This is a genomic window from Marinomonas sp. 63XJN7_7_ISO-PGPR-S23-202, from assembly GCF_056173505.1.
In genome coordinates this window covers 2,734,799-2,792,469 of sequence record NZ_CM149677.1, presented here as the reverse complement: position 1 = coordinate 2,792,469, position 57,671 = coordinate 2,734,799, and the positions used below count along the sequence as shown (strand labels likewise).

Annotated in this window: 54 protein-coding genes (2 of these 54 running past the window's edge); 35 read left to right on the top strand and 19 right to left on the bottom strand. The window is 43.8% G+C overall.

The features are described from left to right. Positions 1-2,853, bottom strand: the 5' portion of a protein-coding gene (locus AC0VYG_RS12945) for an efflux RND transporter permease subunit (protein ID WP_475428415.1). It extends 288 nt beyond the left edge of the window; the window shows 2,853 of its 3,141 coding nt (coding positions 1-2,853); the start codon lies at positions 2,851-2,853; its stop codon lies off the left edge, out of view. Positions 2,854-2,898: 45 nt separating this feature from the next. Continuing rightward, on the bottom strand, positions 2,899-4,053 hold the full coding sequence (locus tag AC0VYG_RS12940) for an efflux RND transporter periplasmic adaptor subunit (protein WP_475428414.1): 1,155 nt from the start codon (positions 4,051-4,053) through the stop codon (positions 2,899-2,901). Positions 4,054-4,346: 293 nt separating this feature from the next. Here AC0VYG_RS12940 and AC0VYG_RS12935 point away from each other — a divergent pair, with 293 nt between their 5' ends. Genes AC0VYG_RS12935 through AC0VYG_RS12920 form a run of 4 tightly spaced genes read left to right on the top strand, consistent with a single transcriptional unit; the run spans position 4,347 to position 11,461 of the window. Continuing rightward, complete coding sequence (locus tag AC0VYG_RS12935; RefSeq protein ID WP_475428413.1) at positions 4,347-6,293, top strand: ATP-binding cassette domain-containing protein; 1,947 nt, start codon at positions 4,347-4,349, stop codon at positions 6,291-6,293. 3 nt (positions 6,294-6,296) lie between these two features. Then, positions 6,297-6,905, top strand: coding sequence for a DUF2760 domain-containing protein (locus AC0VYG_RS12930; RefSeq protein ID WP_475428412.1), 609 nt, complete (start codon positions 6,297-6,299; stop codon positions 6,903-6,905). A 3-nt stretch (positions 6,906-6,908) separates the two neighbouring features. Further along, positions 6,909-8,678 (top strand): Hsp70 family protein, encoded by a 1,770-nt coding sequence (locus AC0VYG_RS12925; RefSeq protein WP_475428411.1) that lies wholly within the window; start codon positions 6,909-6,911, stop codon positions 8,676-8,678. Positions 8,679-8,680: 2 nt separating this feature from the next. Then, entirely contained in the window at positions 8,681-11,461 is a 2,781-nt protein-coding gene (locus AC0VYG_RS12920; RefSeq protein WP_475428410.1) for an Hsp70 family protein, read from the top strand. Positions 11,462-11,499: 38 nt separating this feature from the next. Here AC0VYG_RS12920 and AC0VYG_RS12915 read toward each other — a convergent pair whose 3' ends face one another. After that, positions 11,500-12,369: a lipase family protein gene (locus AC0VYG_RS12915; RefSeq protein ID WP_475428409.1), complete on the bottom strand. Its 870-nt coding sequence runs from the start codon at positions 12,367-12,369 to the stop codon at positions 11,500-11,502. Between the two features lie 182 nt (positions 12,370-12,551). On the opposite strand from AC0VYG_RS12915, the gene AC0VYG_RS12910 reads away from it, so the two are divergent. After that, positions 12,552-13,295, top strand: a complete 744-nt coding sequence (locus AC0VYG_RS12910) for a class I SAM-dependent methyltransferase (protein ID WP_475428408.1) — start codon at positions 12,552-12,554, stop codon at positions 13,293-13,295. A 105-nt stretch (positions 13,296-13,400) separates the two neighbouring features. After that, positions 13,401-13,850 (top strand): GyrI-like domain-containing protein, encoded by a 450-nt coding sequence (locus tag AC0VYG_RS12905; protein WP_475428407.1) that lies wholly within the window; start codon positions 13,401-13,403, stop codon positions 13,848-13,850. Positions 13,851-14,246: 396 nt separating this feature from the next. On the opposite strand, the gene AC0VYG_RS12900 is transcribed toward AC0VYG_RS12905, so the two are convergent. Then, entirely contained in the window at positions 14,247-15,164 is a 918-nt protein-coding gene (locus AC0VYG_RS12900) for a ParB/Srx family N-terminal domain-containing protein (protein ID WP_475428406.1), read from the bottom strand. A gap of 131 nt (positions 15,165-15,295) precedes the next feature. Between AC0VYG_RS12900 and AC0VYG_RS12895 the strand changes: the two genes are divergently transcribed. Together AC0VYG_RS12895 and AC0VYG_RS12890 are read left to right on the top strand one after the other, a co-directional pair. Continuing rightward, positions 15,296-15,775, top strand: coding sequence for a GNAT family N-acetyltransferase (locus AC0VYG_RS12895; RefSeq protein ID WP_475428405.1), 480 nt, complete (start codon positions 15,296-15,298; stop codon positions 15,773-15,775). Between the two features lie 108 nt (positions 15,776-15,883). Beyond that, on the top strand, positions 15,884-16,495 hold the full coding sequence (locus AC0VYG_RS12890) for a MarC family protein (RefSeq protein ID WP_475428404.1): 612 nt from the start codon (positions 15,884-15,886) through the stop codon (positions 16,493-16,495). A 22-nt stretch (positions 16,496-16,517) separates the two neighbouring features. Here AC0VYG_RS12890 and AC0VYG_RS12885 read toward each other — a convergent pair whose 3' ends face one another. Both AC0VYG_RS12885 and AC0VYG_RS12880 read right to left on the bottom strand, forming a co-directional pair. Next, the gene (locus AC0VYG_RS12885) at positions 16,518-17,003 is read right to left on the bottom strand and encodes a putative 4-hydroxy-4-methyl-2-oxoglutarate aldolase (RefSeq protein ID WP_475428403.1); all 486 of its coding nucleotides are present in this window, start codon (positions 17,001-17,003) and stop codon (positions 16,518-16,520) included. A 142-nt stretch (positions 17,004-17,145) separates the two neighbouring features. Then, complete coding sequence (locus tag AC0VYG_RS12880) at positions 17,146-17,664, bottom strand: hypothetical protein (RefSeq protein WP_475428402.1); 519 nt, start codon at positions 17,662-17,664, stop codon at positions 17,146-17,148. 36 nt (positions 17,665-17,700) lie between these two features. Between AC0VYG_RS12880 and AC0VYG_RS12875 the strand changes: the two genes are divergently transcribed. The 5 genes from AC0VYG_RS12875 (at position 17,701) to AC0VYG_RS12855 (ending at position 23,775) form a co-directional block, all read left to right on the top strand. Next, entirely contained in the window at positions 17,701-18,855 is a 1,155-nt protein-coding gene (locus AC0VYG_RS12875; protein WP_475428401.1) for a M14 family metallopeptidase, read from the top strand. Between the two features lies 1 nt (position 18,856). Beyond that, positions 18,857-19,210 carry a nucleotide pyrophosphohydrolase gene (locus AC0VYG_RS12870; protein ID WP_475428400.1) on the top strand — a complete coding sequence of 118 codons (354 nt, stop codon included), beginning with the start codon at positions 18,857-18,859 and terminating at the stop codon, positions 19,208-19,210. 155 nt (positions 19,211-19,365) lie between these two features. Beyond that, positions 19,366-19,938 carry an elongation factor P-like protein EfpL gene (efpL, locus tag AC0VYG_RS12865; RefSeq protein WP_475428399.1) on the top strand — a complete coding sequence of 191 codons (573 nt, stop codon included), beginning with the start codon at positions 19,366-19,368 and terminating at the stop codon, positions 19,936-19,938. A gap of 310 nt (positions 19,939-20,248) precedes the next feature. Further along, the gene (locus AC0VYG_RS12860) at positions 20,249-22,138 is read left to right on the top strand and encodes a methyl-accepting chemotaxis protein (RefSeq protein ID WP_475428398.1); all 1,890 of its coding nucleotides are present in this window, start codon (positions 20,249-20,251) and stop codon (positions 22,136-22,138) included. Between the two features lie 422 nt (positions 22,139-22,560). Further along, complete coding sequence (locus tag AC0VYG_RS12855) at positions 22,561-23,775, top strand: MFS transporter (RefSeq protein WP_475428397.1); 1,215 nt, start codon at positions 22,561-22,563, stop codon at positions 23,773-23,775. Positions 23,776-23,864: 89 nt separating this feature from the next. On the opposite strand, the gene AC0VYG_RS12850 is transcribed toward AC0VYG_RS12855, so the two are convergent. The 3 genes from AC0VYG_RS12850 to AC0VYG_RS12840 form a co-directional block, all read right to left on the bottom strand. Beyond that, a complete protein-coding gene (locus AC0VYG_RS12850) occupies positions 23,865-24,128 on the bottom strand; it encodes a hypothetical protein (protein ID WP_475428396.1) in 264 nt (87 codons plus the stop codon). A 79-nt stretch (positions 24,129-24,207) separates the two neighbouring features. Beyond that, positions 24,208-24,981 (bottom strand): tRNA (cytosine(32)/uridine(32)-2'-O)-methyltransferase TrmJ, encoded by a 774-nt coding sequence (gene trmJ / locus AC0VYG_RS12845; protein WP_475432540.1) that lies wholly within the window; start codon positions 24,979-24,981, stop codon positions 24,208-24,210. A gap of 37 nt (positions 24,982-25,018) precedes the next feature. Beyond that, positions 25,019-26,395: a DnaJ domain-containing protein gene (locus AC0VYG_RS12840; protein ID WP_475428395.1), complete on the bottom strand. Its 1,377-nt coding sequence runs from the start codon at positions 26,393-26,395 to the stop codon at positions 25,019-25,021. A gap of 181 nt (positions 26,396-26,576) precedes the next feature. Between AC0VYG_RS12840 and moaC the strand changes: the two genes are divergently transcribed. Genes moaC through AC0VYG_RS12825 form a run of 3 tightly spaced genes read left to right on the top strand, consistent with a single transcriptional unit; the run spans position 26,577 to position 27,788 of the window. Continuing rightward, positions 26,577-27,068: a cyclic pyranopterin monophosphate synthase MoaC gene (gene moaC, locus AC0VYG_RS12835; RefSeq protein ID WP_475428394.1), complete on the top strand. Its 492-nt coding sequence runs from the start codon at positions 26,577-26,579 to the stop codon at positions 27,066-27,068. Positions 27,069-27,085: 17 nt separating this feature from the next. Next, positions 27,086-27,340, top strand: a complete 255-nt coding sequence (locus AC0VYG_RS12830) for a MoaD/ThiS family protein (RefSeq protein ID WP_475428393.1) — start codon at positions 27,086-27,088, stop codon at positions 27,338-27,340. Between the two features lies 1 nt (position 27,341). Further along, complete coding sequence (locus tag AC0VYG_RS12825; RefSeq protein WP_475428392.1) at positions 27,342-27,788, top strand: molybdenum cofactor biosynthesis protein MoaE; 447 nt, start codon at positions 27,342-27,344, stop codon at positions 27,786-27,788. 26 nt (positions 27,789-27,814) lie between these two features. Here the strand turns inward: AC0VYG_RS12825 and AC0VYG_RS12820 are convergent, their stop codons facing one another. Further along, positions 27,815-29,062: a tyrosine-type recombinase/integrase gene (locus tag AC0VYG_RS12820; RefSeq protein WP_475428391.1), complete on the bottom strand. Its 1,248-nt coding sequence runs from the start codon at positions 29,060-29,062 to the stop codon at positions 27,815-27,817. Between the two features lie 468 nt (positions 29,063-29,530). Here AC0VYG_RS12820 and AC0VYG_RS12815 point away from each other — a divergent pair, with 468 nt between their 5' ends. Continuing rightward, entirely contained in the window at positions 29,531-29,797 is a 267-nt protein-coding gene (locus tag AC0VYG_RS12815; RefSeq protein WP_475428390.1) for a hypothetical protein, read from the top strand. Between the two features lie 103 nt (positions 29,798-29,900). Continuing rightward, a complete protein-coding gene (locus AC0VYG_RS12810) occupies positions 29,901-30,230 on the top strand; it encodes a hypothetical protein (protein ID WP_475428389.1) in 330 nt (109 codons plus the stop codon). A 42-nt stretch (positions 30,231-30,272) separates the two neighbouring features. Here AC0VYG_RS12810 and AC0VYG_RS12805 read toward each other — a convergent pair whose 3' ends face one another. Beyond that, positions 30,273-31,691: a M48 family metalloprotease gene (locus AC0VYG_RS12805; protein ID WP_475428388.1), complete on the bottom strand. Its 1,419-nt coding sequence runs from the start codon at positions 31,689-31,691 to the stop codon at positions 30,273-30,275. A 35-nt stretch (positions 31,692-31,726) separates the two neighbouring features. Here AC0VYG_RS12805 and AC0VYG_RS12800 point away from each other — a divergent pair, with 35 nt between their 5' ends. Continuing rightward, a complete protein-coding gene (locus tag AC0VYG_RS12800; RefSeq protein WP_475428387.1) occupies positions 31,727-31,969 on the top strand; it encodes a sulfurtransferase TusA family protein in 243 nt (80 codons plus the stop codon). 12 nt (positions 31,970-31,981) lie between these two features. Beyond that, positions 31,982-33,046, top strand: a complete 1,065-nt coding sequence (locus tag AC0VYG_RS12795; protein ID WP_475428386.1) for an AI-2E family transporter — start codon at positions 31,982-31,984, stop codon at positions 33,044-33,046. Between the two features lie 96 nt (positions 33,047-33,142). On the opposite strand, the gene AC0VYG_RS12790 is transcribed toward AC0VYG_RS12795, so the two are convergent. Together AC0VYG_RS12790 and AC0VYG_RS12785 are read right to left on the bottom strand one after the other, a co-directional pair. After that, positions 33,143-34,774, bottom strand: a complete 1,632-nt coding sequence (locus AC0VYG_RS12790) for an alpha-amylase family glycosyl hydrolase (RefSeq protein ID WP_475428385.1) — start codon at positions 34,772-34,774, stop codon at positions 33,143-33,145. Between the two features lie 147 nt (positions 34,775-34,921). Then, positions 34,922-35,800, bottom strand: coding sequence for a LysR family transcriptional regulator (locus AC0VYG_RS12785; RefSeq protein WP_475428384.1), 879 nt, complete (start codon positions 35,798-35,800; stop codon positions 34,922-34,924). A gap of 93 nt (positions 35,801-35,893) precedes the next feature. Between AC0VYG_RS12785 and leuC the strand changes: the two genes are divergently transcribed. From leuC to hpf, 8 genes are all read left to right on the top strand, one after another. Next, positions 35,894-37,321, top strand: coding sequence for a 3-isopropylmalate dehydratase large subunit (gene leuC / locus AC0VYG_RS12780; protein ID WP_475428383.1), 1,428 nt, complete (start codon positions 35,894-35,896; stop codon positions 37,319-37,321). A 9-nt stretch (positions 37,322-37,330) separates the two neighbouring features. Continuing rightward, positions 37,331-37,981: a 3-isopropylmalate dehydratase small subunit gene (leuD, locus tag AC0VYG_RS12775; RefSeq protein WP_475428382.1), complete on the top strand. Its 651-nt coding sequence runs from the start codon at positions 37,331-37,333 to the stop codon at positions 37,979-37,981. A gap of 88 nt (positions 37,982-38,069) precedes the next feature. Beyond that, positions 38,070-39,161, top strand: a complete 1,092-nt coding sequence (gene leuB / locus AC0VYG_RS12770) for a 3-isopropylmalate dehydrogenase (RefSeq protein WP_475428381.1) — start codon at positions 38,070-38,072, stop codon at positions 39,159-39,161. 74 nt (positions 39,162-39,235) lie between these two features. Further along, entirely contained in the window at positions 39,236-40,354 is a 1,119-nt protein-coding gene (gene asd, locus AC0VYG_RS12765; RefSeq protein ID WP_067020521.1) for an aspartate-semialdehyde dehydrogenase, read from the top strand. A 280-nt stretch (positions 40,355-40,634) separates the two neighbouring features. Then, positions 40,635-41,324 (top strand): hypothetical protein, encoded by a 690-nt coding sequence (locus AC0VYG_RS12760; RefSeq protein ID WP_475428380.1) that lies wholly within the window; start codon positions 40,635-40,637, stop codon positions 41,322-41,324. A gap of 173 nt (positions 41,325-41,497) precedes the next feature. Beyond that, entirely contained in the window at positions 41,498-42,433 is a 936-nt protein-coding gene (lepB, locus tag AC0VYG_RS12755; protein ID WP_475428379.1) for a signal peptidase I, read from the top strand. A 68-nt stretch (positions 42,434-42,501) separates the two neighbouring features. Next, the gene (locus AC0VYG_RS12750) at positions 42,502-42,849 is read left to right on the top strand and encodes a GFA family protein (RefSeq protein WP_475428378.1); all 348 of its coding nucleotides are present in this window, start codon (positions 42,502-42,504) and stop codon (positions 42,847-42,849) included. Positions 42,850-43,135: 286 nt separating this feature from the next. Further along, the gene (hpf, locus tag AC0VYG_RS12745) at positions 43,136-43,528 is read left to right on the top strand and encodes a ribosome hibernation-promoting factor, HPF/YfiA family (RefSeq protein WP_475428377.1); all 393 of its coding nucleotides are present in this window, start codon (positions 43,136-43,138) and stop codon (positions 43,526-43,528) included. Between the two features lie 597 nt (positions 43,529-44,125). Here the strand turns inward: hpf and acnB are convergent. Then, positions 44,126-46,729, bottom strand: a complete 2,604-nt coding sequence (gene acnB, locus AC0VYG_RS12740; protein WP_475428376.1) for a bifunctional aconitate hydratase 2/2-methylisocitrate dehydratase — start codon at positions 46,727-46,729, stop codon at positions 44,126-44,128. 197 nt (positions 46,730-46,926) lie between these two features. Then, positions 46,927-48,681, bottom strand: a complete 1,755-nt coding sequence (locus tag AC0VYG_RS12735; protein WP_475428375.1) for a formylglycine-generating enzyme family protein — start codon at positions 48,679-48,681, stop codon at positions 46,927-46,929. 177 nt (positions 48,682-48,858) lie between these two features. On the opposite strand from AC0VYG_RS12735, the gene AC0VYG_RS12730 reads away from it, so the two are divergent. Both AC0VYG_RS12730 and AC0VYG_RS12725 read left to right on the top strand, forming a co-directional pair. Then, on the top strand, positions 48,859-49,476 hold the full coding sequence (locus AC0VYG_RS12730) for a MiaE family protein (RefSeq protein WP_475428374.1): 618 nt from the start codon (positions 48,859-48,861) through the stop codon (positions 49,474-49,476). 167 nt (positions 49,477-49,643) lie between these two features. Further along, positions 49,644-49,961, top strand: coding sequence for a hypothetical protein (locus AC0VYG_RS12725; protein WP_475428373.1), 318 nt, complete (start codon positions 49,644-49,646; stop codon positions 49,959-49,961). A 166-nt stretch (positions 49,962-50,127) separates the two neighbouring features. On the opposite strand, the gene AC0VYG_RS12720 is transcribed toward AC0VYG_RS12725, so the two are convergent. The 4 genes from AC0VYG_RS12720 to queC form a co-directional block, all read right to left on the bottom strand. Further along, positions 50,128-50,910, bottom strand: coding sequence for a UDP-2,3-diacylglucosamine diphosphatase (locus AC0VYG_RS12720; protein ID WP_475428372.1), 783 nt, complete (start codon positions 50,908-50,910; stop codon positions 50,128-50,130). Next, entirely contained in the window at positions 50,910-51,413 is a 504-nt protein-coding gene (locus AC0VYG_RS12715; protein ID WP_475428371.1) for a peptidylprolyl isomerase, read from the bottom strand. Before AC0VYG_RS12715 ends, AC0VYG_RS12720 begins: the two co-directional genes overlap by 1 nt. Positions 51,414-51,458: 45 nt before the next feature. Next, positions 51,459-52,109, bottom strand: coding sequence for a 7-carboxy-7-deazaguanine synthase (queE, locus tag AC0VYG_RS12710; protein ID WP_475428370.1), 651 nt, complete (start codon positions 52,107-52,109; stop codon positions 51,459-51,461). 162 nt (positions 52,110-52,271) lie between these two features. Further along, positions 52,272-52,931: a 7-cyano-7-deazaguanine synthase QueC gene (gene queC, locus AC0VYG_RS12705; RefSeq protein ID WP_475428369.1), complete on the bottom strand. Its 660-nt coding sequence runs from the start codon at positions 52,929-52,931 to the stop codon at positions 52,272-52,274. Between the two features lie 240 nt (positions 52,932-53,171). Here queC and AC0VYG_RS12700 point away from each other — a divergent pair, with 240 nt between their 5' ends. From AC0VYG_RS12700 to AC0VYG_RS12680, 5 genes are all read left to right on the top strand, one after another. Continuing rightward, on the top strand, positions 53,172-54,143 hold the full coding sequence (locus tag AC0VYG_RS12700; protein ID WP_475428368.1) for a bifunctional helix-turn-helix transcriptional regulator/GNAT family N-acetyltransferase: 972 nt from the start codon (positions 53,172-53,174) through the stop codon (positions 54,141-54,143). A 106-nt stretch (positions 54,144-54,249) separates the two neighbouring features. Further along, a complete protein-coding gene (locus AC0VYG_RS12695) occupies positions 54,250-55,461 on the top strand; it encodes an IS256 family transposase (protein WP_475432512.1) in 1,212 nt (403 codons plus the stop codon). 50 nt (positions 55,462-55,511) lie between these two features. Then, positions 55,512-56,198 carry an AzlC family ABC transporter permease gene (locus AC0VYG_RS12690; protein WP_475428367.1) on the top strand — a complete coding sequence of 229 codons (687 nt, stop codon included), beginning with the start codon at positions 55,512-55,514 and terminating at the stop codon, positions 56,196-56,198. Beyond that, positions 56,195-56,515, top strand: coding sequence for an AzlD domain-containing protein (locus AC0VYG_RS12685; RefSeq protein ID WP_475428366.1), 321 nt, complete (start codon positions 56,195-56,197; stop codon positions 56,513-56,515). Before AC0VYG_RS12690 ends, AC0VYG_RS12685 begins: the two co-directional genes overlap by 4 nt. Before the next feature lie 148 nt (positions 56,516-56,663). Continuing rightward, positions 56,664-57,671, top strand: the 5' portion of a protein-coding gene (locus tag AC0VYG_RS12680; RefSeq protein WP_475428365.1) for a glutamine--tRNA ligase/YqeY domain fusion protein. The gene runs 666 nt beyond the window's last position; only the first 1,008 of its 1,674 coding nucleotides appear in the window; its start codon is at positions 56,664-56,666; the stop codon falls past the right edge of the window.

Sequence of the window (57,671 nt, the reverse complement as noted above, 5' to 3'; positions counted from 1 at the left end):
TCTCACGGCCGCTTCTTTGACTGATAGTCCCTGGCTTCGCAAGACATTAAAGGTATCGATCAATACAATATTATTATTAACGACGACCCCCGCCAGAGCAATCACCCCGACACCACTCATGACGATTCCAAAAGGATCTCCTTTTATCATTAAGCCAACTAGCACCCCCATGGTAGAGAAAATAACCGCGCTTAAAATCAACACACATTGAAAGAAGTTATTGAACTGTGTCACAAGTATAATGGCCATAATGAAGAAAGCGACGCCAAAGGCTTTCAACAAAAAGGTTTGCGCCTCTTGCTGGTCTTCGCTATTACCTCGAAATTGATAGCTGACAGCCTTAGGCAAATTAGAGTTATCGAGTTCTTTTTTGATTTGCTTAATCACTTGATCAACGACTAATCCATCTTTTACATCAGCGCTAATTTTCACTGTTTTCTTGCCATCTGTACGGTTGATTACCCCCTGCTTTTGAGAGGCGTAGCGATGAATAAAGTTACTGGCAGGAATAGGGCCTTGCTTGGATGGAATTTGCAAATGATCCAGTTGTTCCAAACTGCGATTGTTAATTGGGTAGCGTAGGACAATGTCAATTTTATCGTCTGCCCCTTCCGGTAGGAAGTCGCTCAGTTTGATGCCGTTAGTGACCAGCTTGATAACACTACCTAGAGTATTGACATCAACGCCATAACGGGCGGCTTTGGCCCTATCAATGTCAAAACGCCACTCTACGCCAGGCAGTGACCGATCGTCGTCGACAGAGATAATGGCATCGCTCGCCTTTAGTTTTTTAATCACCGCATCGGCGGTTTTATTGAGTATTTGGCCGTAGTTAGAACTGAGCTGCAATTGAATATCGGTATCGGACTGAGGGCCATTTTGTTGCACCACAGAAGTGACTTGGATACCTGGAATGCGTTTTGTCTTCTCTCGAATGCGCTGTAAAATGACACTGGCAGGTTCTCGCTTATACCAGTCGATAAATTCCATGGTGAGTTTGCCTATACTATCTGGCGCATCATTATTATTGACTTTGGCATAAGAGGTGGTAACTAGGCTGGTAATGTTAGGATTGCCTAGTACGAGTTTCTCAACCTTTTGGACCAATTTGTCTTTTTCCGCCAGTGATAAGTTGCCACGAGCATGGACTTCTAGTTGCGCCACTTCGGGTTCTATATTGGGAAAAAACTCCACCCCTTTGCCAAATTTTCCATAGCTAATAAAAATAGTGATCAATAGCAAAATGGTGGCAAGCAGTACCCAAATAGGGTACTCGATCAGTTTGCTGAGCACGCGGCTGTATGCTCCGACAAATCCCTTAAGTTGTTTTAGATCACCCGATTCCGCTAAGGCTAACGTATTGAGCATTTTGGGTGAATAAGCGCCTTTTTTGCCGATTAAAGAGCCGATGGTTGGGATGATGATAAGCGCCATGACGAGAGAGGAGGAGAGGGTGGCGATAACAGTAATCGGCATAAAACGCATAAACTCTCCGGCAATGCCTGGCCAGAAAAGTAGGGGAAGAAAAACGGCTAGTGTGGTGGCGGTGGAAGCCGTGATGGGCCAGGCCATGCGTTTAGCCGCTTCAGCATAGGCTTCTTTTTTCGTAGCGCCTTCTGCGAGTTTTCGATCGGCATATTCGGTTACAACAATTGCTCCATCTACCAGCATGCCAACACTTAAAATCAAAGCAAACAGCACGACCATGTTGATGGTGTAGCCTTGAATATTGAGGAGTAAAATGCCTGCTAAAAAGGCCCCAGGTATGGCAATGCCAACTAAGAGGGCGCTACGGATACCTAAGGCCCAAACAATAACAATCATCACCAATAACGTGGCGATTAAGACGTTATTAAAGAGATCGTTGAGGGAGGTTTCAATTTGTTTGGATTCGTCTTGGGTAAACTCATACTTCACACCTGCAGGCCACTGTTTACTGGCTTGTTGGGTGATGGCTTTGACCCCATTGATGGTTTCGATGATGTTGGCACCGACTCGCTTAGACACCGCCAGCGTAATACTGTTGCGACCTTCTACACGGGCATGGCTGGTTGGGTCTTCGAACCCGAGTTCTCCACTAGCAATATCTCCTAACAATACTACCTGATCGCCATTTACCTTAATCGGCAAATTTAAAATATCGTCTTTTGTTTTAAGAAGGCCCGGTACTTTAAGAGGAAAACGGCCAGCCCCTGTGTCTAGATTACCCGCGGCGACGAGGCGGTTGTTTTTATCAACAAAATTCATCACATCAGGCAATGAAAGGTTGTAGGTGTTGAGTTTATCTGGGCTCACAACAATGTGCGCTTGTTGCTCCCTATCACCGCTAATTTTTGCCTCAAGTACGCCTGGACTGGCCTCTATTTTATCTTGTAAGTTATTAGCAATTTTACTTAAGGTGGCAAAGTCGACATTACCGTATAAGTTGATGCGTAATACCGGGAAGGTGGATAGATTGATTTCGGTAACCGTGGGCTCATCTACATCGCTTGGAAGTTCACTCTTGGCACGATCGACCTTTTGCTGAGCATCAATTAGCGCTTGATCAATGTCTGTACCTTGCTGGAATTCTAAAATAATCGACGCATGCCCTTCGGACGCGGTGGAGCGAATTTCTTTGAGGCCTTCTAGGCCTTTGAGTTCTTTCTCTAAAGGTTTGACTAACAAGCTGTCGGCATCTTCAGGAGAAATGCCTTCTAATGAGACCGATACATAAGCCATTGGAATGGTGATATCGGGCGTGCTTTCCTTCGCAATGCTGATATAGGAGACAATGCCAGACACAATCACCAAGGCAAATAGTAACAGTACCGTGCGTGATCGTGCGAGAGCGGCATCGATTAAGGTTTGCATAGTATGAATTCCTTTTTGTCCAAATGCGTAGACCGTGTAGCTATGCTAGTTTGTTTGTTCTGCTGGTGGTGTGGCTGCATTGGTATTCTCACTGTCAAAATGAGGCGCTACTTTTTCCCCCGCTTTTACAAAGCCTTGGCCGACGGTAATGATGGTTACCGTATCAGGTAACCCCTCCACCCAGACTTTGTCTCGTTCCGATTTGAGAGGAGTGACTGGTAAAAGTTGAACAACATTGTTTTTATCAAGCGTTTTGACTGCGGTATGTCCTGCCTTATCCAGTGTTAATAAGGCCGCTGAGAAGGCATGAGCATATTGTTGATCCAGTATAAAATCGACATCGGCAGTTATGCCCGCTGGAGCTGTTTGGTTTGGGTTAGCAATGCTGAGTTCCACAGGAATCGTTCTACTTTGCTGGTTTGCGATAGCACTGATGTAGTCGACTGAGCCCATAGTGGTATAGCCAGAGTCGAGTTTCACCTTACCTTTTGTCCCGAGATGAATGTGCTGTATTTTATTTTGAGGAATGGCCACTTCGATGTGTAGAGGGTTGAGGGAAACAAGAGTACCGATGGTCGCATCTTTTGCTAATTGTTGCCCATTTTCCACCTCTACCGTATTCATTACACCATCAAAGGGGGCGGTAATCGTCGCGTTTTCGAACTGCACCTCAAGCTGCTTAAGATTGCTTTTGGCTGTCCCTAATAAGGTTTTCGCTTCGGCCAATTTGACCTGAGAAGAAAGGTTGCTTTTGTTTAATTTTGTGATGCCATCCAGTTCTAAACGGCGCTGTTTGACGAGGAGGCGAGCTTCTTCTAATTGAGCTTTTAAGCTCCGAGTATCGACTTTGAGCAGTACATCACCGGCTTTGACAAGATCGCCTTTTTTAACCAGCAGCGACGTGATTTTTCCTGCATATTGGTTGTGAAGCGTGAGCGTCTTCCCCGCCATGGTTTGACCAGATAGCGTCAAATGCAAATCAATTTTTTGGGCGTGCAGTTGTTGGGCTTGTACAGACGTCAGTGAGCTCGTCTTTGCGGACGATTTGGCCATCGGATCGGCTGTAGAAGATAGGGCATCTGCTTTTTTACTGTCGTGTTGTGCGGTAATAATGCCTTTTCCACCGATCAATAACCAGCTAGCAATGATGACGATGATGAGTATTGCCGTCATCGGCCCCAACTTAGTTTTCAACGCCATTTATATCTCCTTATTTAGCTGACATTGGCTTCTTATTACGAGCGAATCGGATCTAGATACCGCGTGAGATTATAGGCATAAAAAATCCCTATTAACACATTATTGCCACGATTATTGCAAAAAGCTTAAGGTGTGAGGTGATTGGGCTGTTTTTTTAAAAAACGGGCGTACCATAAAAACCGTTCATCTAAATAGGATTTTTGCTTTTTGGAGTGCTGTATTCACTAAACCTTCATTAGGAAGAGTGCTACTATAGCGCCACAAAAAATTTACACTATTTTATATGGATAGATATGAGTCTATTGTCGTTAGAACAGGTTAGTGTTGCATTCGGACATAATCCGTTGCTGTCGAAAATCAGCTTTTCTGCTGAAGCGGGTGAGCGTGTTGCCATCATTGGTCGTAATGGTGCGGGTAAATCCACTTTTTTAAAAGTGGTTGCAGGTGAACAGATACCAGATGAAGGCGTGGTTCGTATTGAAGGGGGCATGAAAATCGCTCAGCTTCCTCAAGAACTGCCAGATGCCAATGAAAAAACCGTTCGTGAAGTCGTCAGTGAAGGGGCAGGTCAAGCCCATCATTTGATGAAACGCTACTTTTCCTTGTTAGAGGATTTTGAAAACGATCACTCCCATGAGCTTGGTGAGATTCAGGCTGAGTTAGATAAAATCCAAGGGTGGGATCTAGAACAACGAGTGAACCATATGGTTCAGCGGTTGAGGCTGCCTGCTGAAAAACTCATGTCGGAGTTATCTGGTGGCTGGCGTCGTCGCGTTATTTTGGCACAGGCGTTAATTTCGAATCCCGATATTCTGCTACTTGATGAGCCAACCAACCATTTGGACGTACCAACCATCGAATGGATGGAACAACAGCTTCAACAATTCCGTGGTCTGATCTTATTTATTACCCACGACCGTCGTTTCCTAGAGAAGCTGGCCAATCGTATCGTGGAACTGGATCGTGGTAATTTGATTTCTTTCACTGGAAACATTCATGAGTTTCTTGTTTTCAAAGAAAAATTGCTCGAAGAAGAAGAACGTGCCAATGCTCTGTTTGATAAGCGTTTGGCTGAAGAGGAAGTCTGGATACGCCAAGGGATAAAAGCCCGTCGTACGCGTAACGAGGGGCGTGTTCGTGCGTTGAAAGCTTTACGTCAAGAACGTTCCGAACGTATTAATCGTCAAGGTAATGCAAAAATGGCGATTGAAACTAAAGATAAATCGGGCAAGCTGGTGGCGGAATTCACACAAGTAGGTCATGCATTTGACGATAAAGTGATTCTGAACCCCATGGATTTTATTGTGAACCGCGGTGATCGTATTGGCCTGATTGGGCCAAACGGCTGTGGTAAAAGTACGTTTTTAAAAATCCTGCTGGGGGATTTGAAACCAAAATCCGGCACTGTTCGTCAGGGAACCAAGCTGAATGTTGCTTATTTTGATCAACTGCGTGAGCAACTTGATCCTGAGCAAACGGTGGCAGAAAACGTTGGTGAAGGCAAAGATACCATCGACATTAACGGCCAAAGCAAACATGTGATTGGTTATCTTGGAGATTTTCTGTTTCCTCCTGAACGGGCACGTACCCCTGTTAAAGCATTATCGGGCGGTGAACGAAACCGTGTATTGTTGGCGAAACTCTTCACGAAGCCTGCTAACTTGCTGATCATGGATGAGCCGACCAACGATCTAGACGTCGAAACCCTAGAGCTTCTGGAAGAACTGTTAATGAATTACGATGGCACTTTGCTGCTCGTGAGTCACGATCGTTCATTTCTAGATAACGTGGTGACGAGTGTGATTGCCTTTGAAGGCGAAGGCAAGGTGAAAGAGTACGTTGGTGGTTACCAAGACTGGATCCGTCAAGGTGGTAAGTTCCCCGCAGAATCCACGTCGCAAACGGATGATGTACCAACTAAAAAAGAGCAAGCAAAAGCCGAAGCAAAAAAAGTTGCAGAAGCCACCCAGCAAGCGACTTCTAAACCAGCAGCCTCCACCCCTAAACCAAAAACAAAGCTGAGTTATAAACTGCAGCGTGAATTTGATGCAATGCCAGAGACAATTGCTAAGTTAGAAGAGGACATTGCCGCTTTACAGGCCATAACGAGTTCTCCTGATTTTTATACAAGTGATGCGCAGAACATTGAGCAAACCTTGGCAAAGATGGCAGACAAAGAACAAGAGCTTGAAACCATGATGGAACGTTGGCTAGAGCTTGAAACTATGCAGAATGGGTAATTTATGACACAAAAAATCCAACCAGTTTCTTTTATATCGCGTTTTTTTGGTGCCTTTGGCCAATTCTTCAAATATATGGGGAGTGGTGATTATGCTGCTCGCTGTCAGCGTGTAGGGCAAGGTGAGTTACTGGCATTTGAAGCTGAGCCCAAAGTGATTACCAAAGAAGTCGAAATCATTCGGGAAGTCGAAGTGGCGTCACCAACGCTTGATACCGTCAATGAAGACGGGGCTCATCAATTATTGCAATTGCTTCAGCAGGAAGCACGTTTTATCGACTTTCTACAAGAAAGCATAGATGAGTACAGTGATGCCGATGTCGGTGCAGCGTCTCGGCAAATTCATGCGGGTTGCGCAAAAGTATTAAAGCAGCATTTCACTATTGATGTGGTGTCTCTCGACGTAGTGAACAGCGCTGCCGAAAATAGCCGAGTAGAAGTGCCTGCGGATTACGATGCGAAGCAAGTTAAGCTGGAAGGGCGAGTGGAAGGCAAAGGGCCTTATAAGGGCACCTTGATCCACCCAGGCTGGAAAATCACTGAAACGCGCTTACCTAAAGTCAGTGATACTGACAATTTAACCATATTAGCGCCAGCCGAAATCGAGGTATAAACAATGAATCAATATTTTATTGGTATCGATTTGGGTACCACGCATTCGGCTGTCTATTATTCACAGTCTGCTCAGGTGTCATCAGACACTCACTCCATGCCAGCGGCTATTCAGCAGTTATTGATTCCGCAGTTTATCGCTGCGGGTCAAGTTGATGCTCGACCTTTGCTGCCATCTTTTGTGTATTTTCCCCATCAAAGTGAGTTTTTAGACAGCGATTTACAGTTGCCTTGGGGAAGTACGTCATCAGTGGTTGGACAATTGGCCCGCGAACTGGGGGCTAAGTCGGCTGGTCGACTGGTTCAAAGTGCCAAAAGCTGGTTATGTCATGCTAGGGTGAGTGCCGATGAAGCTGTCTTGCCCGTTGATGCCTTACCAGAAGTGCAAAAAGTCTCACCTGCACAAGTGACAGAAACCTTATTATCTCATTTAGTGAGTGCTTGGGAGCATCAATTTCCCAATGCGCCTATCGCGGAACAAACCGTGGTGATTACTGTGCCAGCCTCATTTGATCCTGCTGCTCGGACCATTACCGAGCAAGCGGCCGCGAAAATCGGCTTGCGAGCCCGCTTGATTGAAGAGCCATTAGCTGCCTTTTATGCTTGGTTAAGTGATCAGCAAAACTGGACCGACAGTCTGGACGTCAACGAGCACATCCTTGTGGTCGATGTGGGGGGCGGCACAACGGATTTATCGCTCATCAAAGCCGTCGACCAAGATGGAGCGTTGGGCTTAGAGCGTCTGGCGGTTGGTCGACATATTTTGCTTGGTGGCGATAATATGGATCTAACCTTAACCTACCATATGGCGGCACAACTTGCGCAAAATGGTACGAACCTTGAGCCTTGGCAAATTAGTGGTTTGACGCAAGCTTGTCGTGAGGCGAAAGAGCGTTTGCTGTCGAATCCGGATTTACAAGATGCGAGCGTGGTGGTGCCAAGCCGAGGTCGTAGTCTGTTTAACAACAGTATCAAAGCGACATTGACGCAAAACGATGTACAGCAATTATTAATTGACGGTTTTTTCCCGCAAGTCACGTTAGGTGAGCAAGCTCAAAAAAATGCCCGTAGCGGTTTTAGCACCATCAATTTAGAGTACGAAGGCGATCCTGCGATTACCCGTCATATTAGTGAGTTTTTATCTCAACACGATGTAACGCCGAGCAAAATATTGTTAAACGGCGGTGTATTTAATGCTGGTGTCATTCGCTCAACACTTGAGGCGCGTTTGGCCTATATGTTGGGGGACAGCAAATTTACCATGCTGACGCCTTCACACTTAGACCACGCCGTTGCTAAAGGTGCAACTTACTATGCCCAAGTTCAAGCGCAAGGTGGTGTTAAAGTAAAAAGTGGTTTGGCGGCGAATTACTATATTGGTGTGGCAAGCCCAATGCCAGCGATTCCAGGTATGGCGCCGCCGGTTGACGCGATTTGTGTGGCGCCTTTTGGTTTGGAGGAAGGCTCAGAAGAGCAAATGCTGCCGAATGAATTCTCTCTGGTAGTGGGGGAAAGGGTGACATTCCGCTTCTTCCAATCGCAAAGCAGTGATGTGGATGAGGTAGGTAACGTTATTTCTTCATTCTCTCTTGGCCAGTTAAATGAGTTGAATCCTTTGTCGATTCGTTTAGATGCAGGGCATTACCATGAAGGAGACATGGTACGTATCTATTTGACCGCACGAGTGACGGAGTTAGGCCTACTATTATTGCAAGCGCACGATACGCAATCTGACCTAAGTTGGACCATTGAGTTTCAAGTTAGGGAGGCATAAATATGACACAACCGACGTTTCGCGTAGGCATTGATTTAGGGACAACCAATTGTGTTGTCTCTTATATTCCTGCCTCGACAGAGGCTTCTTCTGTGAATGCCTCGTCAGTATTGCCCACGCCACAACTGTTACCCATTCCTCAAGTGATGGCGGATGGGTCGGTGCAAGAGTTTACCCATTTACCGAGCGCCATTTATTTATTGGCGTCGGATGAAATAGGCAAACTGGACCCTGTATTGCCTTGGCGTCATCATGATAAAGAACGAGTGGTGGGGATGGGGGCATTAGCCCTTGGACAGCGTCGGGCAGGGCAACTGGTGCAAAGTGCGAAGAGCTGGTTGAGCCATCGCCAGGTCGATCGTCGTTCACCAATTCTTCCTTGGGCAAGTGAGTTCGCGAAAAAAGTCAGTCCATTAGAGGCGAGCAAAACCCTTTTACAACACATTAAACAAAGTTGGGATCATCGTTTCCCTACGGCGCCTTTAGCTTCTCAATCCATTGCCTTAACTCTCCCTGCTTCTTTTGACGAAGAGGCGAGAGCCTTAACGTTAGAAGCTGCTAAATTGGCTGGCTTGGACAACCTCTATCTGCTTGAAGAGCCTCAAGCCGCTTGTTACCACTACATCAGTGATGATAATCGTCTCGCCGCCCTGTCCGATAAGAAAATGCTCTTAGTGGTCGATATTGGTGGGGGAACCAGCGATTTTAGTTTAGTGGCGATTCGCTCTGTGGAAAACACAGCGAATGTGGAAAGCGAGCAGAATGCTGCGATTTCCCTAAAGCGTATTGCCGTGGGCGAGCATTTGTTACTGGGGGGCGATAATTTAGATCAAGCACTGGCATTTCAGCTTGATCCTAAACAAATTTCCGCTTTATCAGCAACTCGACTGGCTGCTTTGGTTCAGCAGACCCGTCAGGCGAAAGAAACATTTCTAGGACCGAACGCGCCAGAGTCGTTAAACATCACTGTTTTGGGGGGCGGTAGTCGATTAATAGGTGGGTCACAAAAGTTTAATGTCTCAAGAGGGGCGCTATTAGAGCAAGTCAGTCAGGGTTTTTTCCCCTTAGTCGGTGCCAATGATAAGGTGCAAAAAAACGATTACGCGATGCATACCTTGGGCTTGCCTTATGAATCAGACCCTGCTTTTACACGTCATCTGGCGGCTTTTTTACAGCAACATAAAGCGGCGATTGAGGCCGTGACGGGGTCGGCTATGCCGGATGCCGTGTTGTTTAACGGGGGATTATTTAATAGCCCAGTGTTAAAAGATCGCCTAGTGGAACAGTTGAACGCTTGGTGTGCTGAGCCCATTTTGGTGTGTACTGCAGACGAGCCCAATAATGCTGTTGCTAAAGGGGCCGCCATGTACTTAAACGCGTTGGCGGGAGAAAGTACGCGTATTGAAAGTGGCGTGGCACACAGCCTGTATTTGAAAGTGGGCGACGATCAATTTGTGGGTATTTTGCCCAAAGGGACGCTTAAGGGTGAAACCATTACCTTAGGCCAAGCTTTTTTTGTCACCTTGGGTCAGCAAGTGCAGTTTCCTTTATATCGTTCGGATGATCATGTTGAGTGCTTAGTGGGAGCGGTGCGTAGTGAAGATGGGCTACATTATATTTCTACATTAACAACTGAGCTTGATGGCTCTACTGAGTCAGAAGAGTGTGCTGTGACTTTAGCGGTTCAGATGACAGAAGTCGGGGTATTACAAGTATTGCTGAAGGCGAATAATCAGCGTGATCAGTGGCGTTTGGATTTTTCCACGCAATCTCGTCCTTCACAAGGCTCTTCACAAGGTACGTCTGGACATGATAATTCAGGACAGGTCGATGAAAGTGGTTTGCTGCACGCTAATATGGGGCAAGCAGAAGAGCATCTTGCCAAATGCTTTTCAAGCGTGGGTCAAAAACAACAGCCTGACTTAGTCAAATCGCTTAAACAAGATTTGGAGCAGTTACTAGGTAATCGAGATGATTGGAACCTAGCCACGTCTCGTCGTTTGGCTGACAAATTACTTAGCTTAAAATCTGGTCGACTCAAAAGTGCTCAACATGAACGCCAGTGGTTACAGCTTGTTGGTTACTGCTTGCGTCCAGGTTATGGTGCCAGTGAGGATTTAGCCCGTGTTCAGCAAGTGGTCAATATCACAAAAGCGGGCACACAATTTGATATCGCACCAGTGTGGGGACAATACTGGACGCTTTACCGTCGCATTGCAGGCGGCTTATCTACCGAGCAGCAAACGCATCTGTTTAAACAGTTTAGTCAGTACTACTCACCACCAGGGCAACGCTCTCGAGATAAAATGAAAGCGCTAACAACCAAGTCCAGCGACGATTTGATTCGCCTTGTGGGGGCGTTAGAAAACCTATCGATGGATGACAAACAGACTGCGATTGATTGGTTGCTCAAGCGTTTAAAAAAATCCTCTGAGCCAGACACTGCATGGTGGACAGTAGGACGTATTACTTCGCGCCATTTGTTATCAGGCCAGCAAGAACAACGAATTGAAGAGAAGAAACTTCTCCCAATATTGGACTTGGTCCTCAAAGAGGATTGGAAAAAACGCAAACAAGCGGGTCTTGCAGCGGTGCTGATGAGTCAAATGAGCCTTGGTGAATCTAAGGAGTTAACTGGTTATCGCAAGAAAATCGCCAATAAACTGAAAAAAGACAAATGCCCAGCTCAATGGCTAGAACGCCTAGAAAGTCGCCATGAAATTAATAGCGATGAACTGAATGCGTTAGTCGGTGAAAGTTTGCCCATAGGGCTTCGTTTATGACATGCGTACCCTCTTTGCTCTTTAACAGCAAAGAGGGTTCAGTCTATGGAAATCCCAAACAGCTTAATATCGGCTTTATAAGGGACTTCAATAGGGTCGGTTTGCAGTCCATCAATTAATTTTAGGTAAGTGGTCATCATATGAGCTTGAAGATTCTTTTCGTTAGGAATGGATGAGGTGAATTTGGTGGCTCTGAGCATGCTTTTTAGTCCGCTGGTTTCAGCGTATTGTTTATGACCTTCCAAAATGATTTCTTTCCCCATGTGCCAATAAATGTCCAAGTCTTTAATCTGCATTGGGCTAATGGGGGGGACCAGCGGCACAATGTCATCCAGTGTCACGACGCGTATTAACGGCAAGTCGGAAAATTTAGTTGCGCCTGTGACGTTAGTGACTTTGGGTTGACCGAAGGTAATGATCTGTCCAATCGGGTAATGACCTTTTTCCAAGTACATTGCGACCACGACGGCGATAGCGCCCCCTAAACTGTGCCCCGTAATATGAATTGGCTGGTTTTTCGCTAAGTAAGGTTTGATATTGTCATAGACGGCTTTTGCAGCCGAGTCAAAGCCTTGATGTAGTTTGATGCCTAGAGTCGGGTCGAGCTGTAACTCAAGGTCTAAATCCAACAGAGCGTTTTCTAGATTGTCTGTTCCTCTAATCGCAATGGTTTGAATACCCTTTTTCTGACTTAAAAAATAACTCACTTGAGAGCTTGGAAGGGTGGCCTCATGTACCAGTGTCTGTCCTTGTTGTTGCAAAGACTTTTTTAGCTCTGATGGCGTTAGGTAGGTATCCGCTGATAAGGTGGCTTGTGTCTTTATTTCCGCGAAGTTTTGGGCGCCAAAAGCCAATTGAAACGGGGTGAGTAAGACGAGAGAAAGAACCATTAACAGTGTTTTTATCATAATACTCAGTATAAAGGTCGCAGTTGGTGGTGTCAGAGTACAAGATGATAGTGTTATCTTGTAGTCACTTTTCACGAAATAGACACTTTCTAAAGGCATTATTTGATAGCGTGAATAAGTTTAATCAGTGTAACACATGACTTCCATATAACTTTGCCTATTCTTTATGGCGAGGAGTGCTTATGGCGTTTTTCTCTCTAGAGGAAGCCGCGGCTCGATACAACGAATATCGGCCAAAGGTTCACGATGTGATTAAAACATGGCTTGAAGAGGCTGGTTGTAATAATGATTTTTCCAGAGGGCTGGATGTTGCTTGCGGAACGGGAGACTCGACATTACCGTTAATGGCCCTATGTGATGAAGTGATAGGCATCGATATTTCGGAGGCGATGTTAAAATACGCTAGCGAGAAATCTATCTCAACCGCTTTGATGCCTTATCAGCACGCTGTTGAATTGGGCAAATTTGACCTGATTTCTACTTGTATGGCATTTCACTGGTTTGATCTGGAAGAGGCGATAGAAGCCTATAAGGCGGCTTCACAAAACGGAGCGGTATGGCTTATTTATAATTTTTCCTTTGGGGGTAGTGAATCCAGCGAGGCGTTTAATTGGTGGTTGATTAACTACTATTTCAAGCACTACCCAACTCCTCACAGAAATAGCCAAGTTGCCAACATACAATATGAGCAGGGTATTACTAAGCTGGCTGATGGTAAAGGGACATTACCTATTTATATGAGTGTTGAGAGATTAATCAAATACCTCACGACTCAATCCAATGTTGAAGTGCAAGTCAAAGCAGGGAATGCCTATGAAGAGATTGAAAGAGAATTAATGGAGCAGATTACACCGTTTGGACTTAATTCACATTTTAGTTACAAATATACCTATGAAATTTATCGCTATGACAGTCATGATTTGTAGGGCAAGCGTGAGTGCTATTTTGCGTTTAATATGTCTTTTATATTATTGAAAAACGCATGATAATGAAAAGTTACCGTCATTATCATTGCCTATGGAGTAAGCAGTATGGAACAAGTATATTTTGAAGAGAAGCGACTCTTAGGATTAAGTGAACGCACCAACAATGCCAATGAAACACAGCCAGAAACCGCCAAAATTGCTGGTTTGCATCAATCCTTTGCTCAGCAAATCAAAGTTAACTACGCCAATGGAGCCAGTCTATACGGCGTATATTACAATTACGAGTCAGACTATACGGGAGATTTCTCCATATTAGTTGGGACAGAAAAAGAGACCGTTCGAACTTCTACCCCCCTAGAAGGCGTGACGCTTCCTAGCGGTGATTACCTACGTTTTTCCAAAGAGGGAGAGATGCCACAAATGGTGATCGATGCTTGGGGCGAAATTTGGCAGTACTTTTCTGACTCTGATTGCCCACACCAACGAGCTTACACCGTGGATTTTGAGCACTACACCAGTGACAAAAAAGTCGACATTTATATTGCCATTAAATAGTGGTATTTGAGTCGTACGAGCGATTCTTGGTGGTTTTGGATACAAATCAGCCACCTTGTTTTATGTTACAACCTGAAGTCGGTTTGCTTAAACGAACGCGTTAGATATGGGGCTTGATCAAAAACTTATTGATGCTGCAGCGGCTGTTTACCTTGAGGTCGCTGTTGCAACAGAGAGCGCACCATACTGGGAGGTATGGAGACTCAGTGAGGTTCGGCTGTATTATTGGCGGAACTTGTTGTGATTTGATGCAACGAATCGTTGCTTTAATTAAGGCAGTAATGTTCTAACTTCACACGCAAAGTATAGTAGAGTGAGCTAGAGCAAATAAAATACCCCCATCACTGGTATAAGTGATGGGGGTATAATAAACGAATAGATAAAAATGGCGTCGAGCTACAAGCTATCTTTGTATGCCAGCATATAAGCGATTTTTCCTTTTTTGGCTTTGAATAATTTCTTAAAGGCTTTTTCATGAAAGCTAGCCAACTGACCCATGGCTTTAGCGGACTGACCGGATCCCCCAACATTGCTGCTTTTAATGTCTAGAATAGCGTGGCTGATCGCCATAATGGCTTGGCGGTAACCTTTTTCTGTTTTCAGATTGTATTTATTTAGGTCAACGTCATTGTGAAGTTCTTTAGCCCAATAGAATTCAATAAATGGAATGGGGTGCTGAGGCTTTTTCCATGCAATGCCTCTCGAAAAGTACATCATGGAACGATACTTATCATTCTCAAAGTGTTTCATACCGAGGGATGTTGGTAACTGTTGATAGGTAATGGGTTGCCCGTGGCTGTTTTCTAGCCAAGCATTGCCATCTTTTCGCATAGCGCGCCAGAATTGCTGCATATTGGCGAGGTTGCGGTAATCTTTAGCTACCAGTACGTTTACTTTAAAATGTGCACCCCCACCTTGCATTTGCCAAAAAGCATTAAAGGTATGGTGGCCATCTGTGAGGTAATATTGATTATTCGGCGCAATGACAATGGTTTTCATGTCTTTTGGGTGGGCGCCAACCTTATCTTCACAAGTAAAACTTGTCGGGTCGTTTGGTTTTGATGCTTTATCAAAGTGCGCCAAGCCTTTTTCTCCATTTACCTCGCAAATTTCATCAAATAGCTTTTTAGGGTCTTTCTTAAAACGACCTAGCTTATAGTAGACTTGGTCGTAACCGATGGCAGGCTGAGTGGGATGTATCTGATCCAGCGATACCTCAGTCACGCTTCCAGCGTGTAGTGTTGCCCCATTGGCAAAGCTAGACGCAACAAACAAAAGTGTCAGCATCGGAATATATAATGTTTTGAGAGTCATGATTAACCTTTTGTGGAATGAAAAATTGTGATTTTAATGATCTTATATGACACTTCTGTGTGAGTGACAACTCTTATTAACTAACTGAAGTCGTTTGTTTTTCAGCTGATACCACGGAGAATAAAAGTGTCATGATTCAAATCCGCTCATATCAACCAAAGGATGCCAAAGCTCTTTGGTATTTGTTTTTCAGTACAGTACGAATGATTAATATTAAAGATTATTCTCAGGCCCAAGTGACAGCCTGGGCGCCGGAATCCTTTGATATGACTGTGTGGGAAAACAAGATGGCCTCTATTCAGCCTTTTGTTGCCGAATTGGACGGTGTGATTGTTGGGTATGCGGATTTACAGCCTGATGGCTTGATTGATCACTTCTTTTGTCATCATGCTTACCAAGGAAAAGGGGTGGGTAGGGCCTTGATGAATTGTATTTTTTCCCTTGCGGATGAGCGAAAAATTCCCCGTCTATACTCTCATGTCAGTATTACAGCAAAGCCTTTCTTTGAGCGTTTTGGCTTTTCTGTCGAGAGTGAGCAGACCGTTGAAATACGCGGAGAAGCGTTAAGCAATTTTAATATGGTAAGACCATTAGCAAAGAGCGCTTGTTGAGCGTTGTATTCTTGCCGATTCTAAATGCTCTAGGGTATCGCCACTTGTCGTAATACGCTAAACTGCGCGGCTTTAAAATTCTCCCTACAAAGATAGTTTGAGTGTTTAATGAGTACTGAGTTTTCTATTTTATCGACATTTCTTTTATTCCTGTTTGTTATTGATCCATTCGGAAATATTCCAATTTTATTGTCTGTGATGAAAGGTGTACCGCAATCGCGTCAGTACCGCATTATTGTGCGAGATGGCGTAGTTGGTTTGGCGATTCTGGTGGGCTTTTTATACTTTGGCGCACAGTTTATGCAATTGCTGCATTTGGAAACAGAATCGATTTCCATCGCCGGCGGTGTGGTGTTGTTTGTGATAGCGCTCAAGATGATTTTTCCTTCCTCGGCCCCAAAAGAAAAATCTGCTTTGATGGAGCCTTTTATTGTTCCAATTTCCATTCCTATGTTGGCAGGCCCGTCTACTTTGGCGACGTTGTTGGTGATGGTAAAAAGTTACCCTAACGATCACAGCGATTTGCTAATTTCCGTTTTTTGCGCTTGGGGTGTTTCGGTGGCGATTCTGTTTTGTGCGCCATTATTAAATCGCCTTTTAAAAGAAAAAGGATTAGCGGCTCTTGAGCGTTTGATGGGGATGTTACTGTTGATGATGTCTGTGCAGATGGTGGTAAATGGTGTGCGTAGTTTGTTCACACACACCTTAGCCGTATTATAAAGCTGAGTGGAAGAACGGCATACTATGGCAATGCCAGCGGTTGTTTGGCCACAGCAATGCCATTTAGGTCACAATAAATGTGGTCACCCGGTTGGATAACAATGCCTGCGAAGCGTAGTGTTTTGCCAACCTCCCCTAAGCCGCGTTTTTCCGTTGGCATGGGGTAGGCTTTTAAGGCATGAATCCCTAAATTCACTTGTGACTGTGCGGCAACGTCGCGAATAGCGCCATAAATCACAATACCTTCCCAGCCATTTGACGCCGCTTTTTCTGCGAGCATATCTCCCAATAGGGCTCGTCGAATGCTGCCCCCTCCATCAACCACCATGACTTTTCCCTTGCCATTGGTACTGACCAATTCACGAACTCGGCTGTTGTCTTCAAAGCAGGAAACAGTGACCACTTCCCCATGAAAGACTGTCTTTTTGCCATACGATGTGAAAATCGGGTCGGCAATCTGCAGGTGTTCAGGGTAAAGGTCACATAAGTCAGGGAGGATGTCTTTCACGGGCTTACCATTCCAAAGTTAGGTTCAGTATTGACTTTAGAGAGCTATGCCCATGAAAACCAATTTTTGCTTATTATGTTCAATATTTCATTTAAGTGATAACTGTAAAGAATTTTTACTGTTTAGCGGTGAGGTTTGGTACTCACTCTTCAAAAGACTCTGGAATATCTGATGGGTTGATCAGCCCGTGCTCTACGGCTATTTGCAATAACAGCACGATGATTTCATCTGGTGGCAAAAGATGGAGTGGCGTTGACTGCCCATTATCGGCCAGTGCGTCGTCTAAATTGATGTCGCGTTCCGCAAACCAGCCGTGAATACTGTGAACTTCAAAACTGGGATCCAGATTTTTGGTCTCGTAGGTGGCTTCAACGAGCAAACTGGTTTCATCTGGATGCAAGGCATAGATGACATCTGTATCGAATTCATTTGTCCACTCTGCCAGAATATCACTGGCCTCGAAGCCAAATTCGTAAAGCTGCGTTTCGTCGATATCCAGCGTGTTTGGTTCAATGACGTGATTTTCAAGCCATTCATCATCTGGTATCACCAATACCTCTTTGATTTGGGCTTCTGGTGTTGACCAAGTAAATAGCAAAGGAAACGCTGGGTTGTCAGATGAGTTGGCGACAGATGTTATGAATATAGGTAAACTTGCCATAATGTAGAGCCAATGTTTGATTGTAAGGAAAAGCGAATGACCAGCCGAATCAAGATTAGTAGTGCGTTTGATGGCGGTAATATCTCCGTTATTAATGCCTTGGAGCCGGACAATATTAGAGTAAAAATCCCTAATGATACAAACTCTAAATTCCTTCAATGGTTTTATTTTCGCTTGCAGGGAGGAATGGGGGAGCAGTGTGTTATTCAATTTGAAAACGCCAAAGAGGCAGCTTACCCAGACGGTTGGGTAGATTATCAAGCCGTGGCCTCCTATGACCGTGAGGATTGGTTCCGTGTGCCAACGGAATACATCGATGGGAAATTGGTGATTTCTCACCAGCCAGAGCAAGACAGCATTTATTACGCTTATTTTGCGCCGTACAGCTACGAGCGTCATTTGGATATGATCGCTTGGGCAGCAAGTCATGAGGATTGTATAACGGATCATCTGGGAGAAACTGCCGAGGGGCGTGATATTACCTTGCTGGAAATCAGTAAAACCCAAGGTTTGGCGAAAAATATTTGGATTATCGCGCGTCAGCATCCTGGTGAAACGATGGCTGAATGGTTTATCGAAGGTTTGCTAGAGCGCTTGTTTGATGAGTCTCATCCCATTGCACGGGCATTGCTAAAACAGTGTCGTTTTTACGTGGTTCCTAATATGAACCCGGATGGGGCGGTGCACGGTAACTTGCGAGTGAACTCCAAGGGCGTGAATTTGAACCGTGAATGGAAGAATCCAAGCAAAGAATTCAGTCCTGAAGTCTTAGCGGTGCAGAGCAAAATGGCCGAAACAGGCGTGGACATGTTCTTAGACATCCATGGTGATGAAGCATTGCCAGTCAACTTCTTGGATGGCTGTCAAGGTGTACCATCGTTCGATGAGCGTATGGAAGCCATGGAAACCTTATTCAAAGAGGTTTTTCTAGCAGTAAGCCCTGATTTTCAAACTGAGATTGGTTACACACCGGACCAATTTGGCGACGCTAATTTGACGGTAGCAACTAAGTGGGTGGGCGACACATATCGTTGTTTATCTTTTACCTTGGAAATGCCGTTTAAAGATAACCAAAATTTGCCTGACGAGCGCGTTGGCTGGTCGCCTGAGCGTGCGAAAATCTTGGGAGCGGATGTGTTGTATCCGGTTTATCAGGTGATTAACAGTAAACATATGAAAGCGGATAAATAATATGTCAGCTGATTCATTGGAATGGCTGAAAAGAGCCATGCGAGAGTTTGCAAAAGAGCGAGAATGGGATCAATTCCACTCGCCAAAGAATTTATCTATGGCGCTGGCTGGCGAAACGGGGGAGTTACTAGACTGTTTTCGCTGGCTGACAGAGGAGGAAAGTTATCAACTAAATGATCAACAGGCGCAGGCGGTCAAGGAAGAATTGGCGGATGTGCTGCTGTTTACGGTGCGTTTAGCCGATAAATTGAATATAGATTTGTTCGAGGCAGCGCAAGAAAAAATGCTGAAGAATGACAGGCGTTATCCTGTAGATAAGGTCAAAGGCTGTGCCAAGAAGTACACTGAATATTAGACGGCGGAGTGGTCGTGGGTATTGACTGTATTATCATGACTTTTTACGAAAAATTTTTGCTTGAACTATAGCGCTTATTTGCGAAGTCGATTAGCATCACGCGCGAAGACCCCATTTATTTGATTGTATAAAACCTCATTTTAGGACGAGAACAAATGCCTAAGGCTAGTGAAATTAAAAAGAATATGGCCATCGAATACGACGGTAAAACTTGGATTGTTCGTGATATTGAACGCTCTGTCCCTCAAGGTCGTGCTGGTGGTAGCTTATATCGGATGCGTATGTACGATGTAGTGACAGACCGTAAATTAGACGAAACCTTTAAAGATTCTGAAATATTGAATTTAGCGGATCTGATTCGTCGCCCCGTGATGTTTTCTTATGCCGATGGCAATGAATATGTTTTTATGGACAATGAAGACTATACGCCTTACACCCTAAACAAAGAGGCGATTGAAAGCGAGTTACTGTTTATCAATGACTCTACAGAAGGGATTCAAGTTATTCTTGTTAACGAAGCCCCAGTGGCTTTGGAATTACCAACTAATGTAGAACTAGAAGTGATTGAAACCGATCCTTCTATCAAAGGGGCTTCAGCTACCTCTCGTAATAAGCCCGCGAAACTATCGACCGGCGCGATCATTCAGGTTCCCGAGCATATTTCTACTGGTGACAGAATCAAAGTTAACGTAGAAGAACGCAAGTTTGCTGGTCGCGCTGAAAAATAAGCGCTAAAGCAATATTATAAAAAGGCAGCTTGCGGGCTGCTTTTTTACTTTTTAAAACCATTCTTTTTTTCCTCGATTATTTTAGTGTCGCGATTGATAGAAGGCGTATCAAAAAATGCCATTTTATATAAAGTACGATTCGCTACCTTCCCATCATCAATACAAAAGATAACAATCAGACATGCTTCACTACATAAAAACTAATGTTTACAGTGTTTTTTTAAATATGAAAATTATAGAACTAAGGATAAAGGAATATAAACGTCGAATTGTGCTCAACAATTAAATTTAATCCATTGGTAGAATGATAATGAAATTACATAGAAAACTCATCCTAGCGAGTTGCTTAACGCTTATTTTAGCGGCTTGTACCTTATCTGCAATCTCAATTTTTTCAATGCAGTCGCAACTTTTAAGCAATTTAGAAAGTACGATGAATCGCTATGGTGTGAGTAGTGCGAGTCGGATAAGTAGCTGGTTAGATGATAGGCATCAAGTGGTCGCCTCTATTAAAGAGGTTATCGAGAAACATCCTCATGATGATGCGTATATTGTCCAAGCGCTTACTCAAGGTAAAGTGGCAGGAGACCTAATCAGCACACTTTATGGCACTCGGGATGGTGATACGTATCGTGTGAACGGTAAAAACACCAAAGCTGGGTATGACCCGAGAGTGAGAGATTGGTATAAATTAGGAGTGAATACGAAAGGACCAGCTGTTTCCGAGCCTTTTTTTGGTTCGTCTTCAAAAGTGTTTATTTTTTCGATTGTTAATCAAGTGAAAATTGATGGAAAATTCGCTGGTGTCGTGTCTGCGAATGTGGCTTTGACAGGCATAAACGATGTGGTTTCTTCTTTAAAAGTGCCTGGAAAGGGAATAGCATTTATTGTTTCAAAAAGCGGCAATATTATCTCTTACCCTGATGGTAGCATGAACAATAAGCCGCTTAGTGAGTTAAAATCGACGTTGACCCTCGATAATATTGACTCTAATGTTAAATCCACAAAGCTAGATGAAGTTAGTTTAAATGGCACTAACTATTTAATGTCGTCCGTGAAAATTGCGGGTACCAACTGGTTTTTAGTTTCCTTAGGAAACGAGAAACTACTCAAAGCCCCCATTAAAAAACTTATCATTTATCAATTAATTGCCGTCATTGTAATGGTAGTGCTTTCTATTATTGTATTGACGATATTAATACGATTCCTACTGACCGATCTATTACGAGTATCCAATGCTTTAGAAGATATTGCCAAGGGGCAGGGGGATTTAACCGTTAAAATTGAAACGAAGAGTCGTGATGAAGTTGGTAAGTTGGCATCTAATTTTAATGATTTTGTTTATAAGCTGCGGGATATTATAAAAAGCATTGATAAGCTAAGCAGTGTTCTATCGGATCAATCTAATACGAGTGCAAAGTCGGTAGAACAAAGTACTAAAAAACTTAATATACAACAGAATGAGATTGTGTCTGTTGCCGCTGCGGTTGAAGAAATGACCGTTGCAACGCAAGAGATTGCGAACAATGCAGAGCAAACGGCGCGCAATGTGAGTAAAACGGTTGATATCAGTAATAGCGGGCAACAGCTGGCTAATGCGAGCTTGGAGTCTATTCATCAATTAGCGAAGGAAGTGGATTTAGCGAGTACAGTCATTGGTGAGCTGAGTGAGCAAGGTGATAAAATTAACACCATCGTTTCGACAATCAGTGGCATTGCAGAACAAACCAACTTGCTAGCGCTTAATGCGGCTATTGAAGCAGCGCGTGCCGGCGAGCAAGGGCGAGGATTTGCGGTTGTGGCGGATGAAGTGCGCGTGTTGTCTCAACGTACTCATACGTCGACAGAAGAGATAAGCAGCATGATTGGCATGTTGCAAACAACCACATCAAAAGCGGTTAATGTTATGAAACTTTGTCATACGCTTGCGAGTACGAGTGTGGATGACACGAAAAAATCAGGGGGTAACTTTGCGGAAATTGCTGAGGCTATAGGACATGTAGATGGCATGATGATACAGATTGCCACCGCAGCAGAAGAGCAAACCAGTGTGACCGCTGAAATTGGAGTTAACACGCAGGCGATACGGGATGTGTCTTCTCAAATGCAAGCTGAGATGGATGAAGGGTTAAAGCAAGCTCATACCCTAAAAGTCTTGGCTGACTCGTTACGAGAGCAAGTAGAAAAATTCAAATTGTAACTTCATTATTATTGATTAGTAAGTGAAAAACGCAGTCAGTCGGCTGCGTTTTTATTTTATTTCCCTTTTTTCTAGTAAATTCCTAAATAAAAAAATGACGGTGATACTTTAGTATCTTTTATTCCTTTAGTAACTTTTGTACCTTTAGAAACTTTAGTAAATATAATAAAAGTAAAATAAGTGAGCCTCTATATAAAAATACTAGATATTTCATGTGTTATTTCCCTCTGCTCCTTGTTTAGTAAGTTTAACGCCTATTTTAAAGACAAAATTAATGACATAACTTTACACTTTACAAGCATTATTTATAAATAAAAAAGGCTTAGAGTAATATGCAAGTTTACGGTCTGTTAACATATTGGTTATGTGATAGAACGAGCTTAACTCAACAATAATAAAATGTTTTTCCGGGGGAAACCTGTATGAATAATTGGAGCTCGACACAGCGTCATGTGGCATTTGCCTCTTTCGCAAGTTGGTCGCTTGATGCGTTTGACTTTTTTATTTTGGTATTCGTGTTAAGTGATTTAGCAAAAAACTTCCATAACTCCATTTCTGATGTTGCCGTTACGATAATGTTGACATTAGCTGTGCGTCCAATTGGTGCATTAATTTTTGGACGTTTGGCTGAAAAATTTGGACGTCGACCTGTTCTTATGACGAACATCGTTCTTTTTTCACTGTTTGAATTGCTTACTGCTTGGTCGCCTTCATTTGAGGCTTTTATGGCATTTCGTATTTTATACGGTATCGCTATGGGCGGAATCTGGGGCGTGGCATCGGCGCTGGCAATGGAGACTATTCCGAGTAAATCTCGCGGATTTATGTCCGGTTTATTCCAAGCAGGCTATCCTGCAGGCTATTTGTTCGCTTCCATTATCTTTGGGGTGTTTTATAGCCATGTGGGTTGGCGCGGTATGTTCATTATTGGTGCCTTACCGATTCTGATGCTTCCTTATATTTACTTTAAAGTACCAGAATCACCTGTTTGGGTAGCGAATCAGGTAGTCAAAGAGCGCGTATCTCTTATTGGTACCATTAAAGATAATTGGCGTGTTTGTGGCTTTATGGTGTTATTAATGACATGCTTTAACTTCTTCAGCCACGGCTCTCAAGATTTGTACCCAACCTTCATGAAGGTTCAGCATGGGTTTGATGCGCATACTGTGAGTATCATAGCGATCTGTTACAACATCTCTGCCATTATCGGTGGTATATTCTTTGGTTCTCTATCTGAACGTATTGGTCGCAAGAAAGCCATTATGTTCGCTGCTTTACTGGCGTTGCCTGTGATTCCATTATGGGCTTTCTCTACTGGCTCTGTTTCCATTGGTATTGGTGCATTCTTAATGCAGTTTATGGTTCAAGGGGCTTGGGGTGTCGTACCAACCTATCTTAATGAGTTGGTTCCTGCGAATGTTCGCGCCATTCTTCCAAGCTTTGTATACCAGATGGGTAACTTACTTGCTTCGGTCAATGCAACAATACAGACGCACATTGCGTCAGCTCATCATGGTAACTACGGTCTGGCAATGGCCATTGTTGTGGGAACGGTTGCGTTATTGATTGCTATCTTGGTATCGCGTGGTAAAGAAACACGTGGTGTCTCTATGGCTGTAGAAGGTGCTAAAGTATAGAGTGTTTGTCATTCACTGAATGATGCATTAAGTAAAAGAGTAACCGGATAATATCTGGTTACTCTTTTTTATTTTTTATGAGTTAGCGATTATTTCAGTTGGCAAACTGCATCGGTTTGAATGGTCAGCGTTGATTGGTAAGCACACTCATAAGTTTTATCTTTAACAGAAGCCGTAAAGCGTACCGCCTTATCATCGGTTTCCTTATTGCTAATGACAACATTTTCTGGATTAACCCCTAGAGAGTAAGCGGCTTTTTGTTGCAAAGTCTGTTCTGTTGTCAGTTTATTTTTAAGCGCGGCACAGGCGGTTAATTGTGTGATGGCGATGGCAAGCAAGATACACTTTTTCATTCGATCTCCGTTTTCAATACACTTGGTCAGGCGAGTTGAACGTTGTTGCATGGCATGTTTTTAACGTTATCTCAATCAGTTATTCAGTCTCTTTATTAGGTTGGCTTTTCTTTTTCTCTGGATGATTATTCGCCTCAGTTAGTCCCGCTTCACGTTGTACCGCTGCGAGAATGCCTCTTAAAATCCCAAGCTCTTGTTTTTCTGGTCGAGAGCGATTGAAAAAACGATGCAGTTTGTCGAGCACTTTTCCAGGATGATTGCGAATGATGAAGTTAATACCGTATAAGGTTTCTTCAAGGTGTTCGTAGAACCGTTCCATATCTTGTTTAAGGGGGTATTCTCCCACGTTTTGATTATGCGTGGATTTATCTTGGTTAGCCATCCAGATTTCATAGGAGATAATTTGTACTGCCTGAGATATATTCAAGACGGGGTACTCATCATTGGCATCTATGTATACTTGGCGGTGGCACTGGGCAATTTCTTCATTTAATAGCCCGGTTGTTTCTCGCCCAAAAACAATGGCGACTTGGTGTTCTTTTGCTTCAGGAATAACGGCTTGGGCACATTCTCGAGCATTCATAATGGGCAGCTGGAAGGTACGATGTCGTGCGCTCGTGCCAATGACCAAACTGCAATCATGAATTGCCTCTTCGAATGTGTTAACGATGGTGGCACTTTCTAATAAATCCACCGCGCCTGCTGCACGACTGGTGGCTTCTTCTGAGGGGTAGTCATTAGGATTTACCAGGTATAAATGGGTCAATCCCATGTTTTTCATGGCACGGGCAATGGCACCAACATTCCCAGGGTGAAATGTGTTGATCAGGACAATACGGATATTACTCAGCATGGCGTTAGAAATACTCGGTGTTAGGGCCGTCTTGGCGTTAAGGATTAAGCGTGAGCGATTGCTCTGTGCTGGCAAATTTCACGTTGTTTAAGACGACTTTATGTGTGTCATTAAATAGGAATTTTTTGCAGGCGTTATGATACAGGGAACCCGTCTCTAACACCAATCGATAGCGTCCTTCGGGAATGAAGTTCGCCGCAAAGGGCTGCTTGGCTTCGAGAAAGATGGAAAAGGGTTTGCGGCCATCATAGGATTGAAAGGTCAAAATACTTTGCTCTGGAAGATGGTTTAGGATGCGAAGTCGACTATTACCATCGGCTTTTCCGATGACTTCACCCTGACTTGGAGCGGTGCCTGGGTAACCAATACAGCCCGTGGCAACGGCATGCTGAATAGTGCCAAAACCAACATCTTTTGCTTGTATCCACCCGCTGACATTATTGTAGCGCACTGTTAACCATTTACCTTTCTGCTTAATACTTTGAACATCGGTATAGGCTGGCAATTCTTGGATCGTTCTCGTATTTTTATCCGGCTCAGAGTATAAATTCGTTGGGACAAGAGTATAGGCGGCACCCACACGGTATTGTGGATACAAACCAGGAATATAAGTGGCCACTTTTTCTTGTTGTGTTGATTCTTGATGTTCTTGCCAAAATAATGTGGCATAGATCCCAGATGCAAAGCAAACGATATAAGTCGCGGCCTTGAATGCCGCTTTCGCCGCATAAAGGCGAACAGGCTTTGCTCTACCTGGGTTATCTGCTTGAAAGTGTGGTTCATCCATTGTGTTTGGACCATCATCAAACATGTAGTAGGGCGGAATGTCGTTTGTTTGTTCTGCTGAACCTGAATTCGCTTGATAAGTCTGTGACGAATACTGACTGTCTGAATATTTGCGCTGATTATATTGAGTTGAGTAAGAAGAGGAGGCTTCATCGCTGGTATAGCCTTGCGAGGTGAAGCCTTTTGAAGCTTTAAACGCTTCTTCATACATGGCTTTAACGCGCTTTTCATTGATGGTATTACGCGCGGCTTTGATGGCTTCTTCTCTGGCTTTTTCCTGTTGAGCGCTGTTGCGCTTCATTTGCTCGTAGGCTTTTTGCCGTTCTTTTATATAGGCTTCTTGTTCTTTATCTGTGGCTTTGGAGTGGGCATAGTAACGGTTTTTTGCCGTGCCACTTTCTTGGTGGAATTGATAAGGTTTCCACTCTCCTCCTTGAGAGCCTTGTTTTATAGCCTGCAAAACATTCTCATAGGCCGCTTGTAGGCGCTGGAAATGTTCGGTGGTATCCGTGTGTGGGTTTTTATCTGGATGATAACGTCGAGCCAGACGACGAAAAGCCGCCTTCGCCTCTTGTTCATTGGCGTTGGTAGGAATTTCCAATAATAGATAATCGTCTATTAGGCTCATGTTATCCTGACAAAAATACTCATATAAAAATATAAAAGAGCATTATGCATGATTTAGCGACGCTGACAAAGGTAGATGTTTTCCGATTACTTGTCCATAAGAACAACTTTTCTTGCAATCCTGTTCGCTTTCTTAAAAGATAGGCGGCATTTGTACTGTATCGACTTAGTTTAGGAATGTTATGAGCAATAAACTTACCCATTTGGACAATCAAGGTCATGCTCACATGGTAGATGTGTCAGATAAAGACATGACGAAACGTACGGCAAGAGCGCAAGCGATTATCGAAATGAAACCGGATACCTTAGTTAAGATTATCGAAGGTGGTTTGCCGAAGGGGGATGTATTGGCTACGGCTCGTATTGCTGGCATTCAAGCGGCGAAAAAAACCTCAGACTTGATTCCTTTATGTCATCCACTGATGTTAACCAAAGTAACCGTTGATATAACGGTTTTGAGCGAAACACAAATTCAAGTGCTGTGTTCTTGCTCTTTAAAAGGAAAAACTGGGGTAGAAATGGAAGCCTTGACGGGAGCCAGTGTGGCCGCACTGACTCTTTACGATATGTGTAAGGCGGTCGATAAAGGTATGGTGATTAAAAGTGTCTCACTGTTGGAAAAGCAAGGCGGCAAAAGTGGCGATTGGTTGGCGACAGAACACAAAACTGATTGATAGGGTGGGGAGTATCTATGAATGAATTAAATGTGGTTTTCTTTGCGTCTCTTAAAGAGACTCTTGGCATTGAACGTTATGTATTGGAAGGAGATTTGCCAATGACCATCAAAGAACTCAAAACGCAATTAGCTAACCTGCTGAGAAACGGCGATGCGCTATTGGATAAAGGCATTCAGTCATCCATTGATTTCGAATTTGCCCGCGATGGCGACATGGTGAATCAAGGTGCTAAAGAGGTGGCTTTTTTTCCACCCGTTACAGGTGGCTAAGATGATTAAAGTTCAGCGGGAAGATTTCGATGTTCAGGCACTCTACGATGATTTGGTGGTGAATAGTGAAACTGGTGCTGTTGCGATGTTTGTTGGTTTAGTGCGCCACTTCTCATCCTTACCATCCCAAGACTGTACCTTTGAGTTAGAGCATTATCCAGGCATGACGGAGCATAATTTACAGACAATTGTCGAGGATGCTTGTTCGCGTTGGTCGCTAAATGCGGTGACAGTCGTGCATCGTGTTGGCAAGCTAGCCGTACAAGATAAAATCGTCTTTGTTGGGGTGAGTGCGTCTCATCGAGCAGAGGCCTTTCAGGCCTGTGACTTTATTATGGATTATCTCAAAAGTCGGGCCGCATTTTGGAAAAAAGAAACCCAAGGGGATGAAAGTAAGTGGGTCGATGCCAAGGAACAAGACGAAGAAAGCCTAACCCGTTGGGAGTAAGGCTTTCTTGAGGGCAGGGTAGGTGTTTAGTGTGGTCGTAATGTTTTTTTACGCCCACTGGCATGGCGCTCACGGTATTCGGTGTCAATATAGCGGTCAGTCGTCGCCATACTAGCATGCCCAGCATCCTCGCGAACGTGCTCTTTAGGTCGAGTTTTTACATCTTCTGAGATGCCTGTATGGCGAAGCCAGTGAACGGTTGCAACGCGTAAATCTTCCGCATCGGCCTTCATGCCATCGTCACACATGCGCTGATAAGTCGTATCAAAACAAAACTGTACGATATTGCGAATTTGTCGTGAACTGGTCATTGGGCCTTGGCCGCGATTTTTCGGAATTAATGGGGTGTTTTCCGCAACGGTTGGTAGTGGGGGGAGATCGCGGAATTGGCGATATCGGGCAAGGGCCCGCAGCATATCGTCAGAGACCGCAATGAGTCGCTCTTTATTGCCTTTTGACAGCACTTTAAACCACCAATGACCATCTGCGTCTTTGGTAAAATCTCCCATCACGGGGGCGGATCGCTCATCGGCTACCAGTTCAGAAATACGTAAGTACATCCCCAGAAGAGCGTTCATAATAAAAAGCGTGCGCTCGTGTGTGGTGGGATCTTCTTCCGCTAACATTTCAGCGGTTTCAATCACATAATCCCATTGTAAATTAGAAATGCGTCTTACTTGCCGTCTTGTCACTTCTTTTTTGACGAACTTACTTTTTTGGCGGATCAGAGCCACGGGGTTCTGATGTACTGCCTCTTCTTGCATCAAAAAGCCGTAATAGGATGACAAGATGGAAAAGGTTGCCCGAATGGCAGCTTGCGATAGGGAATATTTTTTGGCAACGGGAACGTCGCCATTACTGAACTCTAATTTGCTGATATGACTGACAAAAGGTCGCCATTCTTTATTAGGGACACGACGCCCCATGTGTTGTTTAAAGCGAGCTACATTTTTAATGCCAATCCAGCTTTCCGGTGGTGTGATGCAAAAATGAATAAAAGCTTCGATCTGATCACGCCTTAATTGGGTTGTTGGGGTGGATTGTGTGTGCCAAGACCATAGGAGTAAACGCTCAACTTCTCGTCGATATGAATTATATGTGGCCTGAGAACCGTTGTAGCTGTAGATAAAGCATAGGGCGAGCTGTAGGTCGCGTTTGTAATCAGGATCGTTTAAAAATGGCACATTGTCCTTTAGCTCAGTGACGATGTGCTCAAACTGAGTAAATGGGTTAGGTAGATGTTCTAGATTGTCAATTAGGGCAAACGGAGTCATGATATTATGCATATAAGGATTTATTTTATCATACCAAAAAACGCTCTAAAAAAACGATTGTTTTGTGTTTGTATGTGTCTTGGAAAGCGGGAACATGTTGTTTTTCTTTATAAAATACTCAAAAGCCCTGTTCTGCTTGTCATGGCTTTCTCGGGGTCTTTAATAAATAAGTTAGGCGTTTTTGTGTATTATTTCTGTTCAATATTCTTCCTTTATCTTTTAAAAACTAGAAGTGTATTTTTATCTTTCTTAAAGGCTCGTAAAAATAAAATGCAATATGAGTGCTTTTTGTCTGTTTTTAAGTGATTGTGCATGTTTACCTCAAATCTAGGATAGATATGCACATGTGCTTATTAGGGCTATTTATTCTTCTATTTATTGCTATGCTTCTAATCAAGCAGCAAGATTAGTGTAGATAAAAATTGAGCTGCAGTTCGATTAATAGTAGATGGAAATGGAGTATATAATATGAATACGTTTACTAAAACAGTATTGGCTTTTGTTTTTTCTTGTTCCGTTGCAACGGCTGCCATGGCAGCACCTGGAGACGCAACCTACGGTCAAATCACTAAAGCCAGAGCAGAAATTCAGTCTTTGGATCAGCAGCTTAATAATAATGGTGTCAGTGTGAATTCGTATAAAGTTAATCCGACTTTATCTCCTGTTACACAGGCTCAATTATTGCAAAATCATGCAATGAACCTACGTTTGAAACTAAATTCATTAAACTCATAAAATGTGAAGTACTATATGGCGGATGCTAGAAAGTAAAAAGGTCAATGTCTGATTGGCCTTTTTATGTTTCTACTGCTATTCATTAGTAAGCAGGAGAGGAAAGATGCCTTTATTTAAAGTTATTTTAATCATGCTGCTTTTTGTTCCTGTTTTATCTTTTGCTCAGCAATATAATGCTGATTTTTTCAACAGTAAAAGCAATATGATGCAGAAAGTGGAATTGCTGCAAAAGAGCAAGATGAAGTTAGCTAGTTTGGTGAATCGGTTGGATGCTATGGGCGTTGATGTGCATCAATGTACGCATTGTAAGCAACCTAAAACATTGTTTGAAGAGCAAATGATCGTTCAGACAAAAATTAAACATTTAGAAAATACGTTATATAAGCTCCATCAGGCACGTTTCAATTATCAGAATCTGTATTCATCTCGATAAATGCTCTTCGAATCTATGGCTTTTGTTTAGACAGTGCCTTTTCTAGTCGTCTCGAATACCTTCCCCTTTTTCTGCTTCTTTTATCCTGTCTATTTCATTCTGAGTCTGTTTGATGAGCGGTTTGTCCGTATCGTTAGCATCCTGCAAAGCCCTATAGAGCAGCCTTTGCGCTTCTTTATCCCGTCCTAGATTAAAATCAAGTAACGCCTTGTAATTGAGGGCCATTGGGATGTTCTGCCGATCTCTGTAATAAGCAATATCAGCTTCCCATACTTGTTTCTTTTCATAAAGATAGCGAGGTGTCCTAAGTCCTGTGTATTTTGTATGAGTAAAAATGGCATATAATGTTTCAAAAGAGAGGTCATTAGGGGCGAGATTAAGCACATCCTTAATCACTTTCAAAGCCGCTTTTTTTTGTCCATCAGATTGCAAGCTAAGGGCTTTTAAATAACTAACAAAACGGTTTTGAGTATGAACTTTTGCTAAAAAGCTCAGGGCTTTCTGTGGTGACTTCTCTAAGTAGGCAACTAGCGCTTGAGCGTAGTTATAGGCATCCTCATTGGGGATGGATTTTAAAAGAGCGTAGTCAATTCTGTTGCTTAATATGGCACGATAGGCAAGCATCGTCGCTCTAAAAAAGAGGAAACTCTGACTACTTCCTTTTTGTTTGAGTATGCTGTCTTCCTTTTGAAAAGACATGCTATCCGCTATACGGGTTTTGGGTAGCGGGTGGGTAGATAAAAACTCCAGTCGGGTGCGTCCTAATGAGGCTTTAAACATGGCTTTAAATAAGTGATTCATGCCTTGGGGATTGACTCCCGCTTCTTTCATATAGCGTCTGCCTTGGCGATCCGCTTCTTGCTCTTGCTCTCGACTATGGGTCAGTGTATTTTCTGCTTGGTTTGCCATGCCGCCAATCCATAGGGCAGATGTCGCGTCTGGGCCAGCCCCCGCCGCCGCAGCGGCAATGCTGGCACCGATCATGAGTAGGGTTTTACTTAACTCTTGGCTGGAGAATTGCGTTTGTCGTTCATAGTGCTTGAGATCTAAGTGAGCAACTTCATGGGACAGCAAGCCATAAAACATGTCTTCATCAGTGATCATTTCCATGATATCTGAGTAAATAAATAAATGGTTTCCTGGAATGACAAAGGCGTTGCTCTGTGTACTGTTTAATAAAGTAATTTCGACCGTTTTATTATCGAGGCTTGTGTGCGGCAAAATGGTCGACAATGTTTGTCTTACGTAATCGTAAGCGGGGGGGAAGGCAATAACTGCTTGGCTACCATTGATCTGTCGAAACCAGTGTTGGCCAACAACGTAACTTGGATTGGACAGTGAGCGTTCGTTTTTGGTGCTTGATAGATTGGGTAATTCTGCGTGACTTTGACTTGAAAAAGTGCCAAAAAAAACAATCACTAAGATGGCTAAGTTAGTTATAAAAGGGGAGAATGGTTTCATAATCGGCGAATGTTCTCGTCATGGAGATATGAAGATTGAATAAAGGTAATTATGAGTGTGATGCCATAGTAGATGCAAGACAAGATGTGTGTCCTATGCCGTTACTGAAAGCAAAAATGGCGCTAAGTAAGTTGCAGTCAGGTCAGTTATTAGCGGTGGAAGCGTGTGATGTAGGGTCGTGGAAAGACATTCCTTTTTATGTAGAGCAAGTGGGTCATACGTTGCGATATAAAAATGAAAAGGATGGTGTTTATATATTTGTTATTGAGAAAAAATAGAGCGAACCAGATATGTTTAAAATTGTAGATACTCTGATTAAGCGTTACTTCTCCAATGAAGAGGTTGTGGTCTTCCTACTACTATTAATTGGGACGCTCTGTGTTCTCGCTTTTTGGGGAGGGATTTTAGCACCGGTTTTAATCGCGATAGTACTGGCATTTTTATTACAAGGAGCAGTTGAGCGGATCAAGCGTCTTGGGGTCAGTCACACTTGGTCTGTGGTGATTGTCTTTTTGTCTTTCTTGGCGAGTTGCGTGGTGTTTATTGGTATTATGGTTCCCATTATTTGGGAGCAAGCGGTTCGTTTTGTAAATGACCTACCTCGAATGATTGGGGTGATCCAACAGGCCATTGAAACCTTTGCGCAAGGCCATACCGCATTGGTAAGTCAAAATGCCGTTGATGAGGTGGTTAATTCCTTGGCCACGGAGTTTGCCAGTGTGGGGCAGTGGATTGTGTCTTATTCCATTGCCAGTATTCCTTCTTTGTTTTCCATTGTAATTTATTTCATTTTAGTGCCTTTGGTCATGTTCTTTTTATTAAAAGATCAGAAAGAGATATTAGGCTATATGACCTCTTGGTTACCAAAAGAGCGCCGTATGTTGCGTAATATTGCCAATGAAATGAACGAGCAAATTGCCAATTACATTCGTGGCAAAGTCATTGAAATGATTGTGGTTGCTGTTTTTACCTATATTGTTTTTGCTATTATGGGATTAAAATATGCTCAATTGCTGGCTTTGCTCGTTGGGTTATCTGTATTGATTCCTTACATTGGTGCGGCGGCGGTGACCATTCCCGTTGTTGTGGTCGCTTTTTATCAATACGGTGCGAGCAGTGATTTTTGGTATTTGGTTATTGCTTACCTGGTTGTTCAAGGGCTGGACGGCAACATCCTTGTTCCCTTACTCTTTTCTGAAGCCGTAAATTTGCATCCGCTAGCCATTATCTTGGCGGTATTGTTTTTCGGTGGTATTTGGGGGTTCTGGGGGATTTTCTTTGCGATTCCATTGGCAACTTTAGTCAAGGCGATTATCAATGCTTGGCCAAGACAAAACGAGCTGCCTCATTTGTAGGACTTGATTGAGCTGTTATTTAAATCTGTTATTTAATAAAAAACGCCATTCACTATGAACGGCGTTTTTTTGTGTTTGGTGCCTACTTTTTATTAATCATTCAGCATCAATGACACAGCCGATGAATACCGAGAAGGCTGGCAGGACGATTTGTCCGTTTTCAATGTACCCAGCAGGAATGGCTTCAGGTAATACCAGTGGTGTTAATGAAAAATGACAAGAAACTATTTTCGACTGTTCGGCGGTATTGATTGCTATGTACAAAGATTTTCCGTTGTAACTTCGCAAAAAAGTCAGGGTAGACACATCATGGTATAAGAACTCAATATCGCCATGAATCAATTCAGGATGTGCACGTCTTAGATGTAAAAAATCTCGATACGCATGAAGAATAGAAGAGCGTGTTCCTTCTTGTTCTTCGATGGCGAGGGGTAAATGGCTTTCCACCACAGGGAGCCAAGGGGATGCGTTGCTGGTAAAGCCACCTAGTGGCGTATTGGTCCATGGCATGGGGGTTCGACATCCATCACGACCTTTAAACTCGGGCCAAAAATTGATGCCATAAGGGTCAACCAATTGTTCGTAGGTTAATTCTGCTTCCGGCAAGCCAAGTTCTTCACCTTGATACAAGCAAACACTGCCGCGTAATGAAAGCAACATGGCCATATAGGATTTGCTCTGATTGGGCATATGCTTGTTTTTACCCCAGCGGGTGGCCACGCGTTCTACATCATGGTTGCCAATGGACCAGCAAGGCCAGCCATCCCCTAACCCCGCTTCAATGGTTTCCATCGTATGTCGGATATGTCCCATAGAGGAATCATGGGTTAATAGATCAAAAGAATAACACATGTGCAGTTTATCATTGCCTTGGGTGTAATCTGCCATGGTCTTAAGGGCGAAATCACAACCTACTTCGCCAACCGTCGTGGTTTGTGGGTATTGATCGAGTAGTGCCCGCAAGCGCTGTAAAAAGGCAATATTTTCAGGTCGTGATTTATCGTATAGATGTTGCTGATAGGCATATGGGTTATCTAATCGAACGCCGATACTGCCTTCGACAATCTCTTCTTTAGCAGGGTTATCACGCAGTTCCAGATCATGGTAATAATAGTTGGCGGTATCAAGGCGAAAGCCATCAACGCCGCGTTTTAGCCAGAATTCTACTGTCGCTAAAATAGCATCAACCACATCTGGGTTGTGAAAATTTAAGTCAGGTTGACTATCTAAAAAGTTGTGCAAGTAATATTGTTTACGGCGGCTATCCCAATGCCACGCGGGGCCACCAAAAACGGAAAGCCAGTTGTTTGGTACGGTGCCATCCGGTTTGGCGTCGGCCCAGACATACCAGTCTGCCTTGTCGTTGTCATGGCTTTGCCTTGACTCTTCGAACCAAGGATGTTGGTCAGAGGTATGATTAAGCACTTGGTCTATCATGACTTTTAAACCCTGCTTATGTGCTTCTGCTACAAGATCATCAAAGTCTTTGAGTGTGCCGAAGATGGGATCCACATCACAGTAATCCGATACATCGTAACCGAAGTCTTTCATAGGAGAGGTAAAAAAAGGCGACAACCAAATAGCATCGACACCTAACGACGCAATATAGCGCATTTTTTGGGTGATACCTGGAAGGTCTCCGATCCCATCGTTATTTGCATCAAAAAAACTGCGGGGATAAATTTGGTAAATTACCGCGCCACGCCACCACTCAATCTTGTTTTCCATACCAACCTCGTTTAATGAAACATCATTATTCAGGTGCTTGTTTCTTAGGGCTTGTTTTGCACTAAAGTTGTTTGTTATTTAAGCATAGATTTTGCCAAACGGTTGTACTTAGCACGCGATTTCCATCTTTTGATAGTTTTGTATGGCTTAATTTTCTTGAGCGGTCTTTAGCAGGTCGATGAAAGCTTGTGCGGCACGGCTTAAGGTGCGCTGTTTATGGTGGATAATGCCTAACCGCCTTTCCACATTCAAGTCTGCATGATGGAGTACTACCAGTTCATCGCTCACCAGTATAGAGGGTAGCATGGACCAGCCCCAGCCGATGTTAACAAGCATGGCGAGTGTTTCAAAATTGTTGGTATTCATTCGAACTTTAGGTTTAAGGCCTTGTTTGCCAAAGGCGCGCTCTGCAATTTGTCTGGTGAAGGTATTTTCGTTGGGTAATACGCAGGCATAATGGGCAAGGTCTTCTAGGCTGACATTTTCTATTTTGGCTAATGGATGGTCTTTGCTGACCACACAGGTTAATGGGTCTGACCAAATAGAAATGGCTTCAATTAAATGGTTGTCTTTGTCTGATAAGGTGATGATGCCGATTTCCGTCAAGCCTTTTAACACTTGCTGGTAGGCATCTTCGGATTGGGTGAAGTCAATTTCCAGTTGGACGTTGGGAAAATTCTCTTGAAAGCGTTTTAGCAAAGGAGGAAGCCTTCTTAATCCAATATGGTAGCTGATGGCGATTCTGAGTTCGCCACTGACGTCTTCCATTTGTAGTGTCATGCTGCGCTTTATATCTTGTAAATCTTCCACAATTTTACGTGCTTTAGGCAGAAGTCTGACGCCTGCTTCTGTTAGTTGTACTTGTTTGCCAATACGGTCAAACAGCTTGGTTTCGAGTTTACTTTCAAGTGCGGCGATACGCTTGCTTATGGCAGGCTGTGTAATAAACAGGGCTAACCCTGCTTCCGAGAAAGATTTCGTTTCGGCCACCTTTATAAAGGTAAGCAATTCTGCAATATCTAGCATTCTTAAATATTATCCAAATCATGAAAATTATGAATTTGAGTAATTTGAACAAAAGTTCTAGGATACTTCAACAGGATATTTAGGAGAGAAGTTATGTCAGCCAAAACCCTTTATGACAAGTTGTGGGATAGCCACCTTGTTCAGCAACGTGATGATGGTAGTGCGTTGATTTATATCGATTTACAACTACTTCATGAAGTAACGTCACCGCAAGCGTTTGAAGGTTTGCGATTAGCGGGTCGTAAGCCTTGGCGTGTATCATCCAGTCTGGCAACACCGGATCACAACGTTCCGACAACCAAAAAAGAGCGTGTTGATGGTGTCAATGGGATTGAAGATCCCGTTTCTAAAATCCAAGTCACTACATTAGATGATAACTGCCAAGAATTTGGTATCACTGAATTCAACATGAAAGATGTTCGTCAAGGTATCGTGCACGTTGTTGGCCCAGAGCAAGGCGCGACGTTACCAGGTATGACGGTTGTTTGTGGTGACTCGCATACGTCCACTCATGGTGCGTTTGGTGCGTTGGCGCACGGTATTGGCACCTCTGAAGTGGAGCATGTATTAGCCACGCAATGCTTAGTACAAAAGAAAAGCCGCAATATGCTTGTGCGTGTTGATGGTGAATTGTCTCCTTGGGTGTCTGCAAAAGATGTGGTTTTGGCGATTATTGGTGCCATTGGTACGGCTGGTGGAACGGGTTATGCCATTGAGTTTGGTGGCACAGGTATCCAGTCTTTGTCGATGGAAGGCCGCATGACGGTGTGTAATATGGCCATTGAGGCTGGTGCGCGTGTTGGGTTGATCGCAGTTGACGATACCACAATCGAATACGTAAAAGGTCGCCCTTATGCACCAAAAGGGGAGCATTGGGACATGGCGGTCGAAGCTTGGAAAGATCTAGTGTCTGACAAGGATGCGCAATTTGACGAAGTCGTCGTTATCAAAGCGGAAGACATCAAGCCGCAAGTCACATGGGGCACGTCGCCTGAAATGGTCATTGCCATTGATGAGCCGATTCCTCGTCCAGAAGATCAAAAAGACCCAGTGAAAAAAGAAGGTTATGCTCGTGCTTGGAAATACATGGGCCTAGAAGGCAAAACCATGTTGTCCGATGTGGTTCTAGACCGTGTGTTCATTGGTTCCTGTACGAATTCACGTATTGAAGATTTACGCATTGCAGCCGACGTGGTAAAAGGTCGCAAAGTGGCATCGACCTTGAAACAGGCGATTGTGGTACCGGGCTCTGGCTTGGTTAAGGCACAAGCAGAAAAAGAGGGCTTGCACGAGATTTTTGAAGCCGCAGGGTTGGAATGGCGCGAGCCAGGTTGCTCTATGTGTTTGGCAATGAATGCGGACAAATTAGGGTCGGGAGAGCATTGTGCCTCCACTTCTAACCGTAACTTTGAAGGTCGACAAGGCTTTGGTGGTCGTACTCATTTGGTGAGTCCTGCCATGGCGGCTGCAGCGGCCATCGCTGGCCATTTTGTTGATGTTAATGAGTTTGTTAAACACTAGGAGAACAGCATGCGTCCTTTTACGAAACATACAGGGTTAGCCGCTCCTTTGGATTTGGCAAACGTTGATACCGATATGATTATTCCAAAGCAGTTCTTAAAATCCATCAAGCGCACAGGCTTTGGTAAAAATTTATTTGATGAGCTGCGTTATGAAGACGAAGGTAAGCCTGATCAGGAATGCGATGGCCGTCCGATTCGCGAAGAATTTGTTTTGAACCAACCCCGTTACCAAGGGGCAAGTGTGTTACTGGCACGACAAAATTTTGGTTGCGGCTCCAGTCGTGAGCATGCGCCTTGGGCATTGGATGATTACGGCTTCCGAGCCATTATCGCCCCAAGCTTTGCCGATATTTTTTACAACAATTGCTTTAAAAATGGTCTATTGCCCATTGTTTTGGCAGCAGAAGAGGTTGATCAACTGTTTGCTGAAGTGACGGCTAAAAAGGGGGCTGAGGTGATTGTTGACCTTGAAGCTCAAACTGTGACGTCCCCCTCTGGTGAGGTATTTGAGTTTTTAGTGGATACCTTCCGCAAGCATTGTTTATTAAATGGTCTGGACGATATTGGTCTGACATTACAAAACGAAGACAGCATCCGTCGTTTTGAAGAAAAACGTATGGCAAATGCCCCTTGGTTGTTCTTATCGCGTGGCGAGTAATGTCACGGGTTGATTGAGTTTGAGTCGTGTTTTTGGCCTTCACAGTGTGTCTTGTGAAGGCTGGTTTTAAAGAATTGAGGATAAGAAAATGGCTAAGAATGTATTAATTTTGCCCGGTGATGGCATTGGTCCTGAAATTGTTGAGCAGGCTGTTCGTGTATTGGATGCGGTCAATGAGGCTTTTCATTTGGATATCACTCACGAAAGTGCGTTAGTGGGTGGGACGGCATATGACGAGACTGGCACACCGCTTCCAGAGTCAACTTTGACCAAAGCAAAAGCGGCGGATGCCATTTTGTTGGGGGCAGTAGGTGGGCCTAAATGGGACAAGTTAGACATGGCGGTTCGTCCTGAAAAAGGGTTGTTGGGCTTACGCTCTAATCTTGAGCTGTTTTCGAATCTACGTCCTGCGATTCTTTATCCACAATTGGCAGCCGCTTCTAGTTTGAAGCCTGAAATCGTGGCAGGTTTAGATATCTTAATCGTGAGGGAATTAACGGGTGGTATTTATTTTGGTCAACCTCGCGGTATTCGTACGTTAGAAAATGGTGAGCGTCAGGGGTATAACACTTACGTTTACAGTGAATCTGAAATTCGTCGTATCGGTCGTTCCGCTTTTGAGGCAGCACGTCAGCGTGGTAAACGTGTTTGCTCTATCGATAAGTCCAATGTATTGGAAGTGACCGTGCTTTGGAAAGAAATCATGGAGGAAGTGGCAAAAGAGTACCCAGATGTTGAGCTAACACATATGTTGGTAGACAATGCCGCTATGCAGTTGGTTCGCGCTCCTAAGCAGTTTGATGTTATGGTAACGGGTAATATGTTTGGCGATATTTTGTCGGACGCGGCGGCGATGCTGACAGGCTCTATCGGAATGTTACCATCCGCTTCTTTGAATGCAGAAGGTCGCGGTATGTATGAACCTTGCCACGGTTCTGCTCCTGATATTGCCGGAAAAGGCATCGCAAATCCGTTGGCGACGATCCTTTCTGTTGCTATGATGTTGCGCTACTCCTTGGGCGCGAAAGAGGCTGCAGATGCTATCGAGGCGGCTGTGAGTCGTGTTCTTGATCAAGGATTGAGAACATCGGACATCGCGTCAGAAGGATCGGAAACGGTTAGCACAAAAGCAATGGGTGATGCGGTACTTGATGCATTGGCCGTTGCACTGAAAGCCTAATCAAAAGGATTAGGCATTAACTTGGGATACTGCTCTTGGTATGAGTGGCCCCACCAATAAAAGGGTTTAAAACCATGTCAAAACACACTGTAGGTTTAGTCGGTTGGCGCGGAATGGTTGGTTCCGTGTTGATGCAACGTATGCGTGAAGAGAAAGATTTCGATTTGATCGATCCTGTTTTCTTTTCCACGTCGCAAACGGGTCAAGCTGGCCCAGATATTGGTAAAGACATTTCATTACTTCAAGACGCGAACGACATTGAGTCTTTGAAGAAGATGGATGTGATTATTACCTGTCAAGGCGGCGATTACACCAAGGCCATTTACCCTCAGTTGCGTAATGCTGGTTGGAAAGGTTACTGGATTGATGCGGCGTCTTCATTGCGTATGGATAAAGACGCTATCATCGTATTGGATCCAGTAAACCAAAAAGTCATCCAACAAGGCTTGAAAGATGGCGTAAAAACTTTTGTTGGGGGTAATTGTACTGTTAGCTTGATGTTACTTGGTTTGGGTGGTCTGTTTGAAAAAGGCCACATTGAATGGATGACCTCCATGACTTATCAGGCTGCGTCTGGCGGTGGTGCTCGACACATGCGTGAGTTGATCAATCAAATGGGATTGCTGCATGGCTCTGTTGCGTCTGAGTTGGCGGATCCTGCTAGCGCGATTCTAGAGATTGACCGTAAGGTTGCTGAGCAAATGCGTTCCAGCTCCATGCCTGTTGATCAATTTGGTGTGCCACTAGCGGGCTCGCTGATCCCTTACATCGATTCTCAGCTTGAAAATGGCCAGAGTCGCGAAGAGTGGAAGGCGCAAGCAGAAACCAACAAAATTTTAGGGAATACTGGTGCGCCTATTCCTGTTGATGGTTTGTGTGTTCGTATCGGTGCCATGCGCTGCCATAGCCAAGCCTTTACGATCAAACTGAACAAAGACATCCCCGTTGCGGATATCGAAGGCATTCTGGCTCAGCATAATGACTGGGTCAATGTCGTGCCAAATGATAAAGAAGCAACAATGAAAGGCTTAACACCAACGGTTGCTACTGGCACACTGAATGTTCCAGTGGGTCGTATTCGTAAACTGAATATGGGGCCCGAATACATCAGTGCGTTTTCAGTGGGTGACCAGCTTCTATGGGGCGCTGCAGAGCCGCTTCGTCGCATGTTGCGTATCTTATTGGAAGACTAATGATTCGTTGAATGGCTAGTTGATCCTGATAAAAACCCGCCTTTGAGCGGGTTTTTTGTGTCTGGCTGTCAGTGTATTTTATGTCCATTGTTGTAAACAGAATCCCGCTTTGTTCAAAACGCTCCCTAAAAACATTTTCTCCTGCGGAGGATAGCATGTTGCTGATACTCCCTGTACATTGGTTACTCGGCCTGTTTATTTTTTTAAGGTCTCTATTGGCTAATGACAACGCCTATTTGTTTTATTTTTTGCAATATTGGCGTTCAAATAGGAGTGCTAAATGCAAACGAAGTTTTCCGTTCAAATTAATTCTTTTCGTAAAGTAAGCAAAATTCAAGGTGCCTGGTCTGACAGAGATTATCGTGCTCTTTTGAGCATTATGGGCTTTGAGGATGATGTAGAACAAATGGACGCGGCGGAGCTCCGCGAAATGTGCTTGATGTCGTTAAACGATCTTGGGCCAGCGGATGCGGCAAAGGCCGTATTGACGCATTTATTTCCAGAGCTAGAAAAAGGCAAAATAGATCAAGTCAGTCACGATATGATTGATGATCGCTCATGGGAAGAGTACCCAGATTGCCTGTTCCATGAGCGTTTCTTTAGCGCTTATGGTTTATTGCGTGAAGCCTTTAATGGAACCTTTGCGAGCCCTACCGGTGTTGAGCTTGAAATGACCGTGACAGCAGAGCATGTTGAAGATATGGTTATTTTTGATGAGTCGCTACATTCCTCTATTGTGCGATTGTTAGCCAATGGACAGGGGGATGATGCTCTGATCAATCGTTTGTACGAAGATCAAATCAAAGGCACACAGTTTCCTGAAGCTCCCGGCCTCGTTTGGCAGTTGAAGCAATTGACGGATGAAGGTTTAACTCGTCAATTTAGCTTGGTTAGTTCCTACTTTTGGTTGGAAAACTTTGAGCAGGTAGACATTTTTGACTCTGTGTCCCATGCGGATGAAGAGAGTTAGTTCGATTTTACTATGTTTTTTGAATATCGATTGCAAAGAACTACTTAGTTGCATTATGGTCATCTTATTGGAGAATTAAGGTCTTTTTTGTGATTGATAAAACCGCTAATGCAAGGAGCAGTTTTTATCTCACTTCTGACTATAATTAGAATGTTGGCTAAATAGGATATAATTTGACCGATTTATGGAAGCCTAAAGGTTGGCTAAGTATTCTTTACGGTTTGGTAATGCAGCCGTTTGCATTTTTGTATGTTAATAAAATCAAATGGTTTTGGTGTTATTTAATTTTGGGTGTGTTTTTTTCTTTTCTTGATAGCAAGCTACATGGAATACCCAATAATGGAGCTTGGTATCAACACATCTACTTTTCTTGGCTTCTTCTTATTATCTGTCCTCTTCACGCTTATATAATCAGTCGTGGTTACAATAGGCGTGAAATAAGAAGCTGGTACGCTAGTTGGTGGGGAGCATTGATTTGTTTCCTAATATTTTTCGTATTGCTATCCTTTGTGCGTATCTTCTTGTATGAGCCATTCACTATCCCTTCAAAATCCATGAGCCCCACATTAAACCCTGGCGATCAACTCATCGTTAGTAAAAGTGGCTATGGGAACTATCGGTATCTGGGGATGCAAGTCATCAAGAAATCGCCATCGAGAGCGCTGCACAGAGGTGATGTAATCGTATTTCAATATCCAAACAATCCGCAAATCGAATATGTCAAAAGGGTTGTTGGTTTGCCTGGTGATACGGTCATATACCGTGATAAAAAACTCTATATTAAACCCTCTTGCTCGAGTCAGGCTGCTGATTGCTCACAGATTAAAGAGATTGTGCAAGAGCGCAAAAGAACTAAAAAAGAAGGTTCGGATTACGTGTATTATCAAGCCTCTTTAGGTGATGTCTCATATAACATTCAGTTGAATGCTCATTTTAGTGACATATCCAGCCGTTACTTTAATCAAATTGGAACCCCTCCCAATGTATGGGTGGTTCCAGATAAACATTATTTCATGTTAGGTGATAACAGAGATAATAGTCTGGATAGTCGTTATTGGGGTTTTTTACCAGAAGCTAATGTCATTGGTAAAGTTACGTATATATGGTAATTTTTTTACTGAATTAATTAATAAGTAAAGCCCAGTCTTTGTTAATTGATTAAGCAAGGAGTCAAATAATGTTGTTAACGTGCCATTGTGGCAATGTCCGTTTGGAGTTCAGTACTATGCCCGACGAAGTGGGGGTATGTAATTGCTCTATTTGTCGACGTTATGCTGCTGCTTGGGCGTATTTTCCTCCCGAACATGTTCAAATCAATAGTAAAGTAAAGACCGATTTCTATTGTTGGGGGGATCAAGAGGTTGAATTCCACCGCTGTAATTGCTGTGGCTGCTTAACTCATTATGTGACAACAGAGAAATGCCCAGATACTATTTTGGCCATTAATATGAGGATGGCGGAAGGAGATGTACTTTCACGTATTCCCGTTCGTAAAATAGACGGTGCATCGGTTGCTCTAAAGTAGCTCGGAATAGGCTGTGATGGCGTTATGCTGTATAACAGAGGGGCTTGTTGTGAACATTTTCTGTTTGCCCATGCTTTATTTATGCGGACAGGTAAGACTATGTTGACACTGGTGTGACCTAACTCATTGTTTTGAAATATTCATTATCAAACTTGTGAAACAATTTACAAATTTGGGATTGAAATCCATCGCAATAGTCCATAGGTTATTACTATCTACCTAACATAAGGAACCAAGACGACTTTTTTTACAAACAGCTTTCCAATAAAAATGAAGGAAATTCTCTATGTATACATTAAACATTAGCGGTCACCACGTACAATCTGGCGAAGAAGTTCAGCAGTTAGTTAAAGAGAAAATGGATCATTTGGCCCGCATCAATCAACAAATCACTAGTATTAAAGTGATATTAAATACAGAAAAGCATGAGATACATCGTTTAATAGTGGAAGCCAGTGTTCATATTCCTGGTCATGATCTCTTCGCCACGGTGAAAACCGAGCAGCAATTGAAACCTGCATTGGACGCATTGGTTGCTAAATTAGAAAAGCAATTAGTGAAACATAAAGCCAAACATACAGGTCGTCAGCATCATATTACTGCTGAAGATGTGGAAAGTATTGGAGAAAGGGAACAGCAAGCCGAGTTTGACGAGCTAGTAGAAAGAGAAGTCATTTAATTTTAGTATCCTTCATCTTACCTTTTCATTATCTTAAGGTAAGCGACAACAAGCATAAGCCTCGCTAAGCGAGGCTTTTTGTTATCTATCCTTTATCGACTACCCTAAATTTGTGTTACGGCGAAAAAGTGATTTAAAATGGTGCGTTTTAAAGGAAGGCGTTTGGTTTTAGGGCGATTCACTTTGTTTCTTCTTCAATGCCAGATGGTTACCTAAGACCTGAAAAATAGCTTTGTACTGGTATTTGGCGGTTCGTTTTGGGATAAGAGCCTCCTTTTTACGGTGTTTTTGGGTAGATTTTCAAAGTTGGCCTGATTATTGTATTAACTATAAGTACTGTTGCACCGTGGACCGATAAGGGTTTGCTAATAAAGCATGCAGATATCATAAAAAGGCAACGACCCCGATTGTTTGAGAAAACAGTTGGGGTTTTTTATGTCTAAATTGAAACATGTCCTTTCTAAGATTGGATGCGTAAGATCCTTGTTTAGTGGAAAAGTGGATTTACCAGTGTCGAGGTATAAATGAAGGGTATCGGAAATAAAAAAACCGATGTAGATTGCTCTACATCGGTTTTTTAACGCTGTCTAAGCCGTCTTAAGCAGACACTGCATCTGTCGCAATCACGCTAGATGCTTTTTTCACGTATTCGCCCATTTTGTCGAAGTTGAGGTATTTGTACACTTCAGCCGACATGCTATTGATCTTGTTCGCATACTCCAAGTACTCTTCAGGCGTTGGTAGCTTGCCTAGTAGAGAAGCAACTGCAGCAAGTTCTGCTGATGCTAGGAATACGTTTGCACCATTACCAAGACGGTTAGGGAAGTTACGTGTTGAGGTGGAAACCACAGTGGATTTTTCTGCAACACGTGCTTGGTTACCCATACAGAGTGAACAACCAGGCATTTCCATGCGAGCGCCTGCTTTACCGAAGATGCTATAGTAGCCTTCAGCGGTCAATTGCTCGGCGTCCATCTTAGTTGGTGGTGCAACCCATAGGCGAGTTGGAACCACTTTACCTGCGGCATCTAGAAGCTTACCAGCGGCACGGAAGTGGCCGATGTTCGTCATACAAGAACCGATGAAGACTTCGTCGATCTGTTGACCTTGTACGTCAGAAAGAAGGCGAGCGTCATCTGGATCATTTGGCGCACAAAGAACGGGTTCTTTTATAGTGTCTAGGTCGATTTCAATAACCGCTGCGTATTCTGCATCGGCATCTGCACGCATTAGGCTTGGGTTGGCCAACCATTCTTCCATGGCTTTTGCTCGGCGCTCAAGAGTACGAGCATCGCCGTAACCTTCAGAAATCATCCAGCGTAGCATGACGATGTTAGATTTTAGGTATTCGGCAACAGACTCTTCTGACAAGTTGATGGTACAACCCGCAGCAGAGCGCTCAGCAGAGGCGTCAGACAATTCAAACGCTTGTTCAGCTGTTAGGTGCTCAAGGCCTTCGATTTCTAGAATACGACCAGAGAAGATGTTTTTCTTACCTTTCTTCTCAACGGTTAGGTAGCCTTCTTGGATGGCTTGGTAAGGAATCGCATGAACAAGGTCGCGTAGTGTGATACCTGGTTGCATTTTGCCTTTAAAGCGAACCAAAACAGACTCAGGCATATCAAGAGGCATAACACCTGTTGCTGCCGCGAAGGCAACAAGGCCAGAACCGGCTGGGAAAGAAATACCAAGAGGGAAACGAGTATGAGAGTCACCACCCGTGCCCACTGTGTCTGGAAGTAGCATGCGGTTCAACCAAGAGTGGATGATGCCGTCGCCAGGGCGAAGAGACACACCGCCACGGTTCATGATGAAATCAGGAAGTGTGTGGTGAGTGGTTACGTCGACTGGTTTTGGGTAAGCCGCAGTGTGACAGAAAGACTGCATAACAAGATCAGAAGTAAAGCCTAGGCAAGCCAAGTCTTTTAGTTCGTCGCGTGTCATTGGGCCCGTTGTATCTTGAGAACCAACGGTTGTCATCTTAGGTTCGCAGTAAGAGTTCGGGCGAACACCTGGAAGACCGCAAGCTTTACCAACCATTTTTTGAGCCAGAGTGAAACCTTTATCAGAATCGGCAACGGCACCAGGAAGGGTGAATAGGTCTGTTGCGCCAAGACCTAGAGATTCACGAGCTTTGGTGGTTAAGCCGCGGCCAATGATCAAAGGAATACGGCCACCAGCACGAACTTCGTCTAGCAGGACTTGGGTTTTCAAAGAGAAGGTGCTGATCACTTCGTCAGAGTCGTGTTTTTTCACCACGCCTTCGTATGGGTAGATATCGATGACATCGCCCATGTCCATTTTATCTACGTCCATTTCGATAGGTAGGGCGCCAGCGTCTTCCATGGTGTTGAAGAAGATAGGAGCAATTTTACTACCGATACAAACACCGCCTGCACGTTTATTAGGGATGAAAGGAATGTCATCGCCCATGTGCCATAGTACGGAGTTGGTTGCTGATTTACGGCTAGAGCCAGTACCTACAACGTCACCAACGTAAGCTAAAGGATACCCTTTTTCTTTCAACTCAAGGATTTTGCTGATTGGGCCAACTTCACCGTCCACATCAGGAGTGATGCCATCGCGAGCCATTTTAAGCATGGCGGTGGCATGCAGTGGGATGTCCGGACGTGACCAAGCATCAGGTGCTGGAGACAGGTCGTCTGTATTGGTTTCACCCGTTACTTTGAAAACAGTAACGGTGATTTTTTCTTCCAATTTTTTCTTCGCGGTGAACCATTCGCCATCCGCCCAAGATTGGATGATTTTTTTCGCGTGTGGATTACCCGCTTTGGATTTTTCTTCAACGTCATGGAACGCATCGAAAATCAACAAGGTATGAGACAGTGCTTTTACGGCAATAGGAGCAAGCTCTTCGATATCAAGGCATTCGATAAGTGGTTGGATGTTGTAACCACCCAGCATGGTGCCAAGAATTTCAGTCGCTAAGGCTTTGTCGATCAATGGAGAAGCAGCTTCGCCTTTTGTTATGGCCGCTAAGAAGCCCGCTTTAACGTAGGCGGCTTCGTCTACACCGGCTGGCACGCGATTTTTAAGAAGATCAAGAATAAATTCTTCTTCACCTGCTGGTGGATTTTTAAGTAGCTCGATCAAAGCAGAGGTTTGTTCTGCATCGAGAGGTGTCGGTGGAATGCTTAGTTGAGCGCGTTCCTCGACGTGTTTACGGTATGCTTCTAACACAATAGTTCCCCTTAGGTTTTTACATCAGTGTATATTTTGTAACCGATGCGTTGAGGCGTAAGTTCAGATAATCCATTATTAAATGATCTGAACACAATAGAAATTTAATCCTTTGGCGTATTATTATTTTATATAAAAAATAGGTTAAAGGCTTAATAACCCCCATAATAATTTCGAATAGGTGACATTTAGCGGAATTATTCTGATTTGGGGGTTAGGGCAGAATCCGGGATGACGCGCACGACACGGAATCCCCAGTTGCTGGCTTTGAGTTTAGGTTGTGCGCGATACCGGGTGGAACTGCGTCCCACTCTTGGAATGTCAAACCATGAGCCACCGCGCAGTACGCGGCTGTCACATCGGTTTGATAGCCAGACCTGGTTACTGGTTGGCGCGCCGTCATAATTTTTGTGGTAACAGTCTTCTACCCACTCAGCCACATTGCCAAGCATGTCATATAATCCAAACGGGTTGCTGGCTTGGCTACCGACCGGTGCAGTCGATACTCCATCCCATTGGCTACCGCAGCTGTCGCACACACTGTAGCCTGGTTTGACTTTATTGCCATACCAATAGCTGGTATTGGAGTTGGCTCTGGCTGAATACTCCCACTCAATTTCTGTTGGTAATCGGTACTCTTGGCCTGTTTGTTCGGAGAGCCATGCCGCATAAGCTTTTGCATCGTACCAGCTGACATTAATGACAGGACGATTGCCTCGTCCCCAGCCATTGTCGGAGGGAATTGGTCGCCCCGTTGCCCTAGCAAAACGATCATATTGATTAAAGGTGACTTCATATTTACTCATATAAAAGCCTTTGGGGATCTTCACTTCATGAACCGGCCTTTCGTTATCGTCGCCTACGTGTTGCTGATCCCCCATTAAAAAGGTTGAAGGGGCAATCTTCTCGACTTTAGGGGCTTTTCCACCGTCTTTTAATGGTTCTTGTAGTACTTGTGGTAAGGCATTGAATAATTCTTCTGGTGTTTTTTCTTTTGGTGTTTCTTCTTGGGCAATAATGGGCTTCGGTGCAGGCTCTTCAGACCATAATGCCACCGATGCGAAGACGACGGAGGCAATGAGGCCTGCTGCGATCAATATATTCTTGCGAGCCAATAAGGGGGAACGTTTATTCTCTTTTGGCGGAGCCTTCTCTTCTGCCGCTTCTGGACGATATAAGTTTGCCCGTAATAAACGCATGACTTCCACTAAAGATTTTGGGCGATGGCGTTCTGCACTGCGAGTCCAGTTTTTGAGCTTTTTCCACGTTTCATTACTCAAATACGGATGCGAGTTGGGCAGTTGACTGGGTTGGGCTTTATCTAAAATAGATTCACCGAGCAACGCCGCCATGAGTAGGCGCATAAAACAATAACGATCCGAAATAGGAGAGCGACTTTGTATCTTTTTTAGATACTCAGGCGGAAATAGCCTTGGGTCCATTTCGTTATTGGTGATGTTTTCCATCCAGTGATGTGCACCAACGCCTGTCATGATGCCAATGCCGTTCACCACCTGTATGGCACTTAAATCCAAGTGACCGTGGAAAAAGCTTTTTGCATGAATTTGGTCTAAGGCTTTGGCAATGGTGTCAAAGAGGCTAATGACCACATTTAAGGGGGCGCCTTCAGGGTATTTACCTAAAAAACTGTACAAGTTCTCGCCGCCACATACGGCGGAGCAAGAGAATACCCACAATTTAGAATAGAAAGGTGGGTAATTGGGCGTAATCGCCGGATGTTTTAGCTGGGCGTACTTACGTGCATTTTGGACAAAGTCGTCAACCTTGCCACGATCCTTTTCGTAAAACCGAATGACAAAGGATCTCCCACCATGGTCCGCTACCCAAGAGGCTTTATTCTTGCCAGTTGGATAGTTTAAAACATAAGGATCCAGTTCTACGCCAACGTGCTGGCCGATTTTTAATTTATTTATGTCGTAGAAATCTATCATTAATCGTTTGATGTCCAAATCAAGACAATACTGCCTATGTGTATACGATGAGGGAAGGTGACTAACGCTTTTATTGTCTCATCTTTTATAAGAATTGCTATTAGAGACTGAGAGTTAGAAGACTTATCCATCTTTTACCTAGTATAATCCCGTTTTTTAAGATGAAAAGGTAGAGTAATGTTATCTGCGTATCCTGAGCTTGTGGCTTTTCTTCCCTGTCGTTCCCCTGACGCTTGGGTGAATTGGGCTCTTGAAAACCAATCGCTGCTGTTAAATGATCATGCACATTGCGAAAAAAAAGCCGCCTCAACGGCGATGAGTTTGATGTATCGCTATGTGGATCGTGATAATTTGCTGCATAAAATGTCTCGCTTGGCCCGTGAAGAATTATTGCATTTTGAACAAGTGCATAAATTGATGCGTAAGCGTGATGTTGCCTATGAGCATTTAACGGCTTCTCGTTATGCGGATGGTTTGCGAAAACATATCCGTACTCACGAGCCCGCTCGTCTGGTTGATACCTTAATTATTGGTGCCTTTGTTGAAGCGCGTTCTTGCGAGCGTTTTGCCGTATTGGCTCCCCATTTGGATCCAGAACTGTCTAAGTTTTATCAATCCTTGCTTAAATCCGAGGCTCGTCATTTTGAAGATTATTTGGCTTTGGCGGAAGAATATGCAGGGGAATCGATTGCAGAACGCGTTGAATTTTTTCGTGAATTAGAACATGCTTTAATCATTGAGCCCGATGATGCGTTTCGTGTTCATAGTGGTCCACCAATGGTTGCAGTCGCTTAAAAAAGGGCGGTATGGTGGAAAAGAAATTTGGCAATTACGATAATATACAAGATGTTACTGTTGGTTTTGTTATTACGAAAGGCTACAAAGCATTTCATATTCCTACAAGTTATTTGAGTTTAGGGTGCTAGACTTATCGGTGTAACAGCTGATGATTGGAGAGGTGAATGATGGGTATGCAAATGAGTGAGCAATTGCCAGATGTTACCTATTGGTTGGCATTGGAAATATCTAAAAATGATCAAATGATAAACCTTGATAAGGTATATCAAGGCTCTGTGGAATTGGATTATTTGTATCAACTATTAACCAGTAAAGCTCAACAGCATTGGTGGCAAAACTATGGCGTTCAGCTTAACCCAGTCGTCGTGAATAATGCCTTTTTTCGAGCCGTGGCATTATTACACGAGCGTCATGTAGAGTTTTCACGCTTGCGAAAAGGCGCTGAAACTCAATGGGTAAAGGAGCTGCTTCACCTCAATTAAGTTAATTGGCTGTATGGTCTAAATGGCATTTGTTCCAATTGGCTTGCTGATAATGGATTCATCTGAATTAAAAACGCCCAACTTGAAACAGTTGGGCGTTTCTCTTTTGCGCCGACGGCTAATTCGTCGTGATGACTCACAATTGAGCCAAATGCTGTTGCTCAGATTAGCCTAATGGCTGAGTGTGAACGTTTTTTAAGGCCTTCATACCATTGGCTAAAAAGTCATCCACACTGCAGTTTGCCTGTGCGTAGGCTTGATCGTCTAGGGTAGCTAACCAAACATAGTCATCCCAGTCTCCCAACACGCAACGGCTATAATCTGCGAGGGAGTGGAGCGCGGGACGATGGGTATGTCCATGGATAAGAAGGTTAGCATGGTGCTCTTTCATAGATTGAGCGACATGGGCTTCCGTGACATCCATGATGTTGGACGATTTGTCCGATGACATGCTTTTGCTGTCATTACGCAACTGTTCCGCTAGCGCGAGTCGTTGTTCCAACGGCATAGAGAGCACTTGAGTCTGCCACTGTGTGGATCGAACCATCGCACGAAGCTTTTGGTATTCAATGTCTTCTTGACAGTATTCATCACCATGGGTGAGTAGAATAGAGCGGCTACCTTGCTTTATTAGTGTCTGTTCACTGAGTAGTGTTGCGCCAACTTCCCGGCACCAAGTATCCCCAATCAAAAAATCACGGTTGCCATGAATAAAAAATAACCCTATTCCTGTATCTGACAGACTACGTAGAGCCTGTTTGATTGGGTCGTTCCAGTCTGCTTGAAAGTCATCGCCGATCCAGGCTTCATAGAGATCGCCCAGTATATAGATACTGGCATCGCTGTTGGTGTGTCTGTCGGCGATTTCTTGCAACATATAAACAAACGCTCGGATTAAATCCGGGCGTTTGTCGTAAAGGTGCAGATCGGATATGAAATAACGAGTCATTAGCTCTCGCCTTTAACCAATTCCGCTTTTTCGATGATAACGTCTTCGGCAGGCACGTCTTGGTGTCCAGCTTTTGTCGTGGTTCTGACTTCTTTAATCTTGTTAACGATGTCCATACCTGCTGTTACTTTACCAAATACAGCATAACCCCAGCCGTCGGCTGATTTGCTGCGATGATTGAGAAATTCATTATCTGCTACGTTGATAAAGAATTGTGTTGAAGCAGAATGAGGGTCCATCGTGCGGGCCATCGCAAGGGTACCAGTTAGGTTTTTCAAGCCATTATCCGCTTCGTTTTCGATGGAAGGCTTAGCGTCTTTTTGCGTCATTCCAGGTTCAAATCCCCCCGCTTGTACCATAAAGTTGTTGATGACGCGGTGAAAGATTACACCATCGTAGTGACCTGAGACGACGTGATCTTCAAAGTTTTTTGCTGTTTTTGGGGCTTTTTCGTAATCTAACTCAACATGAATATCACCGAAGTTAGTGTGTAAAATGATCATTTATAATTCCTTATTCTGGTAAAGAGACAAAATTGTATTCAATGTTTAATCGATATTAAGCATTTTATGTGTTTGTAGGCTGAGACGCCACAGTGGATGTGCTAAACAATAGTGTAAAGTGGCTTGTTGGGTATCAATTAGTGGAATTTGATCGACTGTTAGGTGGCTTTGGTCCATGGGTTGCAGGTAAAAATGCATAAAATCCAAGCCTTCAAATAACTCTGGGGTGATGTGTGCTTGTGGGTACACCAGCTTGAGTTCACTGCCTTTAGTTACCACTAACGGTTTCGTCGTTTTTGGGCTAACGCATATCCAATCGATGCCTTGAGGTAATGGAAGTGTGCCATTGGTTTCAATGGCGATGGTGTAACCACATTGTTTCATTTCTGCAATGAGTGCTTCATCGAGCTGCAGGGCGGGTTCACCACCGGTAAAAATAACGTACTTGTGTGCTTGGCCAGCGGGCCATAGGGCATCGATGTGTTCGCGTAATTGTACTGCGGTTTTAAATTTTCCACCGTTTTGGCCATCTATGCCGATGAAATCGGTGTCGCAGAATTGGCAGTCAGATTGCGCGCGGGTTTTTTCTTGTCCTGACCATAAATTACAGCCAGTAAATCGACAAAATAGAGCAGGGCGACCAGCGTGTGCCCCTTCGCCTTGTAATGAATAAAAGGCTTCTTTAATTGAATACATGTGTTACACCAGTTACGTCTCGAAAAACAGTTCGAGGTAAGGGTTCACTTTAGTTGTTATGTTATCGGCACACTGGGAATTTGTGGAACAAAAGCCAGTCGCAACCGAAACAAGCAGACTAAAATCAGGGTAAGTGAGTCATTAATTGACGTTAATGATCACTTAGGCTTCATATTCCAGTGGGTCTGTCTTGCCTTGTTCAGCAAACGCTTCTAGTCGTTCGTTACAGGCGCCACATTTGCCACAGGATTTTTCACGGCCATTATAGCAAGTCCATGTTTTAGCGTAATCTAAATTCATCTCTAATCCCGTTTTTAAAATGTCGCCTTTGGACGAATGCAAAAAGGGTGTGACGATTTCAACGGGTTGGTAATTGGCAATGCTAGAAACGGCATTCATGGCTGCGACAAATTCAGGACGACAGTCAGGATATATATGATGATCACCCGAGTGGGCGCCATAGTACACTTTACCTGCTTCTAGTGAGACGGCATAAGCAATCGCCATAGAAAGTAATACCATATTACGATTGGGGACCACGGTGGATTTCATGTTGTCACTTTCATAATGGCCTTCGGGAATGTCTTCATCACCTGTGAGGGATGAGTTAGCCATCAAGCTAGTAATCGCCGTGATATCGACGATTTTGTGAGGGACATGTAATTCACGGCAAACTTGTGCGGCGACTTGTAACTCTTTGCTGTGTTTTTGTCCGTAATTAAAAGATAGGGCGTAAACCTCTAGCCCGCTTTGAAGTGCGGTATTGAGGACGGTAAATGAGTCCATTCCTCCGGAATACACCACGACGGCTTTTTCTAACATATCTGTTACCTCTGATTACTTAGGTGGTGAGAGTGTTGGTTTATTGCCTAAGCATGGGCAATAAGGGCGCGAATTATAGCAGAAGGCCGATAAAGCGAACTAGAAATCCATGAAAAATTCAATTGAAAAAAGCGGGTATTGAAAAAGAGTCAGAGTTAAGATAAGTTATTTATGTAACTGGTTACGTATTTTTTAATGTGATGCCAAGTCCATCATGTCGTCTATGCACTGGAGGGGAAAGTGGAGCAATTTGGTGTATTAACCTTGGGGAGTCGTCTAAAAAGGCTAAGTGATGACCTGTTTAGTGAGGTTCAATCGATTTATTTGCAGTGTGATATTCCTATATCGTCAACGTATTTTCCGATTCTTCGCTTGTTACAGCATATAGGGGAGCTATCTGTCGTTGAAATTGCTGAAAGGCTAAGGCTCAGCCATCCGGCTGTCAGCAAGCAAGTTACCAAAATGACAAAGGAGTGTTTGCTTGAGAAAACCCTTGATGCACAAGACCAGCGACGCTCTTTATTGAGGCTATCAGAACATGGCATCCAGGCAATGCATCGGGTGGAGCCGATTTTAGAAGAAATGAAAGTGGTCATAGAAAATATGACGAATTTTTCAAGTAGCCACTTTATGGAGGGGTTATCTGAACTAGAGAAACAACTCTTTAGTGGAAGTCTTGCGGATAAAGTCATGGATCGTTTGGGAGCCATTACGATTGTGCCGCTTGCAAAAAAACATGAGCGAGCCTTTTATGACCTTAATATGGCATGGTTAAAACGCTATTTTCCTGACCAGATAACCGAGAAGGACCATGAACTGCTGAGTCATCCGCAACGAGAAATTATTGATAAAGGCGGTAGGGTTTGGGTTGCCATTAGAAAGACGCCAACATTCGACTCTGTTGTTGGCGCCATAGCCTTTGTGCCATCCCATGACACTTCATCCAGTAACAAGCACAGCGGTGAGGTATGTAAATTAGGCGTGGCGGAACATTGCCAAGGAAGGGGGGTTGCCCAACAGTTATTGTCTCAAGTGTTTGAGTTTGCTGAGCAGAATCATCTGTCTAAGTTGACGTTAGAGACTGCGTCTTGTTTGACGGCGGCACGACGACTCTACGACAAAAACGGCTTTGTGGAAAAAGCCTTTCCTTACTCTTCTCCATATGAAAGGGCGAATGTCTATATGGAAAAATCATTGGGTGATCACATATGAGTACCTTTAAGGAAATGCGCCGTGGTTTTGTTGGAGACTGTAACTAATTTTGTGTAACTGCCTACCACAACATATTCTATTAAGAATTAAGGATAGGTAGATGCAAATGAACAAAAAAGAACTTGAAGCGTTCGCAAAAGAAGCCGCCAAGGGAATTAAAACGCCTGAGGATCTCAACGAATTTAGCCAAATGCTGAAGAAGATTACCGTTGAAGCGGCATTGAATGCAGAAATGGATGACCATCTGGGTTACGAGAGACATCAAAAGTCCACCTCAACCAATAGTCGTAATGGCAAGAATAGCAAGCGTATTAAGACGGAAGATGGTGAGTTTGAACTGGATACGCCTCGTGACCGAGAAGGCTCTTTTGAACCCAAGCTGGTCAAAAAACACCAATCCCGATTCACTTCTATGGACGATAAAATCCTGTGGCTCTATGCGCAAGGCATGAGTACCCGAGACATCGTCAATGCCTTCGATGAATGGTATGGTGCCGAGATATCTCCAACACTGGTATCACGCGTTACCAATGCGGTCATTGAGCAAGTGACTGAATGGCAAGCACGCCCTTTGGATGCCATCTACCCCATTGTGTATCTTGATTGTATTGTGTTGAAAATCCGCCAAGATAAACGCGTCATCAATAAATCGATCTTCTTGGCACTCGGTATCAACACTGAAGGTCATAAAGAACTCATGGGCATGTGGATTGCGGAGAACGAAGGTGCGAAGTTCTGGCTCAACGTCCTCACTGAGCTTCAGCAGCGCGGCGTAGAAGATATTCTCATCGCTTGTGTTGATGGTCTAAAAGGCTTCCCAGAAGCCATCAATGCTGTTTTCCCACAAACTAACATCCAACTGTGCATCGTACACATGGTACGCAACTCATTGAAATATGTATCATGGAAAGACTATAAAGCAGTGACGGCGGATTTAAAGCAAGTTTACCGCTCCGCAACGGAAGAAGAAGCCTTGCTAGAGTTAGATCGTTTCGGCGACATCTGGGACGATCAATACCCGCAAATTACCAAATCATGGCGCAATCACTGGCATCACCTCAATACGTTGTTTAATTACCCTGACGATATCCGAAAAGCGATCTACACAACGAATGCGATTGAGTCCCTGAACAGTGTTATCCGTAGAGCCATTAAAAAACGTAAAGTCTTCCCAAGCGATGATTCTGCGAGGAAAATGGTATACCTTGCCATTAAAGAAGCCAGTAAGAAATGGACGATGCCAATTCAGAACTGGCGCCAAGCAATGAGTCGATTTATTATTGAGTTCGAGGAGCGTCTCGAAAAGCACCTTAACTAAATGGCAGTTACACAGAATCTGTTACAGGGTCTTTTGTTGCTTCCATTCCCATGATTGTCGGAGGTATACCGTTTGGCTTGTTATTTGGTTCTCTAGCATCCAGTCATGGTTTGAGTCCTTGGTTTGCTATTGCTATGTCGGCTATTGTGTTTGCAGGGTCTGCTCAGTTTGTTGCTCTTGGGTTAATTGCCCTACACGCGCCTATCTGGGTCATTGTTTCAACGACTTTTATCGTTAATCTACGCCACCTCTTGTATGCCGCGGACATGGTGAAATTTGTTCGTCATTTGCCCCTACCCATGCGCTTTATTATGGGCTTTGGACTCATTGATGAGACTTATGCGGCAGTGCGACCAATGTATTCTATGGGGTCCGTTAACGAAGCCACAGGGTATAAAGTGTATCTGGGGTCTTTTTTATCGTTTTATGTCATGTGGAATCTGACCACGTTGCTGGGCGTTTTATCTGGTGAGTTAATTCCTGGAATGAGTGACTGGGGATTAGAGTTCGCCATGGTGGCGACTTTTATTGGCATTATTACCCCTTATTTAAAGCACAAGTCGTTTTGGCTGTGTCTTGTCTGTGCAGGGGGATCTTCCATTATATTATCGGGTTTGCCTAATAATTTGGGGTTGCTGGTGTCCGCATTGATTGGTGTTTTGATGGGGGTTGTTGCGGATGCTGTGATGAAGCCTGCGTCAAAAAACGATAACGATGTTCAAGAGGTGGAATCATGATATTGCCCGATTCTGTTTTGATTATTGCTGGTATGTTTATAGTGACCTTTGGAGTGCGTTTTGTCTTGTTTGCGCGAGCAGATAAGGTTGTTATGCCTGCTTTTGTTGAGAAATCATTGAAGTTTGTGCCTGTGGCTGTGTTGACTGCGATTATCACACCCATGACCCTGATGCCAAACAAGCATCTAGATATTTCGCTGGACAATCCTTGGCTGTTAGGAGCCATCGCGGCGTTTATTGTGGGGATTTGGCGTCAGCACCAGCTGCTGACCATTGTGGTTGGGGTGTTGGTGTTTTTTATGGCGAAATATTGGTAAGAAAGAACGGGCCATCAACAAATTATCAGCAGAAAAACAGACAAAAAGATTTTATGCTCAATATCCAAGGTAAACCTAAATAATATATACTTGCCGATCAAAGTAACAATTATTGTTAGACGAATATTAATCGGGACTTACATCAAACATGTCAGAAACGTCAAAACCAGGTAATTTCATTACCCAAATCATTGATAAAGATAACGAATCAGGAAAACATGGAGGCAAGGTGTTGACTCGCTTCCCACCTGAGCCAAATGGCTATTTACACATTGGTCATGCTAAATCTATCTGTCTGAACTTCGGCGTAGCGCAACGTTATAATGGGCAATGTAATCTACGTTTTGACGATACCAACCCTGAAAAAGAGAGTGTTGAGTACATTGAGTCCATTAAGCACGATGTCGAGTGGTTGGGTTTTGAGTGGAAAGATCAGCCCAAATTTGCCTCTCATTATTTTGACCAGCTGTTTGATTATGCGGTTCAGCTTGTACAAGCGGGTAAAGCTTACGCTTGTGAGTTGAATGGCGAGCAAATGCGTGAATACCGTGGCACTTTGAAAGAGCCGGGTAAAAACAGCCCGTACCGTGATCGTACCGTGGAAGAAAACATGGCCATTTTCATGGACATGAAAAACGGTAAATACAAAGATGGCGAAGTGGTGTTGCGAGCCAAAATTGATATGGCCAGCCCAAACATTAATCTTCGTGATCCGATTATTTATCGTGTTCGCCACGTTCATCACCATCAGACCGGTGATAAGTGGTGCGTTTATCCAATGTACGATTTTACTCATTGCTTGTCGGATGCCATCGAAGGGGTGACGCACTCCATTTGCACATTGGAATTCCAAGACCATCGTCCATTATATGATTGGGTGTTGGAAACCCTAAAAACAGTTCATCCTCAGCAAATCGAATTTGCTCGGTTGAATTTGAACTACACCGTGACCAGTAAACGTAAGCTCAAACAACTGGTGGATGAGAAGCATGTGAACGGTTGGGATGACCCTCGTATGCCAACGATTTCTGGCCTTCGTCGCCGTGGTTATACAGCTCAATCTATTCGTAATTTCTGTGAGCGCATTGGGGTGACTAAATCGGACAGTGTGGTCGATGTAGGTATGCTTGAACACGCGATTCGTGAAGATTTGGAT

Coding starts and splice junctions, on each gene's coding strand:
- AC0VYG_RS12940 (WP_475428414.1), bottom strand. CDS start 4,053: ATGGCGTTGAAAACTAAGTTGGGGCCGATGACGGCAATACTCATCATC.
- AC0VYG_RS12935 (WP_475428413.1), top strand. CDS start 4,347: ATGAGTCTATTGTCGTTAGAACAGGTTAGTGTTGCATTCGGACATAAT.
- AC0VYG_RS12930 (WP_475428412.1), top strand. CDS start 6,297: ATGACACAAAAAATCCAACCAGTTTCTTTTATATCGCGTTTTTTTGGT.
- AC0VYG_RS12925 (WP_475428411.1), top strand. CDS start 6,909: ATGAATCAATATTTTATTGGTATCGATTTGGGTACCACGCATTCGGCT.
- AC0VYG_RS12920 (WP_475428410.1), top strand. CDS start 8,681: ATGACACAACCGACGTTTCGCGTAGGCATTGATTTAGGGACAACCAAT.
- AC0VYG_RS12915 (WP_475428409.1), bottom strand. CDS start 12,369: ATGATAAAAACACTGTTAATGGTTCTTTCTCTCGTCTTACTCACCCCG.
- AC0VYG_RS12910 (WP_475428408.1), top strand. CDS start 12,552: ATGGCGTTTTTCTCTCTAGAGGAAGCCGCGGCTCGATACAACGAATAT.
- AC0VYG_RS12905 (WP_475428407.1), top strand. CDS start 13,401: ATGGAACAAGTATATTTTGAAGAGAAGCGACTCTTAGGATTAAGTGAA.
- AC0VYG_RS12900 (WP_475428406.1), bottom strand. CDS start 15,164: ATGACTCTCAAAACATTATATATTCCGATGCTGACACTTTTGTTTGTT.
- AC0VYG_RS12895 (WP_475428405.1), top strand. CDS start 15,296: ATGATTCAAATCCGCTCATATCAACCAAAGGATGCCAAAGCTCTTTGG.
- AC0VYG_RS12890 (WP_475428404.1), top strand. CDS start 15,884: ATGAGTACTGAGTTTTCTATTTTATCGACATTTCTTTTATTCCTGTTT.
- AC0VYG_RS12880 (WP_475428402.1), bottom strand. CDS start 17,664: ATGGCAAGTTTACCTATATTCATAACATCTGTCGCCAACTCATCTGAC.
- AC0VYG_RS12875 (WP_475428401.1), top strand. CDS start 17,701: ATGACCAGCCGAATCAAGATTAGTAGTGCGTTTGATGGCGGTAATATC.
- AC0VYG_RS12870 (WP_475428400.1), top strand. CDS start 18,857: ATGTCAGCTGATTCATTGGAATGGCTGAAAAGAGCCATGCGAGAGTTT.
- efpL (WP_475428399.1), top strand. CDS start 19,366: ATGCCTAAGGCTAGTGAAATTAAAAAGAATATGGCCATCGAATACGAC.
- AC0VYG_RS12860 (WP_475428398.1), top strand. CDS start 20,249: ATGAAATTACATAGAAAACTCATCCTAGCGAGTTGCTTAACGCTTATT.
- AC0VYG_RS12855 (WP_475428397.1), top strand. CDS start 22,561: ATGAATAATTGGAGCTCGACACAGCGTCATGTGGCATTTGCCTCTTTC.
- AC0VYG_RS12850 (WP_475428396.1), bottom strand. CDS start 24,128: ATGAAAAAGTGTATCTTGCTTGCCATCGCCATCACACAATTAACCGCC.
- trmJ (WP_475432540.1), bottom strand. CDS start 24,981: ATGCTGAGTAATATCCGTATTGTCCTGATCAACACATTTCACCCTGGG.
- AC0VYG_RS12840 (WP_475428395.1), bottom strand. CDS start 26,395: ATGAGCCTAATAGACGATTATCTATTATTGGAAATTCCTACCAACGCC.
- moaC (WP_475428394.1), top strand. CDS start 26,577: ATGAGCAATAAACTTACCCATTTGGACAATCAAGGTCATGCTCACATG.
- AC0VYG_RS12830 (WP_475428393.1), top strand. CDS start 27,086: ATGAATGAATTAAATGTGGTTTTCTTTGCGTCTCTTAAAGAGACTCTT.
- AC0VYG_RS12825 (WP_475428392.1), top strand. CDS start 27,342: ATGATTAAAGTTCAGCGGGAAGATTTCGATGTTCAGGCACTCTACGAT.
- AC0VYG_RS12820 (WP_475428391.1), bottom strand. CDS start 29,062: ATGACTCCGTTTGCCCTAATTGACAATCTAGAACATCTACCTAACCCA.
- AC0VYG_RS12815 (WP_475428390.1), top strand. CDS start 29,531: ATGAATACGTTTACTAAAACAGTATTGGCTTTTGTTTTTTCTTGTTCC.
- AC0VYG_RS12810 (WP_475428389.1), top strand. CDS start 29,901: ATGCCTTTATTTAAAGTTATTTTAATCATGCTGCTTTTTGTTCCTGTT.
- AC0VYG_RS12805 (WP_475428388.1), bottom strand. CDS start 31,691: ATGAAACCATTCTCCCCTTTTATAACTAACTTAGCCATCTTAGTGATT.
- AC0VYG_RS12795 (WP_475428386.1), top strand. CDS start 31,982: ATGTTTAAAATTGTAGATACTCTGATTAAGCGTTACTTCTCCAATGAA.
- AC0VYG_RS12790 (WP_475428385.1), bottom strand. CDS start 34,774: ATGGAAAACAAGATTGAGTGGTGGCGTGGCGCGGTAATTTACCAAATT.
- AC0VYG_RS12785 (WP_475428384.1), bottom strand. CDS start 35,800: ATGCTAGATATTGCAGAATTGCTTACCTTTATAAAGGTGGCCGAAACG.
- leuC (WP_475428383.1), top strand. CDS start 35,894: ATGTCAGCCAAAACCCTTTATGACAAGTTGTGGGATAGCCACCTTGTT.
- leuD (WP_475428382.1), top strand. CDS start 37,331: ATGCGTCCTTTTACGAAACATACAGGGTTAGCCGCTCCTTTGGATTTG.
- leuB (WP_475428381.1), top strand. CDS start 38,070: ATGGCTAAGAATGTATTAATTTTGCCCGGTGATGGCATTGGTCCTGAA.
- asd (WP_067020521.1), top strand. CDS start 39,236: ATGTCAAAACACACTGTAGGTTTAGTCGGTTGGCGCGGAATGGTTGGT.
- AC0VYG_RS12760 (WP_475428380.1), top strand. CDS start 40,635: ATGCAAACGAAGTTTTCCGTTCAAATTAATTCTTTTCGTAAAGTAAGC.
- AC0VYG_RS12750 (WP_475428378.1), top strand. CDS start 42,502: ATGTTGTTAACGTGCCATTGTGGCAATGTCCGTTTGGAGTTCAGTACT.
- hpf (WP_475428377.1), top strand. CDS start 43,136: ATGTATACATTAAACATTAGCGGTCACCACGTACAATCTGGCGAAGAA.
- AC0VYG_RS12735 (WP_475428375.1), bottom strand. CDS start 48,681: ATGATAGATTTCTACGACATAAATAAATTAAAAATCGGCCAGCACGTT.
- AC0VYG_RS12730 (WP_475428374.1), top strand. CDS start 48,859: ATGTTATCTGCGTATCCTGAGCTTGTGGCTTTTCTTCCCTGTCGTTCC.
- AC0VYG_RS12725 (WP_475428373.1), top strand. CDS start 49,644: ATGATGGGTATGCAAATGAGTGAGCAATTGCCAGATGTTACCTATTGG.
- AC0VYG_RS12720 (WP_475428372.1), bottom strand. CDS start 50,910: ATGACTCGTTATTTCATATCCGATCTGCACCTTTACGACAAACGCCCG.
- AC0VYG_RS12715 (WP_475428371.1), bottom strand. CDS start 51,413: ATGATCATTTTACACACTAACTTCGGTGATATTCATGTTGAGTTAGAT.
- queE (WP_475428370.1), bottom strand. CDS start 52,109: ATGTATTCAATTAAAGAAGCCTTTTATTCATTACAAGGCGAAGGGGCA.
- queC (WP_475428369.1), bottom strand. CDS start 52,931: ATGTTAGAAAAAGCCGTCGTGGTGTATTCCGGAGGAATGGACTCATTT.
- AC0VYG_RS12695 (WP_475432512.1), top strand. CDS start 54,250: ATGAACAAAAAAGAACTTGAAGCGTTCGCAAAAGAAGCCGCCAAGGGA.
- AC0VYG_RS12690 (WP_475428367.1), top strand. CDS start 55,512: ATGATTGTCGGAGGTATACCGTTTGGCTTGTTATTTGGTTCTCTAGCA.
- AC0VYG_RS12685 (WP_475428366.1), top strand. CDS start 56,195: ATGATATTGCCCGATTCTGTTTTGATTATTGCTGGTATGTTTATAGTG.